The sequence below is a fragment of the Nitratireductor aquibiodomus NL21 = JCM 21793 genome, assembly GCF_000615975.1.
In the GTDB taxonomy this organism is placed as follows: domain Bacteria; phylum Pseudomonadota; class Alphaproteobacteria; order Rhizobiales; family Rhizobiaceae; genus Nitratireductor; species Nitratireductor aquibiodomus.
Genome location: NZ_BAMP01000027.1, coordinates 1 through 47,441, shown reverse-complemented (window position 1 = coordinate 47,441; position 47,441 = coordinate 1). Strand labels below are relative to the sequence as shown.

At 60.0% G+C, this 47,441-nt stretch carries 38 protein-coding genes, 3 tRNA genes and 6 pseudogenes; 31 read left to right on the top strand and 16 right to left on the bottom strand.

Annotated features, from left to right (window positions below; translation table 11 throughout):
- A pseudogene (locus tag JCM21793_RS25155) lies at nucleotides 1-226 on the bottom strand (cytochrome P450); the annotation flags it as partial.
- A 213-nt stretch (nucleotides 227-439) separates the two neighbouring features.
- On the opposite strand from JCM21793_RS25155, the gene JCM21793_RS09940 reads away from it, so the two are divergent.
- The 4 genes from JCM21793_RS09940 (at nucleotide 440) to hupB (ending at nucleotide 6,056) form a co-directional block, all read left to right on the top strand.
- Nucleotides 440-1,072, top strand: coding sequence for an ATP-dependent Clp protease proteolytic subunit (locus tag JCM21793_RS09940; protein WP_007007914.1), 633 nt, complete (start codon nucleotides 440-442; stop codon nucleotides 1,070-1,072).
- Nucleotides 1,073-1,391: 319 nt separating this feature from the next.
- Nucleotides 1,392-2,666 (top strand): ATP-dependent Clp protease ATP-binding subunit ClpX, encoded by a 1,275-nt coding sequence (clpX, locus tag JCM21793_RS09935; RefSeq protein ID WP_007007913.1) that lies wholly within the window; start codon nucleotides 1,392-1,394, stop codon nucleotides 2,664-2,666.
- Nucleotides 2,667-2,996: 330 nt separating this feature from the next.
- Nucleotides 2,997-5,420, top strand: a complete 2,424-nt coding sequence (gene lon / locus JCM21793_RS09930; RefSeq protein ID WP_007007912.1) for an endopeptidase La — start codon at nucleotides 2,997-2,999, stop codon at nucleotides 5,418-5,420.
- 360 nt (nucleotides 5,421-5,780) lie between these two features.
- Nucleotides 5,781-6,056, top strand: coding sequence for a DNA-binding protein HupB (gene hupB / locus JCM21793_RS09920; protein WP_007007911.1), 276 nt, complete (start codon nucleotides 5,781-5,783; stop codon nucleotides 6,054-6,056).
- Nucleotides 6,057-6,143: 87 nt separating this feature from the next.
- Here hupB and JCM21793_RS09915 read toward each other — a convergent pair whose 3' ends face one another.
- Nucleotides 6,144-6,590, bottom strand: coding sequence for an acetyltransferase (locus tag JCM21793_RS09915; protein ID WP_025030257.1), 447 nt, complete (start codon nucleotides 6,588-6,590; stop codon nucleotides 6,144-6,146).
- Between the two features lie 92 nt (nucleotides 6,591-6,682).
- Nucleotides 6,683-6,758 (bottom strand) — tRNA-Val (locus JCM21793_RS09910).
- Between the two features lie 184 nt (nucleotides 6,759-6,942).
- On the opposite strand from JCM21793_RS09910, the gene JCM21793_RS09905 reads away from it, so the two are divergent.
- Nucleotides 6,943-7,019 (top strand) — tRNA-Asp (locus JCM21793_RS09905).
- Between the two features lie 197 nt (nucleotides 7,020-7,216).
- Here the strand turns inward: JCM21793_RS09905 and JCM21793_RS29455 are convergent.
- Nucleotides 7,217-7,375: a hypothetical protein gene (locus tag JCM21793_RS29455; RefSeq protein ID WP_157776511.1), complete on the bottom strand. Its 159-nt coding sequence runs from the start codon at nucleotides 7,373-7,375 to the stop codon at nucleotides 7,217-7,219.
- A 301-nt stretch (nucleotides 7,376-7,676) separates the two neighbouring features.
- On the opposite strand from JCM21793_RS29455, the gene JCM21793_RS25150 reads away from it, so the two are divergent.
- Nucleotides 7,677-8,969: a GGDEF domain-containing protein gene (locus JCM21793_RS25150; RefSeq protein ID WP_244439712.1), complete on the top strand. Its 1,293-nt coding sequence runs from the start codon at nucleotides 7,677-7,679 to the stop codon at nucleotides 8,967-8,969.
- A gap of 408 nt (nucleotides 8,970-9,377) precedes the next feature.
- Here JCM21793_RS25150 and JCM21793_RS09885 read toward each other — a convergent pair whose 3' ends face one another.
- The 5 genes from JCM21793_RS09885 to JCM21793_RS09870 all read right to left on the bottom strand — a co-directional run bounded on the left by JCM21793_RS09885 (nucleotide 9,378) and on the right by JCM21793_RS09870 (nucleotide 13,669).
- Complete coding sequence (locus tag JCM21793_RS09885; RefSeq protein ID WP_007007908.1) at nucleotides 9,378-9,617, bottom strand: PA2433 domain-containing protein; 240 nt, start codon at nucleotides 9,615-9,617, stop codon at nucleotides 9,378-9,380.
- A gap of 205 nt (nucleotides 9,618-9,822) precedes the next feature.
- Nucleotides 9,823-10,218: a Tad domain-containing protein gene (locus tag JCM21793_RS30210; RefSeq protein WP_244439711.1), complete on the bottom strand. Its 396-nt coding sequence runs from the start codon at nucleotides 10,216-10,218 to the stop codon at nucleotides 9,823-9,825.
- Nucleotides 10,215-11,585, bottom strand: a complete 1,371-nt coding sequence (locus JCM21793_RS25145) for a pilus assembly protein TadG-related protein (protein ID WP_244439710.1) — start codon at nucleotides 11,583-11,585, stop codon at nucleotides 10,215-10,217. Before JCM21793_RS25145 ends, JCM21793_RS30210 begins: the two co-directional genes overlap by 4 nt.
- A gap of 1 nt (nucleotide 11,586) precedes the next feature.
- Nucleotides 11,587-12,015, bottom strand: a complete 429-nt coding sequence (locus JCM21793_RS09875; protein WP_025030255.1) for a TadE/TadG family type IV pilus assembly protein — start codon at nucleotides 12,013-12,015, stop codon at nucleotides 11,587-11,589.
- Between the two features lie 439 nt (nucleotides 12,016-12,454).
- Complete coding sequence (locus JCM21793_RS09870) at nucleotides 12,455-13,669, bottom strand: winged helix-turn-helix domain-containing protein (protein WP_025030254.1); 1,215 nt, start codon at nucleotides 13,667-13,669, stop codon at nucleotides 12,455-12,457.
- 368 nt (nucleotides 13,670-14,037) lie between these two features.
- On the opposite strand from JCM21793_RS09870, the gene JCM21793_RS09865 reads away from it, so the two are divergent.
- The 21 genes and pseudogenes from JCM21793_RS09865 to JCM21793_RS09765 all read left to right on the top strand — a co-directional run bounded on the left by JCM21793_RS09865 (nucleotide 14,038) and on the right by JCM21793_RS09765 (nucleotide 36,082).
- On the top strand, nucleotides 14,038-14,403 hold the full coding sequence (locus JCM21793_RS09865; RefSeq protein ID WP_007007904.1) for an NADH-quinone oxidoreductase subunit A: 366 nt from the start codon (nucleotides 14,038-14,040) through the stop codon (nucleotides 14,401-14,403).
- Nucleotides 14,394-14,969: a NuoB/complex I 20 kDa subunit family protein gene (locus JCM21793_RS09860; RefSeq protein WP_007007903.1), complete on the top strand. Its 576-nt coding sequence runs from the start codon at nucleotides 14,394-14,396 to the stop codon at nucleotides 14,967-14,969. Before JCM21793_RS09865 ends, JCM21793_RS09860 begins: the two co-directional genes overlap by 10 nt.
- 8 nt (nucleotides 14,970-14,977) lie before the next feature.
- On the top strand, nucleotides 14,978-15,595 hold the full coding sequence (locus tag JCM21793_RS09855; protein ID WP_007007902.1) for an NADH-quinone oxidoreductase subunit C: 618 nt from the start codon (nucleotides 14,978-14,980) through the stop codon (nucleotides 15,593-15,595).
- Between the two features lie 77 nt (nucleotides 15,596-15,672).
- A pseudogene (locus JCM21793_RS25140) lies at nucleotides 15,673-16,781 on the top strand (NADH-quinone oxidoreductase subunit D).
- Nucleotides 16,782-17,938: pseudogene (locus tag JCM21793_RS25135) on the top strand (NADH-quinone oxidoreductase subunit E). It begins immediately after the preceding pseudogene.
- Nucleotides 17,925-19,229, top strand: coding sequence for an NADH-quinone oxidoreductase subunit NuoF (gene nuoF, locus JCM21793_RS09840; RefSeq protein ID WP_025030253.1), 1,305 nt, complete (start codon nucleotides 17,925-17,927; stop codon nucleotides 19,227-19,229). The pseudogene JCM21793_RS25135 and the gene nuoF overlap by 14 nt, the downstream one beginning before the upstream one ends.
- Before the next feature lie 48 nt (nucleotides 19,230-19,277).
- Nucleotides 19,278-21,359 carry an NADH-quinone oxidoreductase subunit NuoG gene (gene nuoG / locus JCM21793_RS09835; RefSeq protein ID WP_025030252.1) on the top strand — a complete coding sequence of 694 codons (2,082 nt, stop codon included), beginning with the start codon at nucleotides 19,278-19,280 and terminating at the stop codon, nucleotides 21,357-21,359.
- Nucleotides 21,360-21,365: 6 nt separating this feature from the next.
- Nucleotides 21,366-22,408 (top strand): annotated as a pseudogene (gene nuoH / locus JCM21793_RS25130) (NADH-quinone oxidoreductase subunit NuoH).
- A gap of 43 nt (nucleotides 22,409-22,451) precedes the next feature.
- A pseudogene (gene nuoI, locus JCM21793_RS25125) lies at nucleotides 22,452-22,942 on the top strand (NADH-quinone oxidoreductase subunit NuoI).
- 122 nt (nucleotides 22,943-23,064) lie between these two features.
- Nucleotides 23,065-23,685, top strand: a complete 621-nt coding sequence (locus tag JCM21793_RS09820; RefSeq protein ID WP_025030251.1) for an NADH-quinone oxidoreductase subunit J — start codon at nucleotides 23,065-23,067, stop codon at nucleotides 23,683-23,685.
- Between the two features lie 5 nt (nucleotides 23,686-23,690).
- A complete protein-coding gene (gene nuoK / locus JCM21793_RS09815) occupies nucleotides 23,691-23,999 on the top strand; it encodes an NADH-quinone oxidoreductase subunit NuoK (RefSeq protein WP_025030250.1) in 309 nt (102 codons plus the stop codon).
- A gap of 10 nt (nucleotides 24,000-24,009) precedes the next feature.
- Nucleotides 24,010-25,995: an NADH-quinone oxidoreductase subunit L gene (nuoL, locus tag JCM21793_RS09810; RefSeq protein WP_007007894.1), complete on the top strand. Its 1,986-nt coding sequence runs from the start codon at nucleotides 24,010-24,012 to the stop codon at nucleotides 25,993-25,995.
- Nucleotides 25,996-25,998: 3 nt separating this feature from the next.
- Entirely contained in the window at nucleotides 25,999-27,513 is a 1,515-nt protein-coding gene (locus JCM21793_RS09805) for an NADH-quinone oxidoreductase subunit M (RefSeq protein ID WP_007007893.1), read from the top strand.
- A 15-nt stretch (nucleotides 27,514-27,528) separates the two neighbouring features.
- Nucleotides 27,529-28,965 (top strand): NADH-quinone oxidoreductase subunit NuoN, encoded by a 1,437-nt coding sequence (nuoN, locus tag JCM21793_RS09800; RefSeq protein WP_007007892.1) that lies wholly within the window; start codon nucleotides 27,529-27,531, stop codon nucleotides 28,963-28,965.
- A gap of 3 nt (nucleotides 28,966-28,968) precedes the next feature.
- A complete protein-coding gene (locus JCM21793_RS09795; RefSeq protein ID WP_025030249.1) occupies nucleotides 28,969-29,793 on the top strand; it encodes a biotin--[acetyl-CoA-carboxylase] ligase in 825 nt (274 codons plus the stop codon).
- 13 nt (nucleotides 29,794-29,806) lie between these two features.
- Nucleotides 29,807-31,510, top strand: a complete 1,704-nt coding sequence (locus JCM21793_RS09790; RefSeq protein ID WP_025030248.1) for a ribonuclease J — start codon at nucleotides 29,807-29,809, stop codon at nucleotides 31,508-31,510.
- A 49-nt stretch (nucleotides 31,511-31,559) separates the two neighbouring features.
- Nucleotides 31,560-31,964, top strand: coding sequence for a methylmalonyl-CoA epimerase (gene mce, locus JCM21793_RS09785; RefSeq protein ID WP_007007889.1), 405 nt, complete (start codon nucleotides 31,560-31,562; stop codon nucleotides 31,962-31,964).
- Between the two features lie 7 nt (nucleotides 31,965-31,971).
- A complete protein-coding gene (locus JCM21793_RS09780; RefSeq protein WP_007007888.1) occupies nucleotides 31,972-32,241 on the top strand; it encodes a DUF1467 family protein in 270 nt (89 codons plus the stop codon).
- A gap of 463 nt (nucleotides 32,242-32,704) precedes the next feature.
- Nucleotides 32,705-34,035: pseudogene (proS, locus tag JCM21793_RS25120) on the top strand (proline--tRNA ligase).
- A gap of 47 nt (nucleotides 34,036-34,082) precedes the next feature.
- Entirely contained in the window at nucleotides 34,083-35,396 is a 1,314-nt protein-coding gene (locus JCM21793_RS09770; RefSeq protein ID WP_025030247.1) for a lipoprotein-releasing ABC transporter permease subunit, read from the top strand.
- Nucleotides 35,396-36,082, top strand: a complete 687-nt coding sequence (locus JCM21793_RS09765) for an ABC transporter ATP-binding protein (protein WP_025030246.1) — start codon at nucleotides 35,396-35,398, stop codon at nucleotides 36,080-36,082. The genes JCM21793_RS09770 and JCM21793_RS09765 overlap by 1 nt, the downstream gene beginning before the upstream one ends.
- Nucleotides 36,083-36,559: 477 nt before the next feature.
- Here the strand turns inward: JCM21793_RS09765 and ggt are convergent, their stop codons facing one another.
- Together ggt and lipB are read right to left on the bottom strand one after the other, a co-directional pair.
- Nucleotides 36,560-38,317, bottom strand: coding sequence for a gamma-glutamyltransferase (gene ggt / locus JCM21793_RS09755; protein ID WP_025030245.1), 1,758 nt, complete (start codon nucleotides 38,315-38,317; stop codon nucleotides 36,560-36,562).
- Nucleotides 38,318-38,449: 132 nt separating this feature from the next.
- Nucleotides 38,450-39,166 (bottom strand): lipoyl(octanoyl) transferase LipB, encoded by a 717-nt coding sequence (gene lipB, locus JCM21793_RS09750; RefSeq protein ID WP_025030244.1) that lies wholly within the window; start codon nucleotides 39,164-39,166, stop codon nucleotides 38,450-38,452.
- A 183-nt stretch (nucleotides 39,167-39,349) separates the two neighbouring features.
- Here lipB and JCM21793_RS09745 point away from each other — a divergent pair.
- From JCM21793_RS09745 to JCM21793_RS29195, 3 genes are all read left to right on the top strand, one after another.
- Nucleotides 39,350-39,434 (top strand) — tRNA-Leu (locus JCM21793_RS09745).
- 666 nt (nucleotides 39,435-40,100) lie between these two features.
- Nucleotides 40,101-40,628: an anthrone oxygenase family protein gene (locus JCM21793_RS09740; protein WP_051556153.1), complete on the top strand. Its 528-nt coding sequence runs from the start codon at nucleotides 40,101-40,103 to the stop codon at nucleotides 40,626-40,628.
- A gap of 337 nt (nucleotides 40,629-40,965) precedes the next feature.
- Nucleotides 40,966-41,490 carry a hypothetical protein gene (locus JCM21793_RS29195; RefSeq protein WP_210164478.1) on the top strand — a complete coding sequence of 175 codons (525 nt, stop codon included), beginning with the start codon at nucleotides 40,966-40,968 and terminating at the stop codon, nucleotides 41,488-41,490.
- A 535-nt stretch (nucleotides 41,491-42,025) separates the two neighbouring features.
- Here the strand turns inward: JCM21793_RS29195 and JCM21793_RS09725 are convergent.
- The 4 genes from JCM21793_RS09725 to JCM21793_RS09700 all read right to left on the bottom strand — a co-directional run bounded on the left by JCM21793_RS09725 (nucleotide 42,026) and on the right by JCM21793_RS09700 (nucleotide 45,203).
- Entirely contained in the window at nucleotides 42,026-42,799 is a 774-nt protein-coding gene (locus tag JCM21793_RS09725; RefSeq protein ID WP_155983411.1) for a hypothetical protein, read from the bottom strand.
- 874 nt (nucleotides 42,800-43,673) lie between these two features.
- Nucleotides 43,674-43,838 (bottom strand): hypothetical protein, encoded by a 165-nt coding sequence (locus JCM21793_RS29190; RefSeq protein ID WP_155983410.1) that lies wholly within the window; start codon nucleotides 43,836-43,838, stop codon nucleotides 43,674-43,676.
- A 95-nt stretch (nucleotides 43,839-43,933) separates the two neighbouring features.
- Nucleotides 43,934-44,872, bottom strand: a complete 939-nt coding sequence (locus JCM21793_RS25115; RefSeq protein ID WP_025030240.1) for a maleate cis-trans isomerase family protein — start codon at nucleotides 44,870-44,872, stop codon at nucleotides 43,934-43,936.
- A 79-nt stretch (nucleotides 44,873-44,951) separates the two neighbouring features.
- Complete coding sequence (locus JCM21793_RS09700) at nucleotides 44,952-45,203, bottom strand: hypothetical protein (RefSeq protein ID WP_143038406.1); 252 nt, start codon at nucleotides 45,201-45,203, stop codon at nucleotides 44,952-44,954.
- Between the two features lie 353 nt (nucleotides 45,204-45,556).
- Here JCM21793_RS09700 and JCM21793_RS09695 point away from each other — a divergent pair, with 353 nt between their 5' ends.
- Nucleotides 45,557-47,002: an alanine/glycine:cation symporter family protein gene (locus JCM21793_RS09695; RefSeq protein ID WP_007007880.1), complete on the top strand. Its 1,446-nt coding sequence runs from the start codon at nucleotides 45,557-45,559 to the stop codon at nucleotides 47,000-47,002.
- Nucleotides 47,003-47,065: 63 nt separating this feature from the next.
- Here the strand turns inward: JCM21793_RS09695 and JCM21793_RS09690 are convergent, their stop codons facing one another.
- Complete coding sequence (locus tag JCM21793_RS09690) at nucleotides 47,066-47,314, bottom strand: hypothetical protein (RefSeq protein WP_007007879.1); 249 nt, start codon at nucleotides 47,312-47,314, stop codon at nucleotides 47,066-47,068.
- Nucleotides 47,315-47,441 lie beyond the last annotated feature (127 nt).

Here is a 47,441-nt window from a genome sequence, read left to right as displayed (position 1 = left end):
CGTCGGGCTGCTGGCGCCCGAGGCGCCGGTCGCGCAGCGCGCGATTGACGCCGTCATGATCGATAAGGCACCAGAAGCCATAGTTTTCCCAGAAGAAGTCCGGCCCCTGCGCGTGGAGAAACGCGTAGGCGTCATAAGGATTGCGAACGAATTCCGGCTGGTGCGGGTCGAGCTGGACGGATTTTCTGTCAGCGTCGAAATGGAGATAGGCGGGCCTGATGTGCATTGTGGTGGCGATCCGGCTTCCAGAATGTGCGGTGTCGTGCGGCGCAGGTCGCCATTCATAACCGGCGAATCGGCGGCCGGCGACCATCTTGATAAGCGCTTGCTCTTGCGTCAGAGGAAGGGGGCATCCTATCTATCCCGTTGAACCAAACGATTCTGCCGCTTTGCGCGCGCCAGATTTGCGGCGTGCGACTTCTAACCGAAAGGTATTTTCATGCCGAATCCCGTCGATACCGCCATGAATCTGGTGCCCATGGTCGTCGAACAGACGAACCGGGGTGAACGGGCTTACGACATCTTCTCGCGTCTTCTCAAAGAGCGCATCATCTTCATCACCGGCCCGATCGAGGATGGCATGGCCTCGCTGGTGTGCGCGCAGCTTCTTTTTCTTGAGGCCGAGAACCCCAAGAAAGAGATCGCGCTCTACATCAACTCGCCGGGTGGTGTGGTGACCTCGGGCATGGCCATTTACGACACGATGCAGTTCATCCAGCCCCCTGTCTCCACGCTCTGCATCGGTCAGGCCGCGTCGATGGGCTCGCTGCTTCTTTGTGCGGGCCACAAGGACATGCGCCTTGCAACGCCCAATGCACGCATCATGGTGCATCAGCCTTCCGGTGGCTTCCAGGGGCAGGCGTCCGATATCGAACGCCACGCGCAGGACATCATCAAGCTGAAACGCCGCCTGAACGAAGTCTACGTGAAACACACGGGGCAGGATTACGAGACGATCGAGAAGACGCTCGACCGCGATCACTTCATGACTTCGGACGAGGCGCTGTCTTTCGGCCTGATCGACAAGGTGGTCAGTTCGCGCGACGCGACCGAGAAAGCCTCTGATTCCTGATTCCCGAACAGGTATTCATCAACGGACGGCCCGGCCTGGTGCCGGGCGGCACGCGTTTCGCCCGCATTTGCGGTCGATTGCGTCAATTCTGTCACATTTTTGTGTTTGCAGCCGGTGTGTGAACGCCTACGTTAAGCCTATATTGAGTTTCCGAAGCCAAGGTCTGGACAGGGGCTCGGTATGGTTGCCGCGTTTTCGGATTTGTGTTTCGTTTCGAAGACAGAGCGTGGACCGCCTGGGGGCTATTCCGTCTTCGGGTGCCATGACCGCCCGGCAGGTACGGGGCGACATGCCGGTGGGTAGTGAAAGGACGTAAGACATGAGCAAGGCCAGCAACGGCAGCGGGGACTCCAAGAACACGCTGTACTGCTCCTTCTGCGGCAAGAGCCAGCACGAAGTCCGCAAACTGATTGCGGGACCGACTGTCTTCATCTGCGATGAGTGCGTTGAACTGTGCATGGACATCATCCGCGAGGAAAACAAATCCTCGATGGTGAAGTCGCGCGAGGGCGTGCCCACTCCGCAGGAAATCATCGAAGTGCTCGACGATTATGTGATCGGCCAGGGGCATGCCAAGCGCGTGCTGTCCGTGGCGGTCCACAATCACTACAAGCGCCTTGCCCACGCCTCGAAGAATGCGGATGTGGAACTGGCCAAGTCGAACATCCTGCTGATCGGCCCGACGGGCTGCGGCAAGACATTGCTGGCGCAGACGCTGGCCCGCATCATCGACGTGCCCTTTACCATGGCCGATGCGACGACGCTTACCGAAGCCGGCTATGTGGGCGAGGATGTCGAGAACATCATTCTCAAGCTGTTGCAGTCAGCCGATTACAATGTCGAGCGGGCGCAGCGCGGCATCGTCTATATCGACGAAATCGACAAGATTTCGCGCAAGTCTGATAACCCGTCCATCACGCGTGACGTGTCGGGCGAGGGTGTGCAGCAGGCGCTTCTGAAGATCATGGAAGGCACGGTCGCTTCCGTCCCGCCGCAGGGCGGACGCAAGCACCCCCAGCAGGAGTTCCTGCAGGTGGACACGGCCAACATCCTCTTCATCTGCGGCGGCGCATTTGCCGGTCTCGACAGGATCATCTCCGACCGTGGCCGCAAGACGTCCATCGGCTTTGGCGCGACAGTGGCGTCGCCGGAGGATCGCCCGACGGGCGAACTGTTCCGCCAGGTTGAGCCGGAGGACCTTCTGAAATTCGGTCTCATCCCCGAATTCGTTGGCCGCCTCCCGGTGCTGGCGACGCTGGAAGACCTGGACGAGGCCGCTCTTGTGCAGATCCTGAGCGAACCGAAGAACGCCCTGGTCAAGCAGTATCAGCGTCTGTTCGACATGGAGAATGTGGAACTCACCTTCCATGAAAACGCGCTTGCCGCGATTGCCCGCAAGGCGATCGAGCGCAAGACGGGTGCCCGCGGACTGCGTTCTATCATGGAGGCGATCCTGCTCGACACCATGTTCGAACTGCCGGCGCTGGAGGGCGTTCAGGAAGTTGTGATCTCCGACGAGGTCGTCGCCGGCAATGCCCGCCCGCTCTACATTTATGCAGAGCGCGAGCAGGAAAAGGGCAACGCCAGCGCCTGACGAATCACACTCGTCCGTAAGTGTTTGTGTTCATCTCTGCGTCACCGGGGCCCTGTTCCGGTGACGTTGGCGTTTTGCGGTGTTGATAACCACCAGATCGCCCCAATCGGGATGGCCAGAGGCTGCAGGCTGTGTGTCCGGTCCACGCATCCTGCCTAAGCCCTTGATCTTCTCGGTTCATGTCTCCAACTAAGGGAGGAGCAAAGGTGGGGTGGTTTCCATTCACGCATCGCGCAACAATGCGGTTGCTTCTGGTGGATAACGCTCTGGCCGGATAGACTGAAGCCCGCGACTGGCTCTTGAGCGGTCGCGGTTTGAAAAGGCTGAAACATGACTGATACCCCCAAGACCGCTGGTGGCGCTCCTTATCCCGTATTGCCCCTGCGCGATATCGTGGTGTTCCCGCACATGATCGTTCCGCTCTTCGTCGGCCGCGACAAGTCGATCAAGGCGCTGGAAGAGGTGATGGGTGCCGAGCGGCAGATCCTGCTGGCCACGCAGATGAACGCTGCGGATGATGATCCGGAGCCGAGTGGCATTTACGACGTCGGTACGCTTGCCAATGTGCTGCAGCTCCTGAAATTGCCTGACGGCACGGTCAAGGTGCTCGTCGAGGGCACTTCGCGTGCGCGCATCTCGCAGTTTACCGAGCGTGAGGAGTTTCACGAGGCCACGGCCGATCTCCTTCCCGAGCCGGAAGAGGATCAGGTGGAAATCGAGGCGCTGGCGCGCTCCGTGGTTTCCGACTTCGAAAATTACGTAAAGCTGAACAAAAAGATTTCGCCCGAGGTGGTCGGAGCTGCGAACCAGATCGAGGATTACTCGAAGCTGGCGGACACGGTTGCCTCGCATCTGGCCATCAAGATTCCCGAAAAGCAGGAAATGCTTGCCACGCTCTCCGTGCGTGAGCGGCTTGAAAAGGCCATGGGCTTCATGGAAGCCGAGATCTCCGTTCTGCAGGTGGAAAAGCGCATCCGCTCGCGCGTCAAGCGCCAGATGGAGAAGACGCAGCGCGAGTATTATCTGAATGAGCAGATGAAGGCCATCCAGAAGGAGCTCGGCGAGGGCGAGGACGGCCGCAATGAGGCCGCCGAACTGGAAGAGCGCATCAACAAGACCAAGCTCTCCAAGGAAGCGCGCGAGAAGGCCGATGCGGAGCTGAAAAAGCTCAAGACAATGTCGCCCATGTCGGCCGAGGCCACGGTGGTCCGCAACTATCTCGACTGGCTTCTCTCCATTCCGTGGAAGAAGCCGAGCAAGATCAAGAACGACCTCGAATTCGCCGAGAATGTGCTCGATACGGATCACTTCGGCCTTGAGAAGGTCAAGGAGCGTATTGTCGAGTATCTGGCCGTCCAGAGCCGTCAGAAGAAGCTGAAGGGCCCGATCCTGTGCCTCGTCGGACCGCCCGGCGTCGGCAAGACCTCGCTCGCCAAGTCCATCGCCAAGGCCACCGGACGCGAATATGTCCGCATGGCGCTGGGTGGCGTGCGCGACGAGGCAGAGATCCGCGGTCATCGCCGCACCTATATCGGCTCGATGCCCGGCAAGGTCGTCCAGTCGATGAAGAAGGCAAAGAAGTCCAACCCGCTCTTCCTGCTCGACGAGATCGACAAGATGGGCATGGATTTCCGCGGCGATCCGTCATCGGCCCTGCTTGAGGTTCTCGATCCCGAGCAGAATTCGACCTTCATGGATCACTATCTCGAGGTGGAATATGACCTGTCGAGCGTGATGTTCGTCACCACGGCCAACACGCTGAACATTCCGCCGGCGCTGATGGATCGTATGGAGATCATCCGCATCGCCGGTTACACCGAGGATGAGAAGGTGGAGATCGCCAAGCGGCACCTCCTGCCCAAGGCCGTGCGCGAGCATGCGCTCGAGGCGCACGAGTTCTCCGTGACCGATGGCGCGCTGCAGCAGATCATCCGCACCTACACGCGTGAGGCGGGTGTCCGTAACCTTGAGCGTGAGCTGATGAAGCTCGCCCGCAAGGCGGTGACGGAAATCCTGCGCAATGCCAAGAAGGACGGCGGCAAGGACAAGGTCGAAGTGACCGAGGACAACCTGTCGGATTATCTGGGCGTGCAGCGCTTCCGCTTCGGTCAGGCCGAGGGCGAGGATCAGGTGGGTGTCGTGACCGGCCTTGCCTGGACGGAAGTCGGCGGCGAGCTTCTCACCATCGAAGGTGTCATGATGCCCGGTAAGGGCAAGATGACGGTGACCGGCAATCTGCGCGACGTGATGAAGGAATCGATTTCGGCAGCGGCATCCTATGTCCGCTCGCGCGCCGTCGATTTCGGCATCGAGCCGCCCGTCTTCGACAAGAAGGACATTCACGTGCACGTGCCGGAAGGCGCGACGCCCAAGGATGGCCCTTCGGCAGGCGTTGCCATGGCGACCTCCATCGTGTCGATCATGACGGGCATCCCGGTGCGCAAGGATATCGCCATGACCGGCGAGATCACCCTGCGCGGCCGCGTGCTGCCCATCGGCGGATTGAAGGAAAAGCTCCTTGCGGCGCTGCGCGGCGGCATCAAGAAGGTGCTGATCCCCGAAGAGAACGCCAAGGACCTGGCCGATATTCCAGAGAACGTGAAGAACGGTCTCGAGATCGTGCCGGTCAGCCGCGTTGGGGAAGTGCTCGAACATGCGCTCACCCGCACGCCCGATCCGATTGACTGGGTCGAGCCCGTGGAGCCGGCGAAGGTGGCAGCCGGTGAGGGTGAGGGGCAGACGATCGCCCATTAGATCGCCGTGCGTCCGTCCGGACGCACAAAGGACGGCCCAAATTATTGATGGAGCATCGGAATAGCCCGAAAACCGGATTCATTTTTCGGTCCGATGCTCCAGGGCCTTCCCGCAGGGCTGGTTCGGCAGGTGCGCTGAACCGGTGCAGCGCAAGGGATCGCTCCATTTCAAGGCCGTTTTTTCGGCAAAACTCTCAAAAGCCGGGCTTCGTGCCCGGCTTTTCTGTCGAAAACCGCAGAAAACATGGGTTTTCGAAGGGCGCTGAAGCATTTCGTGCTTGGTGGCGGCAAATGTTCTCCCTAGACTGCCTCGAGCCGAGTGAGTCGCATCACTTGGTCCTTATCAGGAAGGGGTAATTACATGAACAAGAACGAGCTCGTATCCGCAGTCGCAGAAGAGGCAGGCCTCTCGAAAAGCGATGCCCAGTCCGCGGTCGATGCGGTTTTCGCCGTCATCGAAGGCGAACTCAAGAAGGGTGGGGACGTGCGCCTCGTCGGCTTCGGCAACTTCTCCGTTTCGCGGCGTGAGGCCTCCACGGGCCGCAACCCGCAGACCGGCGCCACGGTTCAGATCCCGGCCCGCAACGTGCCGAAGTTCTCGGCCGGCAAGGGTCTGAAGGACGCAGTCAACAGCTGATAGCGCCCTTGAGGGAATGCAAGAAAAGCCGGGTTTCGACCCGGCTTTTCTTTTGGCCGTATGGCTTCCTGTTCTTCCTGAATGCGATCAGGGCGCGCGCAGGCTCATATGCAGAAGCGGATAGGGGCGACCGTCGCCATCGCGCGGGGAGCGTCCCGTCACCGTGAAGCCCATCTTCTGATAAAAGCCGAGCGCCTGCTCGTTCTGCTCGTTGACCTCGAGTGTGAGCCGCCTGCCGGCGACCTGGCGGGCATGGGCAACAAGTTGCGCACCGAGGCCTTTCCCGCGCGCGTCAGGGTCAACAAACAGGCTGTCGATATGCGCCGCTGTCAGCCCCATGAACGCGAGAGGAGAATCGCGTCCATCCACCGCGACCCAGAGCCTGGCCTCCGGCAGATAGCTGCCGGCAACGTCTGCTTCGATCGCGCGGAAATCCGATTCGGATAGAAAATCATGAGTGGCGCGAACCGACCGCCGCCAGATTTCCATCAGGTCGACGAGGTCATCTTTCCGGGCCTTGCGAATCTCGGGCACCTACGCGCTCCCTGGGGAAGGAAATGGTGGCCTGGAGTACGGCAAAACCGGCATGCCGATCAAAATGGCCGGTCCAGTAAGGGAGAGGGGAATGGTGGGCGATGACAGGCTCGAACTGCCGACATCTTCGGTGTAAACGAAGCGCTCTACCAACTGAGCTAATCGCCCATTCCAAGCGGATCGTTTAGGGCGTTCGCGCACGGATCGCAAGCAAAAAACCGCGTCTCCAGCACATATTGGAACAACATCAAGAAAGTTTCACAAACTGCATCCTGGCTGCTTGACACCACATCAAGAACCCCCTAATTCAGCGCTCATCGACGCGTTGCTGCTTCGGCACAGCGCCTCAAGCGCGGGTGTAGCTCAGTTGGTTAGAGTGCCGGCCTGTCACGCCGGAGGTCGCGGGTTCGAGCCCCGTCACTCGCGCCACTTCTCAAAGAAATTGAAGAAGTGGCGCTCGGAGGGAAACTCTGAAGCCGGGGTGAAAATTCCCCCTCCCATTTTTCCCAGAATTCCATCGCTTTTGAGAGTAAACGCACAGCGCTTCTGCCCTGAAGATTCAGCGCGCCTTGTCTTGGCGTGTGGCCGGGAAAGCGTCTGCCAGAGCATCCCGAGATCCATTGCGATCAGCGGATTGTGGCTGTGCGGAAGGGGTCCACGGCCGGGAGATCATTCGTTCGCTCCGCACTGTCGAGAAGATAGACGAACATGATCACCGCAGCCGCCGCCGGTGACAGCAGGAGCGCAGCGCGCAACACATACGAGAACAGTTTGATCGGGCTCATGGCGTGAGACTAAAGCTCGAACTTTAATGGACCCTGCACGCTTGTGTTAACCATGGCTCGTAATGTTCGGCACAGATGGTTTCCGCGGCCCGCCTTAACCCGGCTGACAGCATTCAATGCTAGTCTGCCAGCACAGTTTGTGGGGGTCGCAGCCAGTGGTGACCAATTCTATAGCCAGCGAACGATCGCCGAAGCGATCGTTCGTAGCGACAATCCAGGCCGCAATTTTGCTCGGCCTTGTCGTGTTCGGCACCTGTCTCTTCGGAATCTACACGCGACCGGTCGATTTTCTCGCCACGGTATGGCCAGCCAATGCCGTCATGCTCGGCCTGCTGTTGCGGATGCCTGCCACGGCATCGCGATATGGCTGGGGTGCCGCCACTGCTGGTTCATTGCTGCTGACCTTCTCACCGGCTCTCCGCTTGGCAAGACGCTCATACTGACGGGTGCGAACCTTGCCAGCATCGGCGGGGCCTTTGTGGTTCTGCGGATGTTTCCGCGGGAGGCGATCCGACTGCAGACGCCGGAATCGGTTCCCCAGCTGGTTTCGGCGATCGGTTTTGGCGCCTGTATGGCGGGGCTGGTCGGATCGGTGGCAAATCCGATTCTGTTCAGCGGCACCGCACTGGGCGGCTGGACATTCTGGTTCGTCACCGAGTTTGCCAACTTTGTCGCGATCCTGCCGGTCATTCTCACCGCCCGCGTGATTCCATTCCCGCGCGGCGCATCGGCGAAACGGTTGGCCTATCTCGCAATGCCGATGATTGCGCTTGTGCTTACATGCTTTGCCAGTTTTCAGATCGGCGGTCCTGGCGCCGTTGCGTTTCCCGTGCCGGCACTCCTGTGGGCGGCGATCGTGTATCCGCGTTTCGTCACGGTCCTCCTGACGTCGGTGTTCAGCTTCTGGAGCCTGATCGCGCTCTCTGCAAACCTGTTCGACAAGATGGTTGATGTCTCCGCAGAAGGTGCTCTGATCTCCATGCGGCTTGGCGTCAGCCTGATCACCCTTGCCCCTCTGATGCTCGCCAGTGCAATGGCAAAACAAAAGGATCTGATTGCCCAGCTCTCCCATCTTGCCCGGCACGATCCCTTGTCCAATCTCCTCAACCGACGTGCTTTCGGGGAAGAGGCGTTGCGGCTCGCGCGGTCCTGCGCCCGACAGGCTCAGCCCTATTCCGTCCTCATGCTGGACATCGATCACTTCAAATCCATCAACGACCGGTTCGGTCATGCGACCGGAGACCAGGTGATTTCGATTGCAGCGGCAAGAATTTCGGCGTGTCTGCGCGGCAACGACATTATTGGTCGGGTCGGTGGCGAGGAATTCGCCATTCTTCTACCCAAATGCCGCCGCGAACAGGCGCTTGAGGTCGCCGAGCGCATCCGCAGCGCCTTCTCGCAGGCACCCGTCAAGCCGGAAAGGCAGGTTGCTATCCCTGTGACGGTCAGTGTCGGGCTGGCATCATCGGAAGACGGTTCAGCCACGATTGAGGCGCTTTTGGAGGAAGCCGACAGGGCGCTCTATCGCGCCAAGCACCTCGGCCGCAATCGCGCCGAGATACACGGTCATGCGCCGGGCTGGAAATCGGTTTAGTCGTTGTGGCAGGTATCTGGCCCGGGCCTGATGGGGCAGCCCTCTCAACGAATGGTGTTTATATTTAATTGGTGCTCTTGCAACGGTCGGCCCTCGCCACCACATGGGAATAAGCGGTGGCTGAGCCGGAGCGGGACGTCCTGCAGGATGTGTGGCGAGGTTCCCCGGGCAGCCGCTGTATTCGACCTGAACGACCCCGTGGTGACCATGAAGGTACCGGCACCCGGTTGGCTCTCAGGAGCGAAGGAAGCGGGCCACGGCCCGCTTTTTTGTTTTCTGCGGCGGGGCCGCGGCTGGCGTCGACACCAGATCGCCGTGCGCCCATCCGGACGCACAAAGGACGATCTGATCTATTGCTGGAGCATCGGAATAATCCGAAAACCGGATTCCACTTTTCGGTCCGATGCTCTACAGGCCGAGCAGGGCCTTGGCTTCCTCAAGACTGGACATGGACGCGTCGTGATCGCCAGCCTTGTGCTGCTCCTCGCCCTGGGCGCGCAGCTCCTGGACCCGGGCCCTGTCGCTTTCCGAGAGCGAGGCGGTCGGCATTGCCTGGTCGATTTCACCCATCAGAACCGGGCATGAATGTGCATAAGCCGCTGCCGGCGACAGGCCGATCAGCGCGACAAGAAGTGCATAGCGTTTCATGATCTCCTCCACATCGCCAAATGGTCCACGCTCCAGTCGTGGCATATGGCGGGAAGCCGCGATTATACACCGTTTTGTTCTCTGGCACCAACGGGCCGTTTACGTCCGCTGTTACGGTTGGTCGACAGGATCGACCTTGGCTGGGAACAAAAAAAGCCCCGCAGGTCGGTTTGCGGGGCAAGTGGCTGCACGTTTCTCCGGGGCTTTATTGTACGAGCACCGGGCGTTCGCAGTTTACGCCGGTAACCCTCACATCGGCTTCGCCGATCTTCACGCCGGCCAGCGCAAGCACATTGTAGAGGAGTTCGTCGATCGGTTCCGACAGGCTTGAGAGAAGCGTCTTGACTGTGCCCTTTACAAGCGTGCTGTTTAGGAGCGTTCCACCCAGAAGCGACCCGCCCAGAACCTTGACGTCGAGCTGCAGATTGTCGAGCAGCGAACTGGTCGTGGAACCCAGCACGTCGCGCGTTGACACGTTTCGAACGCGGGCGTTCTGGATATCGGAGCTTGAGAAGCGCAGACGGGAAGGCTGCATGTTCTGTGTCTCCACATGCGCCATGCCTTCCACCGATACGCTCAAGAGGCCGCCGACATCGATCATCTTGCTGGGGTGACCCGTGCCTGATCCGAGAAGGTGGACAGGACACTGTCATCGACCTCGCCAAGCGCAATCTCAAGCAGGCCCGGCATCGCATCGACGACGACGCTTCCTCTGTTTGGGTGGGCGGGGCTGCACTGAATATCGGCGAGCCGTGCCTCTGCGTGGGCGACTTCCACATAGAGCGGCACACGCAGTTTCGTTTTCAGAACCACAAGGTCTATGCCGATTTCGAAAGAGACCTTGAGGCGCGTCTGCGCCGTGCGCACGGCGGTGCCGATGGGGCCAAGCGCATGACTGGGCGTGCCCACAGGCGGTTCACCGATGGCGAGCTTGACTGAAAGACTGGTGAGGGGAGGAAGGTTAAGGCCTGTATCGACCGCAATCTGGTTGTCACCATTGGCGAGCGCGGCGCTCGCGGTAATCATTTCCAGCGCCGAAATCTTCATGTCCCAGGGGGCATCGGTAGCGATGGTCAACGGCCCTTTCGGATCGAGATTCAGGATCCGTTCCAGCCTGATCTTGCTGCTGCTCTTCGAGGTTGCCGTCTCCAGCGTCTTGAGAACGCTCTGCACCGTTGGCGGGACGCCGCTCGTCAGACGCATTGTAGACAGCAATTGCGGCAGGGTGAGTTCTGTTTCCAGGATCTCGCTATAGGTCAGGGCGTTCAGGTCCAGGCGTGTCGCAAGGGTCTGCATGAAGGAGAGGACGTTGATGTCGGTGTCGAGCAACCCTTCATAATCCATCACCTTCAGCGAAATTGTCGTGCCCAGAAGACCGCCCAGGAGACTGTTCAGTATGCCTCCATTGAGGCTTGCGAGACGGGAGCCCACGGAAAAGCCGGCAAGCTTCTCCGCCGACGCCGTGCCGACTGCGGAGAGTTGCGGCGGATCGATGAACATCGCGCCAAAGTAAAGATCGCCAAGTTTTCTGATTGTCACCTTCGCCGCATCCGGCGATGTCTCCATCTCGACGAAGCGCAGATTGCTGGCGATCGACGGGTCGGGGTAATAGCGCCCGCGCACGAGCCGCGCTATGCCGCGTTTTTCCTGATCAATATATTCTTCGGCAGACAGGTAGCGCTCATCGAGCAGAAGCCCGTGGTCGGTTTCAACGGCGATGTTCTGGTTGTTCAGGGCAAAGAACTTGGCAACGACCTCCTCGGCTTTGGCAATGTCCGCGGCCGCGACAATGGAAGCGAGATCTGCCGTCTTCTGCAGCTTCCGGTCCTGCAGGGTGAGATTGCCGTAATCCACGCCGAGTGCCACGCAGCCGATCATGATCGGCAGGAAAAGCGCAAACAGTGTCGCTACATTTGCCCGCCGGTCCCGGGCGAAGCTGCATAAGGCGCTCTTTTTTTTCCAGGACATGTCAAAGTCCCCCGAGCCGGATTGTCGAGAAGCCGACAATCTCCTTGTCAGGCATGGCGTAGGAATAGAGGGACCAAATAGGCAGATCTGCAGCATCATACTTGACGGTGACAGTAAACTGACTGGGATTTGCGGCGTCGTCGGCGACCTGGATGTCGAACTTCTCGACATTGATAAATGGGTGCTTGATCATCGACTGCTCGATGAAGTCGCGCGCCAGCTTCTGCCTTTCAGGTTGTGAAAGCCCTGCAACTGCGGCTCGGGCAGCATCTGCGCTGACCTGCTGTACGGAATGGGCTGCACTCAGATAAATTCCGTAGGCAATCATGGAAAAGACAGTGAGAAAAAACACCGGTGCTATGATTGCAAATTCAAGCGCGGCGGTGCCATCTGATCGATGGAAAAATTTTATGAAAAGTTTTCTGTTCATTGCAAATACTCCCAAGCCCGGGAATAGGATTCAGGAGCAGAAATAAACAAAGGTTAAACAGAGAAAGCGGATTCAAATACTGATGATTGCTGGAATCTGGTTGCAGAAATTTTTCAGGCAACTTTTGATTTATATGATTTTTATATTTTTGAACAACTCAAGGTTACACAAGTCAGGATTGTGATTTTCTGGATTTTCCGGGAGTGCGGGGTTTTATTGGAGTGGGGCTACCCGATCTGGATCGGTTATCTCGCCTTAAAATTGAGAAAATAGAAATTTGGCGAACCCGGAACAGTTGTCGATCCATCGAAGCAATATGTTCTTCTCATGAATTGGCGATCAAAAAAAAATCTCAAAAAATTTTGTAACTACATAGTAAAAATGCCAGAAGTTGCAAAAATTTTTATTGTAACCTGAAATTTGGATGCTATGACTGGTGTCAGTCCCGATGCCTGGAAGCTTCGGCTTTGAGGCGGTCTGCAACATCTCCGCGCGGCATAATGGTGATGGTATCCAGATTCAGCCAGCGCGATAGACGCTGGAGTTCTGCGTAAAGGGCTTCTGATGTGTGAGCCGGTGCGTGTCGCTCCGCATGGCTCGACTGGACAAGAAGAACCCGCCCGGCGCGGTCCGCTTTGAGATCGACGCGTGCGACAATGCGATCCCCCAGAAGAAAGGGCAGGACATAGTAGCCATGCACACGTTTGTGGGCAGGCGTGTAAATCTCGATCCGGTAGCGAAATCCGAAAATGCGCTCGGCTCTGTCGCGCTCCCACACGACCGGATCGAAAGGGGCGAGGAGGGCGGGTCTGTCGATACGGCGCGGGAGCTGTGCGTCCCTGTGGAGATATGCGGGGTGACGCCAGCCCTTGACCTCCACCGGCTGCAGCGCACCTTCTTCCACGAGCTCGGCGACGCGTGCCTGGGAGGTGGCGGGCTTCAGTCGAAAGTAATCTCTGATGTCCGGTTCGCTGGCAACACCGAGCGCACGCGCAGCGATGTCGACGAGGGCGCGCTGCGCATCGTCTTCACGCGGTGTGGGCGTCTCAAGGACCTCTCGCGGCAGAACGCGCTCGGGAAGATCGTAGAGGCGCTCGAAACTGGGGCGGCGCGAATGCGTGGTGATGCGCCCGCACCAGAATAGCCATTCAAGCGCCTTCTTGGTCTCGCTCCAGCCCCACCAGCCGCCGCTTCCCGTCTCTCCCTCGAAGTCGGATGCGGCGATCGGGCCGCCGGCTTCCACCTGCCTGTAAACACGATCCACGAGTTCGCGCTTCTCGCGGGCGAAATGAACGAGCCCTTTGTAGACACCTTCACCACGCGCAGCGCGCTCCATACGCCAACGCATGAGGGGCTGGGTCTCGACCGGCAGGAGCGAGGCTTCGTGCGCCCAGTATTCGAAAAGCATGCGCGGCTTTCTGGATTGCGCGCGGCCAAGAAGATCGACCGGATAGGGGCCAAGCCGTGCATAGAGCGGCATTAAATGTGCGCGCGCCAGAACGTTGACCGAGTCGATCTGTAGGAGCCCGGTGCGTCCCAGCATGCGCTTTATGTGTTGCCGGGTAACGGTTCCCCTGAGTGGCGTGGTGGAAAACCCCTGGGCACCGAGGGCAATTCGCCGCACCTCGCCCGGTGTGAGTCGCTCTCTCTGCATTCGCGGCGCCCCGTCCTGCTTTTTGTCTTGTACAAGACCTAGACAGTGGATGGATCAGGCGCCACCCGATTGTTCCAAAAGAGCGGAGTCTCCTGACAGGAAACGCATAACGCTTTACACACGGCTTTTATGCGTTAAGTCCGCTGTTGCAGCACGTCGGGAGGGCGTTGTGTGTGAACAATGGCGGATATGCGTGCGACAATGCCGCGATCTCGCCAAGGTTTGACTTGCGTCGCCAAGCGCCCTGCGCTAACCCTCGCCGCGTTGCAACATGAGCCTAGCCTTGCTGCCTTGGCCGTAGGCGCAAAAACCCGGTCACGGGCCTTGATACGCAGCCTCGCCCGCGGCGGGCAACGGAAAGTCGGACCATGAATGAGCTTCTGAGTTCATACCTACCTATCGTTATTTTCATCGGCGTTGCGCTTGTCGTCGCTCTTGCGCTGGTGGTTGCGCCATTCCTGGTGGCCTATCGCAATCCGGATCCCGAGAAGCTGTCTGCTTATGAATGCGGTTTCAACGCGTTCGACGATGCCCGCATGAAGTTCGATGTGCGCTTCTATCTGGTGGCGATTCTCTTCATCATCTTCGATCTGGAAGTGGCTTTCCTCTTCCCGTGGGCGGTGGCGTTCGGAGATATCGGCTGGCTCGGCTTCTGGTCGATGATGGTGTTCCTCGGAATTCTCACCATCGGCTTCATCTATGAATGGAAGAAGGGAGCGCTGGAATGGGACTGAACAACGACACGCTCGTAGCGCCCCGGCCCAAGGGATTGATCGACCCGAACACCGGCAACCCGGTTGGTTCGGATGATCCTTTCTACACGGGCATCAACAACGAACTTTCTGACAAGGGCTTTCTTGTCACGTCTTCGGAAGCGCTGATCACCTGGGCGCGCACCGGCTCGCTCATGTGGATGACCTTCGGCCTGGCGTGCTGCGCTGTCGAGATGATGCACATCTCCATGCCGCGCTATGATGCCGAGCGTTTCGGCATCGCGCCGCGCGCATCGCCGCGCCAGTCGGATGTGATGATCGTTGCCGGCACGCTGACCAACAAGATGGCGCCCGCGCTGCGCAAGGTCTATGACCAGATGCCGGAGCCGCGTTACGTCATCTCCATGGGCTCATGTGCCAATGGCGGCGGCTATTATCACTATTCCTATTCGGTGGTGCGCGGCTGCGATCGCGTCGTGCCCGTCGATATCTATGTGCCCGGCTGCCCGCCCACGGCGGAAGCGCTGCTTTACGGCATTCTTCTTCTGCAGAAGAAGATCCGTCGCACCGGTACGATCGAACGTTAGAGGCGGATATGAGCGAAGCGCTGAAGGACCTGGCGGCCTACGTCACGGAAAAGCTCGACGCGCAGATTCAGGATGCGGTCGTCGCCTATGGCGAGCTGACCTTCCTGGTCGAGCCGGGCGACATCGTCGATGTGCTCAATTTTCTGAAGAACGACGTCCAGTGTCAGTTCTTCGCATTCGTCGACATTTCGGGCGCGGACTACCCCTCGCGCCAGAAGCGTTTCGAGGTGGTCTACCATCTCCTGTCGCCGCGCCAGAACCAGCGCGTCCGCGTGAAGCTGTCGACGGATGAGGACACGCCAGTGCCGTCCGCCATCGAAGTGTTTCCGGCCGCCAACTGGTTCGAGCGCGAAATTTACGACATGTACGGTGTTCTTTTCACCGGGCATCCGGACCTGCGGCGCATCCTCACCGACTATGGTTTCGAGGGCCACCCGCTGCGCAAGGACTTCCCGCTGACCGGCTTTGTCGAGGTGCGCTACGACGACAATCTGAAGCGTGTCGTCTACGAACCCGTCGAGTTGCGACAGGAATTCCGCAATTTCGATTTCCTTTCGCCATGGGAAGGCACGGACTATGTGTTGCCGGGCGATGAAAAGGCGAAAGAGCAGGGCGGCTCCAAATGACCGAACACTCCGTACGCAACTTCAACATCAACTTCGGCCCGCAGCATCCGGCTGCGCACGGCGTTCTGCGCCTCGTTTTGGAGCTCGACGGCGAGGTGGTCGAGCGCGTTGATCCGCATATCGGCCTGCTGCATCGCGGCACCGAAAAGCTGATCGAGCACAAGACCTATCTGCAGGCCGTGCCTTATTTCGACCGGCTCGACTATGTCGCGCCGATGAACCAGGAACACGCTTTTGCGCTGGCCGTCGAACGGCTGATTGGCATTGACGTGCCGATCCGCGGGCAGCTCATCCGCGTGCTCTTTTCCGAGATCGGCCGCATTCTGAACCATCTCCTGAACGTCACCACGCAGGCGATGGACGTGGGCGCGCTCACCCCGCCGCTGTGGGGCTTTGAAGAGCGCGAAAAGCTGATGGTGTTTTACGAGCGCGCCTGCGGCGCGCGCATGCACGCGGCCTATTTCCGTCCCGGCGGCGTTCATCAGGACATTCCAGATGAGCTCGTCGAGGACATCGGCAACTGGATCGAGCCGTTCCACAAGACGGTCGACGATCTCGACAGTCTTCTGACCGGTAACCGCATCTTCAAGCAGCGCAATGTCGATATCGGCGTCGTGACGCTGGAAGACGCGTGGGCCTGGGGATTCTCGGGCGTCATGGTGCGCGGTTCGGGCGCTGCATGGGATTTGCGCAAGAGCCAGCCCTATGAGTGCTATCCGGAGATGAATTTCGACATCCCGGTCGGCAAGAATGGCGACTGCTATGACCGCTATCTCATCCGCATGGAAGAGATGCGCCAGTCGGCGAAGATCATGCGCCAGTGTGTCGACCGTCTTCTCGGCACGGAGCGTGTGGGGCCGGTCTCGAATACCGACGGCAAGATCGTCCCGCCCAAGCGTGGCGAGATGAAGCGGTCGATGGAAGCGCTGATCCATCACTTCAAGCTCTACACTGAAGCTACCACGTCCCCGAAGGCGAGGTTTATGCCTGTGTGGAAGCGCCCAAGGGTGAGTTCGGCGTCTATCTGGTCTCCGACGGTTCCAACAAGCCCTATCGCTGCAAGCTGCGCGCGCCGGGCTTTGCTCATCTCCAGGCCATGGATTTCCTGTGCCGCGGCCATCTTCTGGCCGACGTCGCCGCCGTGCTTGGCTCCCTCGACATCGTGTTTGGTGAGGTAGACAGATAAATGTCAGTCCGCCGTCTCGCAGACGAAGCCGTCCAGCCCGAGAGCTTCGCTTTTTCCCGTGCCATGAACGGGGAAGTGAAGCGCTGGCTGGGCAAATATCCGAAGGACCGCAAGCAGTCGGCGGTGATCCCGCTTTTGATGCTTGCGCAGGAGCAGGAAGGCTGGGTCACGCGCGCAGCCATTGAGCATGTCGCGGAAATGCTGGACATGCCACTGATCCGCGTGCTCGAAGTGGCGACCTTCTACACTCAGTTCCAGCTCGCCCCCGTTGGCACCCGCGCCCACATTCAGGTCTGCGGCACCACGCCCTGCATGCTGCGCGGCTCTGGCGAACTGATCGATCTGTGCAAGAAGAAGATCAATCCCGAACCCTTCCACCCCAATGCCGACGGCACGCTGTCGTGGGAGGAGGTGGAGTGTCAGGGCGCCTGCGTGAATGCGCCGATGGTCATGATCTTCAAGGACACATATGAGGATCTGACGCCCGAGCGCCTTGAAGAAATCATCGATGCGTTCGAATCGGGCAAGGGTGACACGATCAAGCCCGGTCCGCAGATCGACCGCATCTATTCGGCTCCTGCCAGTGGCCTCACGGCGCTGACCGATGAAAAGGCCGTCACCGGCAAGACGAAGACGAAGGCCGGCAGCAGGGCGAAAGCCGCAGGCACCGAGGTGCCGCCGTCGCGCGCTGCCAAGCCCGACACTTCTGCGGCCGAAACTGATCCGGCCATCAAGTCGCCGTCGCCGGTCAAAGCGGACAGCGGAAAAACTTCTGCAGCCGCTGCTGTCTCGTCCAGCTCCGCGCCGAAGAAAAAGCCCGCCGCGGCGAAAAAGGCGGAAAAGCCGTCGCTGGAAGACAAGAACCGTCCGGTTGGCATTGATCGTCCGGCAGAGCCTGATGACCTCAAGATGATTTCCGGCGTCGGCCCGAAGATCGAGGGCATTCTGCACGATCTCGGCATCTTCACCTTCGAGCAGGTTTCGAAGTGGAAGAAGGCCGAGCGCGAATGGGTCGACGGTTATCTGAGCTTTCATGGCCGCATCGAGCGCGAGGACTGGGTCAAACAGGCCAAGGCGCTCGCCAAGGGCGGCGAAGCGAATACATCAGGGTTTTCGGCAAGAAGCGAGGTGAGGGACTGAGCCATGCTCCAGGATAAAGACCGCATCTTCACCAATATTTACGGCCAGTTCGACCGTTCCCTGAAGGGGGCGCAGTCGCGTGGGCTCTGGGACAACACCAGGGGGCTGATCGACAAGGGCCGCGACTGGATCATCAATGAGATGAAGGCATCGGGCCTGCGCGGGCGCGGTGGCGCCGGCTTCCCGACCGGTCTCAAATGGTCGTTCATGCCGAAAGAACCGGGCGACCGCCCGCATTATCTCGTCGTCAATGCCGACGAATCGGAGCCAGGCACCTGTAAAGACCGCGACATCATGCGCCACGACCCGCACACGCTGGTCGAGGGATGCCTGATCGCCGGCTTCGCCATGGGCGCGCATGCGGCCTATATCTATGTGCGCGGTGAGTTCATCCGCGAGCGTGAGGCGCTCGAACGTGCCATCGCCGAGTGCTACGAGGCGGGCCTGCTCGGCAAGAACAACAAGTGCGGCTGGGACATGGACGTTTACGTCCATCACGGCGCTGGCGCCTATATCTGCGGTGAAGAGACCGCACTTCTGGAGAGCCTTGAAGGCAAAAAAGGCCAGCCGCGCCTCAAGCCACCATTCCCCGCCAATGTCGGCCTCTATGGTTGTCCGACCACCGTGAACAACGTCGAATCCATCGCCGTTGCGCCGACCATTCTGCGTCGCGGTGCATCTTGGTTCTCCTCCTTCGGGCGCGAGAACAACAAGGGCACGAAGCTCTTCTGCATTTCCGGCCACGTTAACACGCCGTGCACGGTGGAAGAGGAGATGTCGATCCCGTTCCGCGAGCTGATCGAGCGCCATTGCGGCGGCATCCGCGGCGGCTGGGACAATCTTCTGGCGGTCATTCCCGGTGGCTCTTCGGTGCCGCTGGTGCCGGCCAGTGAGATCATCGATACGCCGATGGATTTCGACAGTCTACGCGAACTGAAATCGGGTCTCGGCACCGCCGCCGTGATCGTGATGGACAAGTCCACCGACATCGTGAAGGCGATTGCGCGGCTCTCCTATTTTTACAAGCACGAGAGCTGCGGCCAGTGCACGCCGTGCCGTGAAGGCACCGGCTGGATGTGGCGCGTGATGGAGCGTCTGGTCATCGGTCAGGCTCAGAAGCACGAAATCGACATGCTGCTCGACGTGACGAAGCAGGTGGAAGGCCACACGATCTGTGCCCTTGGCGATGCGGCTGCATGGCCGATCCAGGGCCTCGTGCGTCATTTCCGCCCGGAGATCGAGCGGCGCATCGACGAGTTCACCCGCAACGCGCATCAGGCCCGGCCGGCGCTGGTGGCGGCGGAATAAAAGTGAAGGTTTGCTCCGGAAGGGGCGAGAGGTAAGCGGACAGCGACCATGGCAAAATTGAAAGTCGACGGCACGGAGATCGAGGTACCCGATCACTACACGCTGCTGCAGGCCGCCGAGGAGGCGGGCGCGGAGGTGCCGCGCTTCTGTTTCCATGAGCGTCTGTCGATCGCCGGCAATTGCCGCATGTGTCTGGTGGAAGTGAAGGGCGGACCGCCCAAGCCTGCCGCCTCCTGCGCCATGGGCGTGCGCGATCTGCGCCCCGGCCCCAATGGCGAGGCGCCCGAAATCTTCACCAACACGCCGATGGTCAAGAAGGCCCGCGAAGGCGTGATGGAGTTCCTGCTCATCAACCATCCGCTCGATTGCCCGATCTGCGATCAGGGCGGCGAATGTGATCTGCAGGATCAGGCGATGGCCTTTGGCGTGGATTCGTCCCGCTACAAGGAAAACAAGCGCGCCGTCGAAGACAAATATATCGGACCGCTCGTCAAGACGATCATGACGCGCTGCATCCACTGCACGCGCTGCGTCCGCTTCACCACCGAGGTGGCCGGCATTTCCGAGCTCGGCCTGATCGGCCGCGGCGAGGATGCCGAGATCACCACCTATCTCGAAGAGGCGATGACGTCTGAGCTTCAGGGCAATGTGATTGACCTGTGCCCGGTCGGCGCGCTGACCTCGCGCCCCTATGCGTTTCAAGCGCGCCCATGGGAGCTCAACAAGACCCAGTCCATCGACGTGATGGATGCGGTTGGTTCGGCCATACGTGTCGACACGCGCGGCCGCGAGGTCATGCGCATCATGCCGCGCATCAACGAGGCGGTGAACGAGGAATGGATTTCTGACAAATCCCGCTTCGTCTGGGATGGCCTCAGAACCCAGCGTCTCGACCGCCCCTATGTGCGCAAGGGCAAGCGCCTGCAGCCGGCCTCGTGGGGCGAGGCGTTCGATGCCATCGCAAAGGCCGTGTCGAAGTCTCAGCCGGAAAAGATCGGCGCCATCGCCGGCGATCTGGCATCCGTCGAGGAAATGTATGCACTCAAGGCGCTGATGCAGTCGCTCGGCTCCCCGAATTATGACTGCCGCCAGGATGGCGCAGCGCTCGACCCGGCGCTTGGCCGTGCCGGCTATATCTTCAACCCGACCATCGAGGGCATCGAGGATGCCGACGCGCTTCTGATCGTCGGCGCCAACCCGCGTTTCGAGGCGTCGGTTCTCAACGCCCGCATCCGCAAGCGCTGGCGCATGGGCGATTTCCCCATTGGCGTCATCGGCGAGATGGGCGATCTGCGCTATGATTACGACATGCTCGGTGCCGGTGCCGATACGCTCAAGGAACTGGCCGAAGGCAAGGGCAAATTCGCTTCGGTCCTGAAGAAGGCCAAGCGCCCGATGATCATCGTCGGGCAGGGGGCTCTCGCCCGCTCCGACGGTGCGGCGATCCTCGGTCTCGCGGCAAAGCTTGCCGGATCGGTCAAAGCAGTGTCTGCCGAGTGGAACGGTTTTGCCGTGCTGCATACGGCGGCGTCCCGCGTCGGCGGTCTCGATCTCGGCTTCGTGCCCGGTAAAGATGGCAAGGACGTGAAGGGCATGATGGGCGCGATGGACGTGCTCTTCCTGCTCGGCGCCGACGAGATCGACATGAATGCGATCGGTGAGGCCTTCACCGTCTATATCGGCACCCATGGCGATGCCGGTGCACACCGCGCCGATGTCATCCTGCCGGCTGCGACCTATACGGAGAAGTCCGGCACCTATGTGAACACCGAGGGCCGGGTGCAGATGACCAACCGCGCCGGTTTCGCGCCGGGCGAGGCCAAGGAAGACTGGGCGATCCTGCGGGCATTGTCCGATGTGCTCGGCCACAAGCTTCCGTTCGATTCGCTGGCCGCCCTGCGCGCAGCCCTTTATGCCGAATTCCCGCATTTCGCGGCCATCGACACGGTTGCGCCAGCCGATGCGGGCGATGTCGAGAAACTCGCCAAGCTTGGCGGGCGGCTTACCAAGGCTCCCTTCACCTCGCCGGTGAAGGATTTCTATCTCACCAACCCGATCGCCCGTGCCTCGGCTGTGATGGCTGAATGTTCGGCGCTGGCGCGCGGCGACGTAAAACAGGCGGCCGAGTAGAGACGAATGGATACCTTCTTTTCAACCTACGTCCTTCCGGGGCTTCTGATTCTTCTGCAGTCGGTGGCGATGATCGTCATCCTCCTGATCTTCGTCGCCTATATTCTTTATGCCGACCGCAAGATCTGGCTGCCGTGCAGCGTCGCCGTGGTCCCAACGTGGTCGGCCCGTGGGGCCTGTTCCAGGCGTTTGCCGACCTCTTCAAGTTCGTCTTCAAGGAGCCGGTGATCCCGTCCGGCGCCAACAAGGGCGTGTTCCTTCTGGCACCAGTCGTTGCCTCGGTTCTGGCGATTGCCGCATGGGCGGTGATCCCGGTCAATGAAGGCTGGGCGATTGCCAATGTGAACATCGGCATTCTCTACGTCTTCGCCATCGCGTCGCTGGAAGTCTACGGCGTGATCATGGGCGGCTGGGCGTCCAACTCGAAATATCCGTTCCTCGGTGCGCTGCGTTCGGCGGCACAGATGGTCTCCTATGAAGTCTCCATCGGCTTCGTGATCGTCACCGTCCTGCTCACGGTCGGCTCGCTCAACCTGACAGACATCGTGCTCGCGCAGGGCGACGGTCTTGGGACCATGCTCGGCCTGCCGAACACGTTCCTCGACTGGAACTGGCTGGCGCTGTTCCCCATGTTCATCGTGTTCTTCATCTCGGCGCTTGCCGAGACGAACCGCCCGCCCTTCGATCTGGTGGAGGCCGAATCCGAGCTCGTGGCCGGTCACATGATCGAGTATTCCTCGACGCCGTTCCTGCTCTTCTTCCTCGGCGAGTATGTGGCAATCGTCCTGATGTGCGCGCTCACTACCATCCTGTTCCTGGGTGGCTGGCTGCCGCCGCTCGACTTTGCACCTTTCACCTGGGTGCCGGGCGTCATCTGGTTCGTGTTGAAGATGTGCATGGTCTTCTTCATGTTCGCGCTGGTCAAGGCTTTCGTGCCGCGCTACCGCTACGATCAGTTGATGCGCCTTGGCTGGAAGGTGTTCCTGCCGCTGTCGCTCTTCATGGTCGTTGCCACCGCGGCCTTCCTGAAAATCACGGGGATGGCATGACGATGACTGTTTTCATCCCTGAAACACGCTTCGGAGAAAATCGATGAGTGCGCTTGCACAGGCAGCCAAATCGCTGCTTCTCAAAGAGTTCGTCGGGGCTGTCATCCTGTCCATGCGGCAGTTCTTTGCGCCGAAATACACGCTGAACTACCCGCATGAAAAAGGCCCGGTCAGCCCGCGCTTCCGCGGCGAGCATGCATTGCGCCGCTATCCCAATGGCGAGGAGCGCTGCATCGCCTGCAAGCTGTGCGAGGCGATCTGCCCGGCCCAGGCCATCACCATCGAGCGGGTCCCCGCCGCAATGACGGCACGCGCCGCACGGTGCGCTACGACATCGACATGGTGAAGTGCATCTATTGCGGCTTCTGCCAGGAGGCCTGCCCGGTTGACGCCATTGTCGAAGGGCCGAACTTCGAGTTCGCGACGGAAACGCGCGAAGAGCTTTACTACGACAAGGACAAGCTGCTCGCCAACGGCGACCGGTGGGAGCGGGAACTGGCGCGCAACATCGCGCTGGATGCGCCATACCGGTGACGGTTTGACCCGTGGACGGGGGCGGGGCGCCCGTCTAAACGAAGCATAGTGAATGCCCGGCGTGCCGGGTTTCTTGAAAAGTCGGAGCGCTCTGCTTCGGCAGGCTAGGTACCGAGGGAACCATGCTGACAGGACTTGAGGCGATTTTCTTTTATCTGTTCGCCTTCCTAACCGTGGCGGCGGCCTTTATGGTCATTTCCGCGCGCAATCCCGTGCATTCGGTGCTCTATCTGATCGTCGCGTTCTTCAACTCGGCCGGTCTCTTCCTTCTGACGGGCGCCGAGTTTCTGGCCTTCATCATGCTGGTCGTCTATGTCGGCGCGGTTGCCGTGCTGTTCCTGTTCGTCGTCATGATGCTGGATGTGGACTTCGCGGAGCTGAAGCGCGGCGCGCTGCAGTACGCGCCGGTCGGTGCGCTGGTGGGCATCATCCTGGCCGCGGAGCTGATCATCGTTCTCGGCGGTTACGCCTTCGCGCCGGAGCTTTCGGGCGAGGTTGCCCAGCCCACGCCGCCGATCGCTGTGCGCCACAACACGGCAGCGCTCGGCGACATTCTCTACACCGATTACATCCATTTCTTCCAGATCGCCGGCATGGTGCTGTTGGTGGCCATGATCGGCGCCATTGTGCTGACACTGCGCCACAAGGAAAACGTCAAGCGGCAGAACATCTCTGTCCAGGTGGCGCGCACGCCTGAAACGGCGATTGAAATCAAGAAAGTCGAAACGGGCGAGGGCCTCTGATCATGCTGGAAATCGGCATCGCACACTATCTGACCGTCTCGGCCATCCTGTTCACGCTTGGCGTGTTCGGCATCTTCCTGAACCGGAAGAACGTCATCATCATCCTGATGTCGGTCGAGCTCATCCTGCTTGCGGTCAACCTGAACTTCGTCGCCTTCTCCTCCGTTCTTGGAGATCTGGTTGGCCAGGTTTTCGCGCTTTTCGTTCTCACCGTCGCGGCGGCGGAAGCCGCGATCGGACTTGCCATTCTCGTCGTCTTCTTCCGCAATCGCGGCACCATCGCCGTCGAAGACATCAACATGATGAAGGGCTGAGCATACGGCCATGTATCAAGCGATCGTATTTCTCCCGCTTATCGGCTTTCTGATCGCCGGGCTGTTCGGCCGCTCTATCGGCGCGAAGGGATCCGAGCTGATCACCAGCGGCTTCATGGTCATTGCCGCGCTTTTGTCCTGGGTGGCCTTCTTCACGATGGCCATGGGCAGCGGCGAGGCATTCACCGTGCCGCTTCTGGCCTTCATCACCTCGGGCAATCTGGATGTGAGCTGGGCGATCCGCGTCGACACGCTGACTGCCGTCATGCTAATCGTGGTCAACACGGTTTCGGCGCTGGTTCACATCTATTCGATCGGCTACATGCACCATGACCCGCATCGGCCGCGCTTCTTTGCCTATCTGTCGCTGTTCACCTTCGCCATGCTCATGCTGGTGACCTCCGACAACCTGATCCAGATGTTCTTCGGCTGGGAAGGCGTGGGTCTGGCCTCCTATCTGCTGATCGGCTTCTGGTTCAAGAAGCCGTCCGCCAATGCCGCGGCCATCAAGGCGTTCGTTGTCAACCGCGTGGGCGATTTCGGCTTCCTGCTCGGTATTTTCGGCGTCTACATGCTGTTCGGTTCGGTGAACTTCAGCACCATCTTCGCCAACGCCGCGACCTATCTTCCGGCTGAAGGCGCAGAGGCCGGCGAGCCCGTGCTCACCTTCCTCGGCTACGCGCTCGACAAGGGCGGCGCGCTGACGGCGATCTGTCTTCTTCTGTTCATGGGCGCCATGGGCAAGTCGGCACAGGTGCCGCTGCACACCTGGCTGCCCGACGCCATGGAAGGCCCGACCCCGGTTTCCGCACTCATCCACGCCGCCACCATGGTGACGGCAGGTGTCTTCATGGTCGCGCGCCTGTCGCCGATCTTCGAGCTGTCGCACACGGCTCTCACGGTCGTGACCTTCGTCGGCGCGTTCACGGCTTTCTTTGCCGCGACCGTCGGTCTGGTGCAGAACGACATCAAGCGCGTGATCGCCTATTCGACCTGTTCGCAGCTCGGCTATATGTTCGTCGCGCTGGGCACCGGCTTTTACAGCGCGGCCATCTTCCACCTCTTTACGCACGCCTTCTTCAAGGCGCTTCTGTTCCTTGGGTCCGGTTCGGTCATCCATGCCGTCTCCGACGAACAGGACATGCGCAAGATGGGCGGTCTCAGGAAGCTGATACCGCAGACCTATTGGATGATGATCATAGGCACGATCGCGCTGACCGGCGTGGGCATTCCGCTGACGGTCATCGGTACGGCAGGCTTCTTTTCCAAGGACGCCATCATTGAAGGTGCCTTCGCGGCGGAGAACTATTTCGCGACGTTCTCATTCATCCTGCTCACCGTGGCGGCCGTCTTCACCAGCTTCTACTCCTGGCGTCTGATCTTCATGACCTTCCACGGCAAGCCGCGCGCTTCCGCCGATGTGATGCACCATGTGCATGAATCGCCGCTGGTCATGCTCGTGCCGCTTTTCATCCTGGCCGTTGGCGCACTCTTCGCCGGCGTTGCCTTCAAGGAGTTCTTCGTTGGCCACGAGTATGAGCATTTCTGGAAGGGTGCGCTCTTCACGCTGCCGGACAACCACATGCTGGAAGAGTTCCACCACGTGCCCGTCTGGGTGAAGCTTGCTCCTTTCGTCGCCATGCTTCTCGGCCTCTATGTCGCCTGGGTTTACTACATCCGTTCGCCCGAGCGTCCCAAGCAGTTGGCCAGGCAGTTCAGCGGGCTTTACGCCTTCCTGCTCAACAAGTGGTATTTCGACGAGCTCTATGACTTCCTGTTCGTCCGTCCGGCCAAGCGCCTCGGCCACTTCCTCTGGAAGAAGGGCGACGGCATGGTCATCGACGGTCTCGGCCCGGATGGCATTTCGGCCCGTGTGGTCGATGTGACCAACCGGATCGTCAAGCTGCAGAGCGGCTATCTCTATCACTACGCCTTCGCCATGCTCATCGGCGTTGCTGCCCTCGTTACCTGGATGATGCTCGGAGGCACGTTCTAAGCCATGACCGACTGGCCAATTCTTTCCACGGTCACCTTCCTGCCGCTGGTGGGTGCGCTTCTCATCCTCCTGATCCGGGAGGACGGTGCCGGTGCGCGCCGCAACATTCGCAATGTCGCGCTTCTTACGACGGTTTTTACCTTCGTCCTGTCGCTCTTCATCTGGATCGGCTTCGATGCGTCGACCCCCGGGTTCCAGATGGTGGAAAAGCAGGAATGGCTGGGCTCCGGCATTTCCTATCACATGGGTGTCGACGGCATTTCCATGCTGTTCGTCATCCTGACAACCTTCCTCATGCCGCTATGCGTTCTGGCAAGCTGGGAGGCGGTGGAGCACCGCGTCAAGGAATACATGATCGCGTTTCTGATCCTGGAAACGCTCATGATCGGCGTGTTCTGCGCGCTCGACATCGTGCTCTTCTATGTCTTCTTCGAGGCAGGCCTCATTCCGATGTTCATCATCATCGGTGTCTGGGGTGGCAAGCGGCGCGTCTATGCGAGCTTCAAGTTCTTCCTCTACACGCTGCTCGGCTCGGTGCTGATGCTGCTCGCCATGATGGCGATGTACTGGCAGGCCGGGACGACGGATATCCCGACGCTTCTGACCCACGTCTTCCCCGAGGGCATGCAATACTGGCTATGGGTGGCCTTCTTCGCCTCCTTCGCGGTCAAGATGCCCATGTGGCCGGTCCACACCTGGCTGCCCGACGCGCACGTTGAAGCGCCTACGGCAGGCTCGGTCATCCTTGCGGGCATCCTGTTGAAGATGGGCGGCTATGGCTTCCTGCGCTTCTCGCTGCCCATGTTCCCGGTCGCCTCCATCGACCTGGCGCCGTTGGTCTTCACCCTGTCGGTCATCGCCATCATCTACACCTCGCTGGTGGCGCTGATGCAGGAGGATATCAAGAAGCTGATCGCCTATTCGTCGGTCGCCCATATGGGCTTCGTCACCATGGGTATTTTCGCCATCAACGAGCAGGGCGTGCAGGGCGCGATCTTCCAGATGCTCTCGCACGGCCTCGTCTCGGGCGCGCTCTTCCTGTGTGTCGGCGTCATCTATGACCGCATGCACACACGCGAGATCGCGGCCTATGGCGGCCTGGTCAACAACATGCCCAAATACGCCACCGTGTTCATGATCTTCACCATGGCGAATGTGGGCCTGCCGGGCACCAGCGGCTTCGTCGGCGAGTTCCTGACGCTTCTGTCGGTGTTCAAGGTCAACACCTGGGTTGCGCTCTTTGCCACCACCGGCGTCATCCTGTCGGCGGGTTATGCGCTCTGGCTCTATCGCCGGGTTGTGTTCGGCTCGCTGACCAAGGAAAGCCTGAAGGGCATGCTCGACCTCTCCGCACGCGAGAAGCTGATCCTCTACCCGCTTGTGGTGCTGGTCATCTTCTTCGGTGTCTACCCGGCACCGATCCTCGATGCGACGGCGGTTTCGGTCGAAGCACTTGTGAACAATGTCTCCCTGTCGGCCGACATGGCACGGGAAGCGGCAACGGCTGCCGCGCAGTAAACGGATTGAAAGCGAATGACGCCTGATCTGACGATAAGCCTGATCCTTGCAACGCCGGAGCTGATCCTGGCGGTGGGCGCTATGGCGCTCCTGATGGTCGGTGTCTTTTCCGGCCCCCGTGCCAATTCCACCGTCACCGGCCTTGCGGTCGCGCTTCTGGTCGCCGTGATTGCGCTGATGGTGATCTTCCCGGCCGATGGCCGCGCCTTCGGCGGTGCCTTCGTAAGCGATGCGTTCGCCCGCTTCATGAAGATCCTGACGCTGGTCGGCTCCGTTGTGACGCTCGTCATGTCGGTCGGTTTTGCAAAGGCGGAGAAATTCGACAAGTTCGAGTTCCCGGTTCTCATCATGCTGGCCACACTCGGCATGATGCTGATGATCTCGGCCAATGACATGATCGCGCTCTATCTTGGCCTCGAGCTGCAGTCGCTCGCACTCTACGTCGTTGCCGCCATCAACCGCGACAGCGCACGCTCTACCGAGGCGGGCCTGAAATACTTCGTTCTGGGCGCGCTCTCTTCGGGCATGATGCTTTACGGCATTTCGCTGGTCTACGGCTACACCGGCAACACCGGCTTCGACGTCATCGCCGCAACGCTCACGGGTGCGGAGCGTCAGCTCGGTCTCGTCTTCGGTCTCGTCTTCGTGCTGGCGGGGCTCGCTTTCAAGATTTCCGCTGTTCCCTTCCACATGTGGACGCCGGACGTCTATGAAGGCGCTCCCACGCCGGTCACCGCCTTCTTCGCCGCCGCACCCAAAATGGCTGCCATGGCGCTTCTGGTGCGTGTCACCATGGGGGCGTTCGAACCGATTGCCAGCGACTGGCAGCAGATCATCGTGTTCGTGGCGATTGCCTCCATGATTCTTGGCGCGTTTGCGGCCATTGGCCAGCGCAACATCAAGCGCCTCATGGCCTATTCCTCCATCGGTCATGTGGGCTATGCGCTTGTCGGGCTTGCCGCGAATTCCGAGGCCGGCGTCAAGGGCGTGGCGATCTACATGCTGATCTATCTGGCCATGACGCTCGGCACGTTTGCCGTCATCCTGGCCATGCGCCGCAATGACGCGAATGTCGAGCAGATCGACGATCTGGCGGGCCTCTCGTCGACCAATCCGATGATGGCGACGATCATGACCATTCTCATGTTCTCGCTGGCAGGCATTCCGCCGCTCGCGGGCTTCTGGGGAAAATGGTACGTGTTCCTCGCGGCCATCGACGCCAAGCTCTATGCGCTTGCAGTGATCGGTGTGGTCAGCTCCGTGGTCGGCGCGTTCTATTATCTGCGCGTCATCAAGATCATGTGGTTCGACGAATCGGCGGGCGGCTTCCAGCCCATGGCGGGCGAACTACGCTTCGTCATGCTCCTGTCGGGCGCCTTTGTGCTGCTCTACGTTTTGATCGGCGGCCCTGTCGGGCGCTTTGCCGAGGCCGCCGCAAAGACCTTCTTCTAGGTCATGGCCTTTCGTCTGGCGCCGTCGGCGGAAACGGCCGGTTATCGGCTGGAAGCCCATGAGAGCGTCGGCTCCACCAATGCGCTGGCGCTCGATCATGCGCGCGCCGGCGACCCGGGCAATCTCTGGGTTGTCGCCTCCAGGCAGGAGAGTGGGCGAGGGCGTCGCGGCCGTGAATGGGCGACACCGCCCGGCAATCTTGCGGCAACGCTCCTGAATGTCGGTCATTTCGAGCCGGCGACGGCGGCCACGCTCGGCTTTGTTGCCGGGCTCGCCCTCTCCGATGCGCTTCTGGCAGTGGTGCCGGAAAAGCGCATTGCGGTTGCTGCCGATGGCGGCGACATGCCGGGCGGGCGCTTTGCGCTCAAATGGCCGAACGACGTTCTGGCCGACGGGGCGAAGCTTTCCGGCATTCTGCTGGAATCGGCCATTCTTCCAGATGGCCGCTTTGCCATTGCGGTTGGTATCGGCGTCAATGTCGTTTCCCATCCAGACAACACACCTTATCCGGCAACCTCGCTCAAGGCGCTGGGCTTTGGCGGAGATGCGGGCGAGCTGTTCCTTGCGCTTTCGGACGCCTGGGTCGATAACAGTCGCCTTTGGAATGGCGGGCGCGGGCTCGATGCCATTCGCAGCCGCTGGCTGAAGCGGGCGGCGGGGCTTGGCACTCAGGTGTCCATCCGTGTCGACGGCCGCGTGGCGCGCGGCACATTCGAAACCATCGACGAGGCCTGTCGCTTCGTTATCCGCGAAGCGGACGGTTCATTGTTGAGAATTGCAGCAGGCGACGTGCATTTTGGCGCGGTTGCTTCTGCGCAGGCAGATTAAGAGAAGGGGACCCATGGCGCGTTCCAGCACAAAGAAGCCGGCCAAGAGCGGCGATCTGAAGAATGCCGAGCTGGTTTTCTGCCCGCTTGGCGGTGTCGGCGAGATCGGCATGAATTTTGGCCTCTATGGTTTTGGGCCCGCCGGCAAACGCGAATGGATCGTTGTCGATTGCGGCGTCACCTTTCCGGGGCCGGAGCTTCCGGGCGTTGATCTGGTTCTGCCCGACATCAGCTTCATTCGCGGTGAGGTCGACCGGCTGCGCGGCATCGTCATCACCCACGCGCATGAAGATCACTACGGCGCGGTGCTCGATCTCTGGCCGCTGCTCAAGACTGATGTCTGGATGACGCCTTTTGCCGCCGGGCTTCTGGAAGCCAAGCGCCAGTCCGAATCCGGCGCACCCGATGTGCCGGTGAAGATATTCAGGGCCGGCGAAACCTTCGAGGTCGGTCCGTTCAGCATCGAGGCCGTTGCCGTCGCGCACTCCATTCCCGAGCCGGTTTCGCTCGCCATCACGACCCCGCTCGGCAGGGTGGTGCATACGGGCGACTGGAAGATCGACCCGGCTCCCGCCATCGGCCCCAAGACCGACGAGGCACGCTTCCGCGCGATCGGCGATGAAGGCGTTCTGGCGCTGGTCTGCGATTCCACCAACGCCATGCGCGAAGGCGAATCGCCCACCGAACAGGCCGTTGGCGAGGGGCTGAAGGAAGTGATCGAGGCGGCGTCAGGCCGTGTCGTCGTCACCACCTTCTCCTCCAATGTGGGCCGCATTCGCTCCATTGCGGAAGCAGCGCGCGATGCCGGTCGCCAGCTTCTCGTGCTCGGTCGCTCCATGAAGCGCGTCATCGATGTGGCGACGGAACTCGGCTATCTCGACGGGCTGCCGGACTATCTGGACGAGGACGAGTTCCAGCACGTCCCGCGCGACAAGGTCGTGGTGCTTTGTACCGGAAGTCAGGGAGAAAGCCGCGCCGCACTCGCCAAACTCGCCCGCGACGAGATGCGCAATGTCGCGCTGACGGCAGGCGACACGGTCGTCTATTCCTCGCGCCTCATCCCCGGCAATGAAAAAGCGGTTCTGGAAACCAAGAACCGTCTGATCGAGATGGGCATCGAGATCATCGAGGATGACGACGCGCTGGTTCACGTTTCCGGCCACCCCCGCCGCAGCGAATTGAAGCGCATGTATTCCTGGGTGCGTCCGCAGATCCTCGTGCCGGTGCATGGCGAGGCCGCGCATCTGGTGGCGCAGGGCTCGCTGGGAGCGATGGAAGGCATTCCAGAGGTCACGCAGGTGCGCAATGGCGACATGCTGCGCCTTGCTCCCGGGCCGGCCGAAATCATCGGCGAAGTCCAGAATGGCCGTTTCTTCAAGGATGGCCGGCTTCTGGGCGACGATGAAGAGATGGGCATCCGCGATCGCCGCAAGCTTTCCTATGCGGGCCATGTCGCGCTCAACGTCGTGCTTGATGATCGTTTCAATCTCGATGGCGACCCCGACATCGTCTCCATCGGCGTTGCCGAGCGCGATGCACAGGGGGAACTGCTCGAGGACATTATGCTGGACGCAGCATCCGGCGCCGTGCGCAGCATTCCGCGCAACCGCCGCAAGGATCTCGACCTGGTGTCGGAATCGGTCCGGCGTGCCGTGCGCAATGCGGCAAATGCCGCATGGGGCAAAAAGCCCATTGTGACCGTATTCGTCACGCAATAAGCAGGGGCGGGGTGGAAAGACCCCGGCGCATTGCAGGAGAGGCAGGCCGATGCTCGGAAAGCTCAATCACGTGGCGATCGCCGTGCCGGACCTTGAAAGAGCGTCTGCTCTATACCGCGATACGCTGGGCGCCCGCGTCTCTCGCCCGCAGGCTCTGCCCGAGCATGGTGTTACCGTGGTTTTCGTAGAGCTCGATAACACCAAGGTCGAGCTGCTGGAGCCGCTTGGCGAGGGATCGCCGATTGCCGGCTTTCTCTCGAAAAACCCGGACGGCGGCATGCATCACATATGCTACGAGGTGGCCGATATCATTGCCGCGCGCGACCGATTGAAGGCGGATGGTGCGCGCATCCTCGGAGACGGAGAGCCGAAGACCGGCGCCCATGGAAAGCCGGTCCTCTTCCTTCATCCAAAGGATTTCGCCGGCACTCTCGTGGAACTCGAACAGGTCTGAGGTTCTGATGAGCTGGATTTCTCTTTTGGCCGTTTTCTTCATCGTCTGGTGGACGGTGCTCTTCATCGCACTGCCGTTCGGTCTGCGCACGCAGGAAGAAGACGGTGAGGTGACGCTTGGCACCACCGAAAGCGCGCCGCGCGGGCCGCACATGCTGCGCGCCCTGATCCGCACCACGATCATCGCCGTGGTGATCTGCGGTCTCCTGATCCTTGTGACACGGGGTCTTGGTTATTCGTTCGACGATATTCCAAGGGTCATTCCGCGTTTCGACTGACGCAATCTGCGGCCCTCATGCGACAACCGCTTCGGCGCGGCGCGGGCATCTCCTGAAGACATCGGGGAATGGGCTTGGCCCAAAAAAAATGCAAGGCCAAGAGGCCTTGCTAACTCAACGCGTCCGATCCTTTACCGTATCATCGTCGGCGGCTGCGTGTAACCGCGCCTGGACCGCATCCTCCCAAGACTTTGACCGCGTGGTGAGGATGAATTTTCAGCTTCACCCTCTTGTTATGGGAGGGCACCATAGAGCAAGTTGAGACGAAATGTCACGAGGAAAATCGCGTTTGAAATGCATTGTTATCAAATCCGCGTGCAGCCGCCCTTTTGTGTGGCGAGCGGAGGCCGGTGCATGGCTTCGACTTTTCAATTCATTGCGAAATGGTTAAGACACCGGCCCTGAACCATTTGTCACTTTGATTCCGAACAGGCTCGTCCGAGCCGCTTCAATGGATGCGTTTATGCGACTGTCGCGCTACTTTCTGCCGATCCTGAAAGAAACCCCTCGTGAGGCCGAAATCGTCTCGCATCGTCTGATGCTGCGGGCCGGCATGATCCGCCAGCAGGGCGCCGGAAGCTTTTCCTGGCTGCCGTTGGGCAAGCGTGTTCTCGACAAGGTCAACCAGATCATCCGCGAGGAGCAGAACCGGGCAGGGGCGCAGGAAATCCTGATGCCGACCATCCAGTCTGCCGATCTTTGGATGGAGAGCGGGCGCTATGACGATTACGGTAAGGAGATGCTGCGCATCACCGACCGGCACGAGCGCAAGATGCTCTACGGTCCCACCAATGAAGAGATGGTGACGGACATCTTCCGGTCCTACGTGAAGTCCTACAAGGATTTGCCGCTCAATCTCTATCACATCCAGTGGAAGTTCCGCGACGAGGTGCGCCCGCGTTTTGGCGTGATGCGTTCGCGCGAATTCCTGATGAAGGACGCCTATTCCTTCGATCTCGACTTCGAGGGCGCAAAGGCCGCCTACAACCGCATGTTCGTTGCCTATCTGCGCACATTTGCCCGCATGGGGCTGCAGGCGATCCCTATGCGCGCCGACACCGGCCCCATCGGCGGCGATCTGAGCCACGAGTTCATCATTCTCGCTTCCACCGGCGAGAGCGAAGTGTTCTGCCGCAAGGAGTTCCTTGAACTTCAGGTGCCGGGCGCGGATGTCGATTTCAGCGATGACGCCGAAATCGCCGACATCGTCACCACCTGGACCACGCCCTATGCGGCGACCGAAGAGATGCACGACGAAGTCGCCTGGAACGCTGTTCCCGACGATGAGAAGGTTTCTGCGCGCGGCATCGAGGTCGGCCATATTTTCCACTTTGGGACCAAGTATTCCGAGCCCATGAACGCGACCGTCACCGGTCCGGACGGCAAGGAGCATCATGTGTCTATGGGATCCTACGGCATTGGCCCGAGCCGCCTTCTGGCGGCCATCATCGAGGCGAGCCATGACGAGAACGGCATCATCTGGCCGGAGAGCGTCGCGCCGTTCGATGTGGGCCTGATCAACATGAAGGTGGGTGACGAAGCCTGCGATCGCATCTGCGAAGAGCTTTATGGAAAGCTGCAGGCCGCGGCAGGGACGTGCTCTATGACGATACGGACCAGCGCGCCGGCGGCAAGTTTGCTACTGCGGACCTGATCGGTCTTCCCTGGCAACTGGTGGTCGGCCCGCGCGGTATCGCCAATGGCGAGGTGGAGCTCAAGAACCGCGCCTCTGGCGAACGGGTCTCCTTGTCGGTCGAAGATGCGCTCAACCGCCTTGCTCAGGGTGCTGCATGAGGCGGCGCCGCGATTTCTGTTTGCGCAAAAGCCTTTGAGGTCGAGCCATGAGTGAAGCCGCCACAAGCGGAGAAACCGCGCAGAGCGCCCCGGGAAAACCCCTGGGCGCCGGACCGTTCTCCCGTTTCGAGCGGCTGATCGCCTGGCGTTATCTGCGGTCGCGCCGCAAGGAGACGGTGATCTCGGTGATCGCCTCGATCTCCTTCATCGGCATCATGCTGGGTGTTGCAACGCTGATCGTGGTGATGGCGGTGATGAACGGTTTCCGTGCCGAACTGCTGACCCGCATTCTGGGGGTCAACGGCCATCTCATCGTGCAGCCGATCGACATGCCGATGGATGATTATGAGGCCGTTGCCAGCCGCATTGAGGGCGTTGAGGGCGTGCGCCTCGCCTTGCCTATGGTTCAGGGGCAGGTTCTCGTTTCCGGTCGCAGCGGTGCCGGTACGGGCGCCGTGGTGCGCGGTGTGCGGGCGGATGACCTGTCCCGTCTCGAACTGGTTTCCGACAACATCAAGGACGGCTCGCTGGTCGGCTTCGCTGCCGGCGAAGGACTGGCGGTCGGCTCGCGCATGGCGCAGAATCTCGGCCTGACGGTCGGCGATTCCGTGACGCTGGTCGCCCCCGAGGGCGACATCACCCCCTTTGGGACAACCCCGCGCGTGAAAACCTATCCGATCTCTGCGACCTTCGAGATCGGCATGTCGGAATACGATTCCTCCATCATCTACATGCCGCTCCAGGAGGCACAGCTCTATTTCAATGCAGAGGGGCTCGTACAGTCGATCGAACTCTTCGTCGACAATCCCGATGCGGTGGACGTCCTGCGCCCCAGGGTGGAAGAGGCTGCGCAACGGCCGATCCTGCTGTCCGACTGGCGCCAGCGCAACAGCACCTTCTTCTCCGCGCTCGAAGTGGAGCGCAACGTCATGTTCATGATCCTGACCATGATCGTGCTTGTTGCCGCGCTCAACATCATTTCCGGTCTGGTCATGCTGGTTAAGGACAAGGGGCACGACATTGCCATTCTGCGCACCATGGGTGCCACCAGCGGCGCCATCATGCGCATCTTTTTGATGACCGGTGCTGCGATCGGCGTTGCCGGCACCGTTGCCGGCGTGATCCTCGGTGTCGTCATTTGCTGGAACGTGGAATCGATCCGCCAGTTTTTCTCTTGGCTGTCGGGCACCACGATCTTCGATCCCGAACTCTATTTCCTGAGCCAGTTGCCGGCCAAGATGGAAGCGGGCGAGACGGTGGCCGTTATCATCATGGCGCTGGTCCTGTCCTTCGTGGCGACGCTCTTTCCTGCCTGGCGGGCCTCCCGGCTCGATCCGGTCGATGCTCTGAGGTATGACTGATGGCGGCACCCATTCTCGAACTCAAGGGCATCGAGCGCAGCTACCGCGAAGGCGAGGGCAGGCTCACCATCCTCAAGGATGCCACGTTTTCACTGAAACCGGGAGAGATGGTGGCGCTAGTCGCACCGTCGGGCGCCGGCAAGTCGACGCTGCTTCACCTCGCCGGCCTTCTCGAGGCGCCGGACGCGGGCGAGGTCACCATCGCCGGACGGGCCTGCGGACGGCTTTCCGATGACGCGCGCACGGCGATCCGCCGCAACGAGATCGGCTTCGTTTATCAGTTTCATCATCTTCTGCCCGAGTTCTCCGCCGAGGAGAACATCATGATCCCGCAGATGATCACCGGCATGGCGCCGGCCGAAGCGAAGCAACGGGCGGGGCAGTTGCTCGACTATCTGCGTGTCGGCCACCGTGCGAGCCACCGGCCGGCCGAACTTTCCGGCGGCGAGCAGCAGCGCGTGGCCATCGCCCGCGCGGTTGCCAATGCGCCGCGCGTGCTGCTTGCTGACGAGCCGACCGGCAATCTCGATCCCAGAACGGCAGGCTATGTGTTCGATGCGCTCGAGGCGCTGGTACGCCAGTCCGGCCTTGCCGCGCTGATCGCCACCCACAACCATGAGCTGGCCGCGCGAATGGATCGGGTCGTGACACTGGACGGCGGCAAGGTCGTTCCCTGGAAGGGCTAACTCCCACTCCTCCGCCAGCGCAACACAAACCGGCATCGCACCGCTGTCGAACCTTTAACGAAAACCCGTTGGATTAACCCCGCGTAAACCCTGACCGGCCCGAGCGGCATCGGGCGCGTCGGGTCTGCTTGACGCAAGAACAAAAATAGAACATAAAGGGATTATAAAGTGATCAGGAGGGATAAATGACCGATCTTTTTCAGGATGTCGTCTCGCTCGTTGCCGTCAGCTCCTTCATCATGATGGCCGCCGTGGTGATCGGCGCAATCTGACGTCTACCGGTGCCATGCAGGGCTGCCGGCATCGTCCGAATGAAAAAGAGGCGGGAAGGCCCGCCTCTCTGTCCGGTGCTTTTTCAGGTGCGAAGCGCTCTTGGAGCATTGAACCGAAACGGGAAAACCGGTTTCCGGTTATCCCGATACCTCATCAATGGTTTGGGTCGCCTTTTGGGTGGCCGAGTTGGCGCCGCATGGCGACCTAATCTCCCACGGCCACGCCTTCGCGCCGCGGGTCCGCACCACCTTCCAGCCCCTGCGCGGTGATGGTGATGCCGTGCAGGCCGGAGTTGAGATCGCCGATGGACGTCTTGAAGCCGAGTGCGTCGAGGTCGTTCTGCATCTCCTCGGCTCTGGTGCCGGCTTCCAGCGTGTAGGTGCCAAAGCGGTTGGTCAGATGCGGCAGGTCGATCGCCTGCTGCATGTTCATGTCCCAGTCGGTCAGCGCGATGATCGTGTTTGCCACATAGGGAATGATGTTGCTGCCGCCGGGCGAACCAAGCGCATGAAGCGGTTTTCCGTCTTTTAGAACGATGGTTGGTGACATGGAGGAGCGGGGCCGCTTGCCGGGCTGAACCCTGTTTGCGACAGCCTCACCATCGGCATCGGGCGCAAATGAGAAATCCGTGAGCTGGTTGTTGAGGATGAAACCCGCCGCCATCTGGCGCGAGCCGAAAGCGCTCTCCACCGACGTGGTCATCGAAGCGATATTGCCATCCCTGTCGACGATCACGAAATGCGAGGTGGAAGGCTGTTCAAGGCTCATCCCGTCCATGCGCAGTTCCGCCCTGTCCCATGGCGGGTCGCCGGCAGTCACATCGTCCGGACCAAGCGCGGTCGGGCGTCGGATCAGCGCCGCGCGGGCTTTTAGGTAATCATGGTCGAGCAGGCCTTTCGGCATTTTGACGAAATCGCTGTCGGCCATGTAGCGGCCACGGTCGGCAAAGGCGAGACGCGTTGCATCGCCGATAATGCGCCAGCTCTCCGGATCGTCAGGCCCGAGACTGCCCAGATCGAATGTCGCGACCATGCCGAGAATTTGCCCGACGGTCAGGGCGCCGGAGGAGGGTGGCCCCATACCGCAGACCTCGAGCCCGCGATAGGGTGCGCACACGGCATCACGCTCCTTGACCTCGTAACCCGCGAGATCGTCGAGTGTCAGAAGACCCGGATTGCCGTGATGCGCTTTCACCGCCGCCACGATTTTCTCTGCGACCGGCCCTTTGTAAAAGCCGTCGGCACCGTATTCGGCAATTCGTTTCAGCGTTGCCGCATAGTCCGGGTTTTTGAGGATAGACCCGACCGCCAGCGCCTTGCCGTCGCTGTCGTAGAAATAGGCGCGGGTGGCCGGTTGCGTGTCGAGGCGTCCCCTGTCGCCCTCAATCAGTGCATGAAGCCGCGGTGTGACGGTGAAACCGCCCTCGGCGAGCCGGATCGCCGGTTCGAGAAGCGTCTGCCACTCCAGCTTTCCGGCGCGCTTGTGGACGGTTTCCATCAGGCGCACCACGCCGGGCGCGCCAACCGAGCGTCCGCCGACCACCGCGTCGAAAAAGGCGAGCGGCTCGCCCTGTTCGTTGAGGAAGAGGTTCGGTGTGGCCGCGGCGGGCGCGGTCTCACGTCCGTCGAAGGTCGTCACCTTGCCGCTCGCCGCGTCATACCAGACGAGAAACGCCCCGCCGCCGATGCCGGAGGACTGCGGCTCCACGAGGCCGAGCACCGTCTGCACCGCCACAAGCGCATCGGCCGCACTTCCGCCCTTGCGCAGGATGTCGAGGCCAGCCTCCGCTGCGAGCGGATTGGCCGCCGCGACCATCTGTTCTTTTGCGTGAACCGTGGTTTTGTCGCTCAGCCCGCTGGCGATCTCGGGCGCGTGGGCGTCCGTCGCCTGCTGAGCGAACGCCCCTTGGGCCATGGTCAGGGAAACAAGGGCAAACGCCCCAAAGGCATGTGATAATCGCATTGTGCGCTCCTCCGTCAGAGCGCCGCCGCATCCGGGACCGGACCGTCGAAACGCTCTCAAGCCTTGAATGGCGCGGCTGCCGGCGATTTGCCGATCGCACCGCGCCTGTTCATGTCGGACCCGTCCCGGACGTCAACGGCTTTCCGCAGGGCCAAACACCTCCGCAAAAGCCGCTTTGAGCGCCAGGTCGAGATCCTCCATCGTCACCGGCAGGCCGAGATCGACAAGGCTGGTGACGCCGTAGCCGCTTATACCGCAGGGCACGATGCCGCCGAAATGAGCCAGATCCGGTTCGACATTGATCGAGATGCCGTGAAAGCTGACCCAGCGCCGCAGGCGAATGCCGATGGCGGCAATCTTGTCTTCAGCGGGCAGGCCGCCGGGCAGGGGCGGCTTGTCCGGCCGCGCCACCCAGACGCCGACACGGTCCTCACGCCGCTCCCCCTTGACGTTGAACCGTTCCAGCGTGGCGATAATCCAGGCTTCCAGGGCAGCGATGAAGGCGCGCACATCCTCGCGGCGGGTCTTCAGGTCGAGCATCACATAGGCGACCCGCTGGCCTGGCCCATGATAGGTGTATTCGCCGCCGCGACCGGTCTTGTGGACCGGGAAGCGGCCATTTTCGAGCAGGTCGGCGCTGTTTGCGCTGGTGCCGGCGGTGTAGAGCGGCGGGTGCTCCACCAGCCACACCATCTCGGCGGCTTTTCCTTCGCGAATGAGGCCGGCACGCTCTTCCATAAAGGCGACGGCTTTCTCGTAATCGGTAAGCCCCGGTTCGATTCGCCATTCGACGGGCGGACCGTCCATGCGCGGCAGGAATTCCGTGTCGATCTGGCCGCGTTCGCTCATCGCATCATCCCATCAGGTACTGAAACTGCCCGTCACATATGGAGATAAACCGGCTGCGGGTCCAGTGTGTGGCTTCTGTGGTTTGTCGGTGATTTTTTTCGTCTTTTTGAAGAAGGGCGCTTGTTTCCCCAAATCCGATTTGCTACATGCCCGGTGCCGGTGCGAACCGGCCTCCAGCTGCGTGCGGTCGTGGCGGAATTGGTAGACGCGCAGCGTTGAGGTCGCTGTGGGGCAACCCGTGGAAGTTCGAGTCTTCTCGACCGCACCAAGCTCTCTCCTAAAGAGTATGGCTTTCAATGACTTGGACGCGAAAGTGGCCCATGTCAGACCCATGCGCGGGACACGTTGATCCTCTCGATTGCTGATTTGGCCAGCTTCCAGCGCTCCACGCGCCGGGTGTAGGGCGAAAACTACGATACCGTTCACGACGTCTGCAAAGGCCTGTCTCTGCATATCAGGACTCAAACCGTATTCGCCGGATGGGTCGGGCCGAGAGGGTGCTACTTCATCGTCTTCTGCTTTGCGGAGAAGAAAGACGCGGACCTGTTCGCAGCTAAATTCGAGGGCATTTCGTTCGATCCGAAGCGGGATCGAGGGAAGGGGAAGCGCAAGCGGTTCTGGGATAGAAGAACAGCCGATAAGTATCGAAAAGATTTATCAAAATAAAAATCGATTAATACTGAATCACATAACGAAGGGGGCGATCGCCGGCAGGCTCCTTAATAACTACCGCGCAGCTACATGCATTCGCTCCAACCGCTCGCAGCTTTCTGTCACAATCGTGTTATCTCATTGCTGCCAGTTGACAAATATGAGGATTGCTCGTATTTCGAAAATGTGAGGATGATTCACATTTGGAGTGTGGTATGAAAGTCGACCTGTGGCTGGATGCGACCCGACGGTCAGGTGTCAGAATATCGGATGGACTCCCCACATGAGAGCAAACCCCAGAAACTTCGAAATTGCCTGGCTGACACTGTCCGTCGTAGCGACCGTAGGCTCGGGTCTCGTTGCTGGCTACATAATAGCGTTCTCTGATGTGGTGGATGGCCTCAGTTGGGTGGAAGCCGGTAAGGCTATCGATGCAATGAAAGCGATGAACGAAGTCGTTGTTCTGAACCCATTGTTTCTTATCATTTTCCTAGGCACACCGGCCCTAGCAATTGTCTTAGCCATAGGCTCAGTTTCAACGTGGGCGTCACCTGCAACATGGGCGACAATCGCGGGAGCTTTGCTCCTGTCGCTGGGGGTTATTGCTGTCACCATGACAGTGCACGTTCCGATCAACTCACAGCTGGCCGATCTGAACTCCCAAAGTGAGGGGATGGCAGAAGTTTGGAATGATCTGATTGGTCGGTGGGCCACTTGGAATCATGTTCGCGCAATATCTGCCGCACTGGCCTGTTTTGCCTTCGTTTGCGCAGTTATTGCCCGCACGCGCGTCGCTTACGCTGCAGACTAACCTCTTCTCGGTACTCTCGAAAGCACAGCCGAATGACACATCATACAAACTTCGCGTCGTCGAAGCTGACCGTATGGTGGCGAGAATTCGCTTCGTACGAGCCACGCTTTTTCATGACGGGATTGCTGGTCTGGTTGGCCATGCTGCCTACGTTTGTAGTTGCATTGATGGACACGCGAACCATCGCTGGCGTCAGCGTATGGGACAAGCCATTAAAGTTTCAGTTCGCCTTCGGGCTCTATTTATTGACGCTCGTCGTCTATGCCAGGTTTCTTCCCGATGATGTTCGCTACCGCAATTGGTACAGGCCCTGTCAATTGCAGTTGCGTTGTCAGCCTTGGCCGAGGTGGTCTGGACTGCAGGGGCTGGTGCAATCGGTACTGAATCACATTTCAATTCCAGTTTGATTGGGCTCGCAATTTACACAGTGATGGGGATAGCAGCCATTGTAATTGTTTCAGCTTCATCGGTTTATGCCTTTCAAATCGCTCGCAACAAGCGACTGACATTATCGCCGGCGATCATTAGAAGCCTCATACTTGGCTTAGCTATGACTGCGCCGCTCACTCTTGTTGCTGCGGGAACTATTATGGATGGGCATTGGGTCGGCGGGTCGAACACGGACGAATCTGGATTGCTACTTTTGGGGTGGGTAAGAGATGGAGGTGACCTAAGGGTCGCGCATTTTTTTGCTACGCACGCGCTGCATTTCGTGCCGGCCTTCGGATTGATTTCCTCAACCGTGCTTGGCAAAGAAAAGACATGGCCGGTAACCGCATTCTCGACCCTCTTTCTCGCCTTCACGCTCTGGACATTCTTTCAGGCGCACGCTGGCCTGCCATTCTTGCCGAACATCGGCTGAAGGAACAATGCTTAAACGATTGGCGACGAGCTGAACGTCCGCTCGTGGCCACTCTTTGGTTCAGCCAGGTTTGTGCGTACTTATCGGACTGAAGATGTATGGCAGCGGTCGCCCAAAGGTATTGATCGAAATTCCAAGATGTCTCAGGCTGAAAAGTTCGATCGAAGCACGAAAAGAACATAAGTGGAGAACAGCTATTTGTGTTTCATGCGTCCGGTGCCGGTGTCCACAGGCAACAATTTCTGTGAAGTATTTACGGCCTGGAGTGTGGGGCACCGTGACTGTAACCCCTTCATTCACAATGCGAGGAAAATCGGGTCCATGGGACACCTAAATCCCGAAAAGTATGGGCTTTGAAGCCGATCAGCGAGTCTTCTCGACCGCACCAAGCTCTCTCCCAAAGAGTATGGCTTTCAATGACTTGGACGCGAAAGTGACCCATATCAGACCTATGCGCGGGACACGTTGATCCTCTCGATTGCTGATTTGGCCAGCTTCCAGCTTCCAGCGCTCCACGCGCCGGGTTCTGCTGCAGTTATTTGCGGCTCCAGCACCTGATATCGACATCCGAAACCCTGCAGCCTTCATACTGCTTGACGATTGCCCAACGACCCCGGCTTACCGTGAATGAGGACCAGTAGTAGCCTTTGAACAGAAATCCGAGGTTCAGGAGCTGGGCCATCGGTCGCATCTTTTTCGACGCTTCAATCTGGGCGTCAAGCTTGTATCGGCAATAGAATGGCCCATCCTTGGTCGACAAACATTTGTCCAGGTCAAGCGAATGGATCTTCAGCTTTGCATCCTTCAGAATCAGGGCATTCGCGATCTGCATGCGAAGCTGAAGGTTCCGATACTCCGCAGCTTCGATCTGCCGCGCGCTTGGGCCGCGCAGCAGGTCTATCTTGCCTGAGTTCGCGTAGCGCTCTTCCTGCGGGTTAGGCGGAGCTTCTTCGGGCTCCCAGGGAATGACGGCGTAGTCTTCATGGAGTGTGCCTTGCTTCACGGCAACCTTCAGCGTGGCGACAGCGCCAGGCCCTTTTTGTCCTGCAATGTAGAAGGGAAACTTGACGCGAACCATTTCGCGCGGACAGCGAACACCGGCGGTGCGTACCCGTCCTCGGAAGAATCCGTCCTTTGGGTGAACGCAGAAAGAATAGGGTCCTCGGGACAACGAGTACTGCCCGCCCGCCCGGAAATCTGGATTGAATTGCACGGCGCCGAGGCGTCCCTGCCCATCTATGTAGGCCGCAAGAACCGACATTCTGTCCATTTTTGGCGCTTCACGCTTCCAGCATTTGTGCGGCGTCAATTCCGTCCATCCGCCAACGGCACGGTATGGTGAATTGAAGGAAGATTCCGCATGAGCATGAAGATCGTTTCCTCACCTGAATTGCACACTTCCAGGTTCAGAGCGGAAACCGGCGCTGTCAGCGCGAGTTGAAACAGAAGTGCAAGAAGAATGAATGCTCTCATACCGTCTCGCCCAAGCCCCATTTAGACTTCGCGAAACGATGGCGGATATCGATCCGAACGCAATTAGTGAAATTGACTTAGCAGGTTACCACTCCCGGCCAGAAATCAGGTTTGTTCATCCGCGCCCCATTCGGCGATCATTCAGCGGAAGCGTGCGATCCGACAGCGCCATCGCTGCGATGACATAATCCGTAACCAGCGTTTCCATCGCATCTTGAAAAACTTAAGGCGGTCCGGGATTGCCATAATAGAGTGATAGCTGCTTGGGACTTGTGTGGCCATCACCACGATTTGAGGAACGGATACGGACGGCTGAATATACCCGGCCAGTGGCCGAAGCTCTCGTTGCGCTCTCTGCCAAGCCTTCTTACCCACAATCCGGGATCGCTTTGGTAAAGGCTGTCGTGACGGGATGCAGCGGCGGCGTGCTGGCCGATGTTCGATGACCTGCTCTTTTGCAGACAACCGGCACGCCATCCCCAGCAATAACTGCCAAACTTAACCTGTGTTAATTTCCGAAACTTGTGTGCGTGCTAACGAGAGTCGTCCCGACCGTTGGGGGTAATGGGGTGGGGCGCTTCACTCTCGTTCATCGATTGAGTGAACAAGGAATCTTCTCTGACTTGCGTCGGGGGAGATTTTTTGTTTGTCCCCAGTTTTCTGTTTATCCATGGAAAACCCGGACAGCGGAGAAAATGGAGCTTTTCAGCTCACACCGCGAGACGGACCGGCGGGGCAGGCTGGCTTCGAAGATAAGTGTTGCTGACCACGCGTGACAGGAACTCCACCGTCGCGGTTGAAAGCACCACGAAGGAAATCATGAGGGCCAGTGCGTTCAGAAACTCCAGGAGCATGTCAATCGCTTCGCGCTGCATTTCGTCTGCAGGGTAATCCCCCGAGCCGAGAAACGCTGCATCACGATTTCTTCCCGGTCTTAAGAATTCCAGGCGGCGCCCGCCGCAGCAGGTGGTCAGAAATGGCGAAAAAGCGCGCCATAGCCTGGAAGCGGATCCTCGATGCCGGCCAGCCGCAGGCAGTTCCACATCATCGCCTGGTTGCTCACGACGACCGGCTTGCCGATCTTCTCTTCGAGCGCCTCGACGATCTCAAGTGACCGCAAAGCGCTGCAGCTTATCAGGAGGGCCTCCGCCTCCGGCGTATCGAGGCTGGCGGCGAATTCGAGCAGATAGTCGGGCGTGACCCGCACCATGTCGCGGTCGTAATCAAGACCAAGCCCCGCATAGGCGGTGATTTCGAAACCGGCTTCATCCTGCAGATAACCCACCACAGTGTCGGTCAGTTCGTGTGCGTAGGGCGTGCCGACGGCGATGCGGCGCACCTGCAGGGTCTCCAGCGCCCTGGTCACGCTGCCCATGAGCGAGGTGGCGCGGGCATTCGGCGCGCCCCTGTTCAGTTCCTCGCAGACGCGAAGCTCGCCGACAGCCACGGTTCCGGAGGTGCAGGCGAGGCAGACCACGTCGAGCCTGTCGTCGGGCAGAATGCGCCCGGCGGTTTCGGCAAGGCTTCCGGTGAGTTGGGCAAGCGTAGCGGTGGAGATTTCATGCGGCATGCGTGCTCTGGAGAAATAGACGCCGACCCCGGGCGGGGCCATGCGCACCATGTCCTCTTCCACCAGCTGGTCGTTCGGCAGGAGGACGAAGCCGATCTTGGCGCGTGCGTTCCGTCCGGCGTCGAAGCGCACCGGCGTCTGCACTTCCAGTTTGCGCTGCTGCAAAGGCGTTTTCTCTGGTTGGTCGAGCATCTGGCCCTGTTCTTCTACATGTCTTTCACCAAGCGTGAGGATCGCGGCTTTCGAGCGTCCTGCGCCACCGGGCAATCGACGCTGCAGGGTCGTTTTTGCGGCAGCAATGCGCTTTCCGGGATCGTCATCTGCCGCACAGACATACACGGATTGGCGTGCCGACCCAAATGTCCGGCACGTGTTGCCTCGACCGTGCTGTCCCAGTAAAGGCGAAATGAAGATCCGGTCAGTCGCTCGCGGCAACGGTAGCGCACCAGGCGGTGCGGCGCATGCGGGCAAGCGTGACGATATCGAGCTGCTCGGTTGTTATGGAAGCGATCGCGATTTCCATAAGCGCCAGATGAACCTGCTGATGGCTCCAGCCGCGCTCCCGGGCGGACGATACAATGCGTTTCAGTGCCGGCTCTAACGCGTCTCGGCAGGTCTGCGCCTCGGCGACAATGTCGACCGGCGCGCAGGTCTCAAATGCGAGCGACATGCTTTCCCCCCAGGGAACGTCATTTTTGATCAGGTCGATTTTCAAGCTGAATTGTGCAGGTGAAATAACACAACCAGGCCGTTGGGACGAGTAGGCTAATCGAGGTAGCCCCGTCTGCCGCCCGTGAGCGTTACGAAAGCGTTAAGTGGCCTGCATTCCTTGCGCTGTGGCACTTTCAGCGTGATGCGATACAGGATCTTCCTGCGGAAATCGCCTCCAAACCAGTCGGCTTCGGAAGGTGTATTTCTTCTGGTGTGCTGCTTTTGATTGTGGGTTATTCTGTCGCACATGGGCGGTGGAGACAGAGGGGCAGTGGGGACAGTGGTCCATTTGCGAAAAGTGAGGGTGCGACAGTGACTTTCATCGAGAACTTATTTGGCGTTATCGGAGACTTAACCTGGGGGTGGTCGCTGATCCCCATCCTTGTCGTCCTGGGTATTTTCATCACCGCGCTGACCGGTTTCGTTCAGCTCCAGTTTTTCAGACGCATGTTCCGCGTCCTCTCTTCCAAAAATCAAAGCGGAGACCCCAATGCGATCTCCGCGCGTGCGGCTCTCCTCGTTTCCGTTGGCGGGCGGGTCGGCGGCGGCAACATAGCCGGCGTCGCCGTGGCCATCACGCTTGGCGGCCCCGGGGCGGTGTTCTGGATGTGGGCAATTGCGCTGGTGGGCATGGCGACGAGCCTGGTGGAATGTTCCCTGGCGCAGCTCTACAAGCGGCGCGAACCAGACGGCACATTTCGCGGCGGCCCGGCCCGGTCGATCATTCATGGTCTGGGGGCCGAATATAAATGGCTCGCCGTGCTTTATGCGATCTGCCTCATCGCGGCGTTCGCCATCGGCTTCAACGCCTTTCAGGGCAACACGGTCGCCGGGGCGGCGCAGGAGAGCCTCGGCATCGACCGCATGTGGTCTGGCCTCCTGCTGACCGTCATCGCCGGTTTCATCGTCTTCGGCGGCATCCGTCGCATCGCCAAAGCAGCAGACATTGTGGTTCCCGTCATGGCGGTCGCCTATCTCCTGATGGCGATCATCATCATTCTCATCAACATCACCGAACTTCCCGGTGTTCTCTATTCGATCGTCATGAATGCGTTCGGTCTCGAACAGGCCGTTGGCGGCGGCATGGGGGCTGCACTCGCACAGGGCCTGCGCCGCGGTCTCTTCTCCAATGAAGCCGGTCTCGGTTCGGCTCCCAATGTGGCGGCCACGGCCGATGTCCGCCACCCGATCAGCCAGGGCATCACCCAGTCCTTCTCGGTTTTCATCGACACGATCGTGATCTGCAGCTGTACGGCGTTCGTGATCTTATTGGGGGATGTCTACACGCCAGGCGCCGAAGCCATCGACGGCGTTGTTCTGACCCAGCAGTCGCTGGTCTCTCATCTGGGTGAATGGACCCAGTATTTCCTGACCTTCATTCTTCTTCTCTTCGCCTTCAGCTCAATCATCTACAACTACTATCTGGGTGAGAACGCGCTGACGGTGATCAGCGAACACCCGCTGGCCATCAACGCCCTGCGCGCGATTGTGATGGGGATCGTCTTTCTTGGCGCCGTGGCGCCCGGCGCCACCGCGGTGTTCTTCTTCTCCGATCCGATGATGGGCATTCTGGCGCTGGTCAATCTCATCGCCATCATGATGCTTCTGCCCACATGCCTGAGAATATTGAAAGACTTCAGGGAGCAGTTGAGGGCGGGTGTCGAGCGACCGGTGCTCGATCCGGAAAAATTCCCGGATCTCGATATCGACCGTACCGCCTGGACCGGAAAAGTGAGTGACGAAACCGCACGCGCCTGATTGTCGTGCGAAGATTGACGCGTTGAAAGGGCAGGGGATCCTGCCCTTTTTGCGTTTGAAGGTTCAGAAACCCAGGAGAACGGCCGCCGCGATCGACATCGCCACGGCGAGCGCGGTGAGGCCGACAAACACCCGCGCCCTGTCCAGGAACATGGCATATCCCGCGCCCCAGGCCGAGGTGCCTGCTCCGAGCGCAAAAAAGAACGCATCCCGCTCTCCGAAAGCCAGCGCCGCAGCCATCAGGCCTCCGATCACAATGGCGCCGAACGTTACGATGGTTGCAGCGGCATAGGCGTCATAGCGGTCGTTCATTCTTCGTCCCTTCAAAGTGCACTGTCAGGCGTCACGCACGCCCACCCGCATGCTTACCACTAGCAGGTCATTTCGACGAAAGAAACGCTTCTGCCTGAGGAGTGCTCTAGGGTCAGGACCTATTGAT

Coding starts and splice junctions, on each gene's coding strand:
- JCM21793_RS30210 (WP_244439711.1), bottom strand. CDS start 10,218: ATGATCGATGTCGGCGGCCTCTTGAGCGTATCGGTGGAAGGCATGGCG.
- JCM21793_RS09865 (WP_007007904.1), top strand. CDS start 14,038: ATGAATGAGCTTCTGAGTTCATACCTACCTATCGTTATTTTCATCGGC.
- JCM21793_RS09870 (WP_025030254.1), bottom strand. CDS start 13,669: ATGCAGAGAGAGCGACTCACACCGGGCGAGGTGCGGCGAATTGCCCTC.
- JCM21793_RS09770 (WP_025030247.1), top strand. CDS start 34,083: ATGAGTGAAGCCGCCACAAGCGGAGAAACCGCGCAGAGCGCCCCGGGA.
- ggt (WP_025030245.1), bottom strand. CDS start 38,317: ATGCGATTATCACATGCCTTTGGGGCGTTTGCCCTTGTTTCCCTGACC.
- JCM21793_RS09875 (WP_025030255.1), bottom strand. CDS start 12,015: ATGAACAGAAAACTTTTCATAAAATTTTTCCATCGATCAGATGGCACC.
- JCM21793_RS09805 (WP_007007893.1), top strand. CDS start 25,999: ATGACCGACTGGCCAATTCTTTCCACGGTCACCTTCCTGCCGCTGGTG.
- JCM21793_RS09855 (WP_007007902.1), top strand. CDS start 14,978: ATGAGCGAAGCGCTGAAGGACCTGGCGGCCTACGTCACGGAAAAGCTC.
- clpX (WP_007007913.1), top strand. CDS start 1,392: ATGAGCAAGGCCAGCAACGGCAGCGGGGACTCCAAGAACACGCTGTAC.
- nuoN (WP_007007892.1), top strand. CDS start 27,529: ATGACGCCTGATCTGACGATAAGCCTGATCCTTGCAACGCCGGAGCTG.
- JCM21793_RS25145 (WP_244439710.1), bottom strand. CDS start 11,585: ATGTCCTGGAAAAAAAAGAGCGCCTTATGCAGCTTCGCCCGGGACCGG.
- JCM21793_RS09795 (WP_025030249.1), top strand. CDS start 28,969: ATGGCCTTTCGTCTGGCGCCGTCGGCGGAAACGGCCGGTTATCGGCTG.
- lipB (WP_025030244.1), bottom strand. CDS start 39,166: ATGAGCGAACGCGGCCAGATCGACACGGAATTCCTGCCGCGCATGGAC.
- lon (WP_007007912.1), top strand. CDS start 2,997: ATGACTGATACCCCCAAGACCGCTGGTGGCGCTCCTTATCCCGTATTG.
- nuoG (WP_025030252.1), top strand. CDS start 19,278: ATGGCAAAATTGAAAGTCGACGGCACGGAGATCGAGGTACCCGATCAC.
- JCM21793_RS09820 (WP_025030251.1), top strand. CDS start 23,065: ATGCTGACAGGACTTGAGGCGATTTTCTTTTATCTGTTCGCCTTCCTA.
- JCM21793_RS09885 (WP_007007908.1), bottom strand. CDS start 9,617: ATGAAACGCTATGCACTTCTTGTCGCGCTGATCGGCCTGTCGCCGGCA.
- JCM21793_RS09940 (WP_007007914.1), top strand. CDS start 440: ATGCCGAATCCCGTCGATACCGCCATGAATCTGGTGCCCATGGTCGTC.
- JCM21793_RS09700 (WP_143038406.1), bottom strand. CDS start 45,203: ATGTCGCTCGCATTTGAGACCTGCGCGCCGGTCGACATTGTCGCCGAG.
- hupB (WP_007007911.1), top strand. CDS start 5,781: ATGAACAAGAACGAGCTCGTATCCGCAGTCGCAGAAGAGGCAGGCCTC.
- JCM21793_RS25150 (WP_244439712.1), top strand. CDS start 7,677: ATGGCCAGCCAATGCCGTCATGCTCGGCCTGCTGTTGCGGATGCCTGC.
- JCM21793_RS09780 (WP_007007888.1), top strand. CDS start 31,972: ATGAGCTGGATTTCTCTTTTGGCCGTTTTCTTCATCGTCTGGTGGACG.
- JCM21793_RS09765 (WP_025030246.1), top strand. CDS start 35,396: ATGGCGGCACCCATTCTCGAACTCAAGGGCATCGAGCGCAGCTACCGC.
- nuoF (WP_025030253.1), top strand. CDS start 17,925: ATGCTCCAGGATAAAGACCGCATCTTCACCAATATTTACGGCCAGTTC.
- JCM21793_RS09690 (WP_007007879.1), bottom strand. CDS start 47,314: ATGAACGACCGCTATGACGCCTATGCCGCTGCAACCATCGTAACGTTC.
- JCM21793_RS09740 (WP_051556153.1), top strand. CDS start 40,101: ATGAGAGCAAACCCCAGAAACTTCGAAATTGCCTGGCTGACACTGTCC.
- JCM21793_RS09790 (WP_025030248.1), top strand. CDS start 29,807: ATGGCGCGTTCCAGCACAAAGAAGCCGGCCAAGAGCGGCGATCTGAAG.
- nuoL (WP_007007894.1), top strand. CDS start 24,010: ATGTATCAAGCGATCGTATTTCTCCCGCTTATCGGCTTTCTGATCGCC.
- JCM21793_RS29455 (WP_157776511.1), bottom strand. CDS start 7,375: ATGAGCCCGATCAAACTGTTCTCGTATGTGTTGCGCGCTGCGCTCCTG.
- JCM21793_RS29190 (WP_155983410.1), bottom strand. CDS start 43,838: ATGCAGCGCGAAGCGATTGACATGCTCCTGGAGTTTCTGAACGCACTG.
- JCM21793_RS09860 (WP_007007903.1), top strand. CDS start 14,394: ATGGGACTGAACAACGACACGCTCGTAGCGCCCCGGCCCAAGGGATTG.
- mce (WP_007007889.1), top strand. CDS start 31,560: ATGCTCGGAAAGCTCAATCACGTGGCGATCGCCGTGCCGGACCTTGAA.